Below are 57,671 nucleotides of genomic sequence, written 5' to 3' on the forward strand. Positions count from 1 at the left end.
CAGGCGCGCGAGCGGACCGCGCAGGGCCGGAGCCGGCGCTGCCGGGGAGAGCGGCCCGGCCGGAACGCCCCGCTCCGAGACGTTGAGCGCGGCGAGGGTGTACGTCGCGGCGACGAGGTAGAGCGCCATCCACATCGAGAACGACATCTCGGTGGTGGAGGCAGTGGCGGCGACGATCTGGATGAAGGTGAGCGTGAGCGTCTGCCGGGCGCCGCGCGGTGTCCGGGGCGTGTCGGCCTGATAGAAGACGATGAAGACGAGGAGCCTCAGCGCCGCGCCGATGAGATTGCGCGTCGCGAAGAAGAGGTCGGCGATGAAGAAGACGAGCGCGAGGATGGCCGCTCTCTCCCAGAGCAGCTTGCGCCGCTCGAGGCTTTCGGGGGAGGCCGGCGGAGCTCCCCAGCGGCGGCGCTGGTGGATCGCCGCCGCGAGGAGAAGGGCGGCGTGGATCGGGCCGACGGCCTCGGCGACGAAGAGGGCGCCGGCGCTGAGCGCGAGGCAGGCGCACAGCCCCTGGACGGCGGTGAGGTGCCGCGCCACGCGCGCGGGGAGATTCATGGCGCGAGCGGCTCGAGCCGCAGCGGCGTGCGGATCGAGGGATCGAGGGAGAGCGTGATCCGCTGCGCCCCCGCCGGGCCCGGGCCGTGCAGCGGGGCCCGCGCGTCGCGTCGCGGTTGCACGGTCGCGAGGTAGAGCATCGCGTCGCGCCCCTCGAGGGGCCGCGACGGGACGCCGTCCAGAGAGACGATCAGCCGCCCCCGGAGACCCTTCCCCGCGCAGTAATCGAGGATCGACGCGGCCGTCTCTACCAGCCCCTCGAACGCGGCCGGGGCCGACGGGCCCGCCGCGCGCTCGTCGAGGACGATCTCGATCGCCCGCTCGTGGTCCGCCTCGAGCTCCTTCATCATCGTCCGATCGAGCCGGGCCGAGGCCTTCCAGTCGATCTGGCGCGCGTCGTCCTGCGGCGTGTAGTCGCGGATGTTGAAGAGCTCGGCGCCGTCGCCGAGCCGGCGCGCCGGGTCCGCGCCGGCCGCGGGGGCGGCCTCGATCCAGATCGATCGAAGCCGCGTCCGGCGGGGAGTCACGACGATCGCGTCCGCCGGCGCGCTCCGCCGCGCGCGGCGGAAAAGGCCGAACGGGTAGGTGGTCGACACCCGGAGCCCGATCGCGGAGTGAACTCCCCGTTTCGAGGCGCGCGCTTCGATCGCGACGACGGCGCGCGCGCCGGGGGCGAGGGCGGCGACGATCGCGGCCGGCGCCTCCCCGGGGAAATCCGCGAGCGTGACTTCGGATCCTCCGGTCGGCAGCCACGCGTCCAGCGAGGCCGCCTCGATCCCGACGAGGAACGCCTCGCCGGCCGCGACCTGATCGGGAAGCACGAGCGAGACGCGCAGGTGCCGCAGCGAGCGAGTCGTTGCGACGAAGGCGAGGATCGCGAACCCCGTCATCAGGGAGAGGACGAGGTACAGGAGGTTGTTCCCGGTGTTGACCGCCGCGCCCGTGAGGCAGAGGAGCAGGAGCAGGAAGCGGATGAGGAAGGGAGCGGTGCGGGTCATGGTGGTGTCCAGAGACTTCGGTCTCCGCGGCTCGCCGGCGGGCGAGGCGATGCGGCGAGATTCTCGGCGATGGTGTTACCCAGGTCAAGTACTCGGGGTGTCCACGGCATCACCCGGTAATCCGCTTCGAGAGACGGATGGCCCGACCAATGGGAACCCAGCGGATCGTGCTGACAAGACAGAGATGGAACAAACGTGGACATTTTGGGGCATTTCGAGCTGCTCACAATCAAAGCCCTGAATTTCCTCTTGACTTGAATTCATTCATCTGGTACGAGTGCCGAGTCTCGACCAAGAAGAGATCCGATATACCGCTCAGGTTTCCCTACGCATTCCCCGCTTGCGGCGGAGACAGGAGGAACGAGAGATGAAGAGATGGGTGACGTTTCTGGGCCTTCTTGCGGCGAGTGTCATGATCACTATCTTTATCGTCACGGATCCCGGCGAGATTCGTGCGAGCGTCGGCGCCAACGGCGACTATACCAAGGTGATTCGCGCCAGGGCAGCCAAGTCGGGGCAACACGTCGTGTGGGTCGGCCACGGATTGATGACGAAAGTCAACGGAGTGCAGATGGCGATGTTGCCGTACTCGGCTCCAATCCTCTTTGACAAGGAGGACATCGGCCGCCCCTTCGACAAGATTCGGAATCGCCAGACTCGCCGCGAGATCGAAGGAGCTCTCAAGAGCCAGAACACGCTGGCGACCCTCGAGGGATCTCAAGCGTTGAGTCAGCGAATCGATGCCGCGATGTCGGTCGCAAGCGCCGGTAAGGTTTCTCAGATCTCATCCCTTCAGTTCGGCGCCAATGGAGCCGAGCGCATCGAGACCGATCCCCTGCCCCCGAAGCCCGGTGGGAATTGCGGTCTGGGAGATCCGGAGTGCCCAGGCTGCTACACGGACCTGGGAACGGTCTACGGGATTCAGTTCTGCGGGTATGCGTGCGTCAATTGCCGCCCTCAAGGCTGAGCATCCGACATGGTCCGAAGTCGACTTCTTGTCATCGTAGCGGCCACGGCGGCCTTGATAGGGATCGCCCCTTTCTGGTCGGCTCACGCATCAAAGCCAACCGACCCGGTACGCCTCAAGAGACTTCGCTACGAAGAGATCCAGCCCTATCTCGAAGCCAGATACACCATCCGCGAGGGCAGGTTGTGGTTATGCACGCCCACCAATTTCGCCAAGATCCCCCACGATCCACTTCTGGAGCAAGTGTCCCGTGAAACCGCCGAACTGTTCTGGGCTACCGGGCAGAAGATAACTCCATTCATCGATCTTTCGACTTACCGTGACGCGGATTCTCCTTGGGGGGCCTTCGCGGATCCGCGAATCCGAGCTCTCGTAACGCCATCGCTTGAGGAGGCCAGAGCGAAATTGCTGCGAGACATCTCCGGCGATCGCAGGGGTGAGTGAGCGAATTCTTCGTGGGGGAGCGCCGGACACTCCGCTCCCCCGCGAGCCCCGGCGCGGCAACAACCAAGGCAAGATCGAGGAAACTCCGAGAATCTCGTCCGGATTTGACCAACGAGAAGAGCTCAATCGGCGCCGGCTGGCCAGCGTAGAATGGGCTCTTCTTGTCGGGGGGCCGAGCGGGATCCGGTCCGATCAGGCAGTTGTCCGCCCGCGCTTGGTGCGCCGGGATCCGAGCCAGATGTAGAGCCGCACCATCCGCACGTTGAACACGTACTCCCCCTGAACATCTCCCGGTCGAAGCACATTGAGCCGCTTCATCTTCTGCAGAAAGTTGTTGAACTTCCGATTCTCCGAATCCGTGAGGCCCTTCGCGACATCCGCCCGGCGAAACGTCATGTCGAGGCCGGTCCCCGCGATCTTCTTCAGGATCGAGCGATAGTCGTCGCTGCGCAGCACGCTGAGGACCTGCTGGTCGAAGTACTTCTTGCCGACCTCGTCGGCCGCTGCGATGACTGCGTCGAGCGCGTCATCCGAGTCGATGACGCCATCCCGATCCGACCAGAAGGCCGCATCGCCCACGAGGTGCATGATCTTCGGGAAACCGGCCGAGTATTCGGTCATCTGACGGATCGCGTCCGGGCCGACCTTCACGTGGATGCTCTCGAAGGCCTTCGTGAAGAACTGCGACATCTCCGGCGGTGACATCGTCTCGACCTCAACGACGTCGAATACACGATCCACGGGCTGGTGGCGTCGAATCATCTCACGGCGCCTCTCCTCGACGCCGCACACCAGCAGCAACAGCGGGAGCGGTTCCCGCGCGAGCGCGTTGGTGTCCACGATCTCCTTGATGAAGTGGGCGAACTTGGGGTTGGAGGTGATTCCGTTGATCTCGTCAAGGACGAGAAAGATGCCTTTCACGCCGGTATCGGCGAGGCGTGACACAACCTGTCTCAGGAACGGCAACAAACCCGACGCGATCGCCGGCGCATCCCTCTTGAGGGCTTCAGCGTGAACGGTCACTCCGAAGAGGCTTTGTTCTCCGATGTACTTGGAGAAAAACTCCCGCACCTTTTCGGATTTCCTGGGATCGAACGCTCCCGATCGAATCGTGGCCTCGAGAATCGCCGCCCCGACGTCATCGAGGTTCGCCGCTGAGCCGAGGGGTGCGTGGATGCCGTGAAGGCCGTTCTGTCGCTCGGCAAGAAACTGAACGTAGTTCGCGATGGAGCTCTTGCCGATCCCGTACTCGCCCTGGAGGAAGATGGCGACAGGTTTACCCGCCGCGACCTGTCCCACTCCACGGGTCATGATGTGGTCTATCTGGGTGCTTCTTCCCACGAAGAGGTCGACGGGTACCGGTTGGCTGGGGTAGAAAGGGCTCCTGCCCTTGGTCGCTCGAATGTCGGCTGCCCTGTCCGCCCCTCGGTTGGAAGCGCCTGCCTCCGCGCCCGAACATTATATCCGGCCATGGGCGCAGCCAAGACTCGATCGGAAGCCTAAACCGGCACCGGAACCCGGTGGAGGATCTCCTCCATGATCAGCCGCGCGGTGACGCCGCTGCGCGCGGCCGCGGCGGTGGGCTTGAGCACGAGCCGGTGCGCGAGGACGGGGAGGGCGAGCGCGGCGATGTCCTGGGGGAGGACGAAGCGCCGCCCCTCGACGAGGGCGAGGGCCTGGGCGCCGCGGAAGAGCGAGAGCGATCCGCGGGGCGAGACGCCGAGCTCGATGGCCGGGTGCCGGCGCGTCTCCAGCACCAGCGCGAGCATGAAGTCGAGGAGGGAGTCGTCGACGTGGACGTCGCGGACGCGCTGCTGGAGCTCGACGACCTCGCCGGCGCTCAGCACCGGCTCGAGCGTCTCGCCGGGATTCACGAGCCGCTGGCGCACGATGATCTCCCGCTCGGCCGCCTCATCGGGGTATCCCATCTCGACGCGCATGAGGAACCGGTCGAGCTGCGAGTCGGGAAGGGGGAATGTCCCGTGATGCTCGACCGGGTTCAACGTCGCGACCACGAAGAACGGGTTCGGCAGCGCGTGCGTCTGCGAGTCGACCGAGACGCGGAACTCGCCCATCGCCTCGAGCAGGCTCGACTGCGTCTTGGGGGTCGCCCGGTTGATCTCGTCGGCGAGGACGACGTGCGTGAAGAGAGGCCCGGGCTTGAACTCGAAGGCGCGCAGCTCGGGGTTGAAGATGGTGACGCCGATGATGTCGGAGGGAAGAAGGTCGGACGTGAACTGGACGCGCCGGAAGGCGCACCCGAGCGATCGGGCGAGGCTGCTGGCGAGGGTGGTCTTGCCGACGCCGGGGATGTCCTCGATGAGGAGGTGGCCCTTCGCGAGGAGCGCGACGACGGCGAGCTTCACCGCCTCGTCCTTGCCGCGGATCGCGCGCCCGATGTTCTCCCTGAGGGCGCCTATCCTTTCCGCCGAGTCCAACCCGCGTCCTCCCTGGGAACTCTCGCCGCGCCGCCCGCGGGCGGCCCACCTTCGGCCGTGGCTCAGTAGCGGTGAATCAGGCCGCGCGCCGCGAGGTCGTCCATGACGCGATGGTTGATCTCGTCCCACTCCTCGGGAGGGATGCCCAGGAAGACGCTGACGACGGCCGGATCGAACTGCGTCCCCGAGTACTTGAGGAGCTCCGATTTCACCCGCTCGTACGTCGTCCCCACCCGGTAGGGGCGGTCCATGCTCATCGCGTCGAGGCAGTCGACGACGGCGAAGATGCGCGCCCCGAGAGGAATCTCGTCGCCCTTCAGGCCGCGCGGGTACCCCGAGCCGTCGAACCGTTCCTGATGACAGTAGACGATCGGCACCGCGCCTTCGAGGAACCTGACGGAGGAGAGGATGCGGCGGCCGAGCTCCGGGTGCTGCATCATGACGAGCCACTCGTCGGCGTCGAGGGGTCCTGGCTTCCTGAGGATCGCGTCGGGGATGCCGATCTTGCCGACGTCGTGGAGGAGCGCGCCCCACCGGAACTGCGTCAGCTCGGGCTCGTCGATCCCCATCCGGCGCGCGACGGCGACCGTGTACTCGGCGACGCGTCGCGAGTGGCCCTGGGTCTCCGTGTCGCGCGCGTCGAGCGCCTCCATGAGCGCCTCGAGCGTCGTGTCGTACGTGGCGTTGATCTTCTCGAACGCGACCTTCAGCTCGCGGAAGAGGCGCTCCACCTCGTCAGACTTCTGCCTCAGCTCTCGCGTGCGCTCGTCGACCTTGCGCTCGAGGTCGAGCTGGTACTCGAGGTTCTCGTTGATCAGCCGCCGCTTCTCGAGCGTCCTCTCGACGGTGAAGACCACCTCGTCGAGGTTGAAGGGCTTGGTCAGGTAATCGCTCGCGCCGAGCCGGATCGATCGCACGGCAGTGTCGACGTCGACGACGCCGGTGACCATGATGACGTCGAGCGACGCCTGCTCCGACTTGATCTGCCGGAGAAGCGCGATGCCGTCGCCCCCCGGCATCGAGATGTCGGAGAGGACCAGGTCGTACGTGTTCGCGCGGATCTTCCTGAGAGCCTCGGCGGCGTTCTGGGCGCTGTCGCAGGAGTACTCGAGCGCGGAGAGACGCTCGAGGAGAACCTCGCGGATGATCATCTCGTCGTCCACGATGAGGATCCGGTTCTTCGAGGCCATTCCGTCAGCTCACCTTTCTCGAAACGCGCCGGCGCCGGGACGGGCGCAGGCCGCGGGCGTCTTCGGAAGCAACCCGAATATAGGAGTCGCGCGCTCCCGCGCCATGAAATTCCCGGGTTCTTGCCCCGGAAGCGGCATCCGCCGGGCCCGGGGAGCGGCGATTCTACCAGCCGGCGATTCGCCGCTCCAGCCGGGCTCTTCGACGGACCACCGCGGCGCGCGAAATCCGGCCGCCGGCCGGGCGTCACGGGGCTGACGGGCGCGGCCGACGGCCTTCTGACGGGGGGTGTGAAGGGCCCGCGCCTTGACCTGCCCCGGACCCTCTGGTACGGTCTGCCTTCCCTGAACAAGAGACTCGAAACGGCGATTCGGGAGCCATTTCCCGCGCGGTGCTGGGGTAGCTCAGAGGCTTAGAGCACCTGACTGTGGATCAGGGGGTCGAGGGTTCAAATCCCTCCCCCAGTACCATCGGCCGCCTTTCCTCGGAACGCCGCGCCGACTTCACCGCGAGGGCTGAAGATGCCGGACGCACCTTCGGGGCGCGTGCAGGCGCGAACGGTCAAAGGGTTCCGCGACATCCTGCCGCACCAGATCGTCGCGCGGCGAGGGATGATCGAGAAGCTGCGGAGCGTCTTCGAGAGCTACGGCTTCGTTCCCCTCGACACGCCGGCGCTCGAGTACGTGGACGCTCTCCTTGGCCTCGGCGAGGAGGGGACGAAGAGCCTCTTCCGGATGACGTCGCCGGAAGGCGAGGAAGTCGCCCTCCGCTACGACCTCACCGTCCCCCTCGCGCGCGTGGTTTCGCAGTACCCGAACCTGCCGCGCCCGTTCCGCCGCTACCAGGTCTCCCCGGTCTGGCGCGCCGACAAGCCGGATCCCGGCCGCTTCAGGGAGTTCATTCAGTTCGACATCGACTCGGTCGGGTCGCCGACGGTCCTCGCGGACGCCGAGATCCTGCTGGCGATGGACGAGGCGTTCGCCGCCCTCGGCCTCCGCGCGTACCGCATCCGCTACTCGTCGCGCAAGATCCTGAACGCACTCCTGAAGTACGCGCGCCTCGACGGAGAATCCGGCGTGAGGACGCTCCGGATCCTCGACAAGCTCGACAAGCAGGGGCTGAAGTCGGTCCTCCTCGAGCTGGGCCCGGGGCGCGTGGACGCGAGCGGCGACAGGATCTCCGGGCTCGGGCTCTCCCGCGCGTCGATCGACGCGGTGGAGCGATTCGTGAGCCTCGAGGGAGTGCCCGGTTGCGGCCGCGCCGGCCTCCTCGACGCCGTGGAAAAGCTCTTCGCATCGGTCGACGGCGCAGGGGAGGGGATCGCCGAGCTCCGCGAGATCGACAAGTACCTGACGGCGGCCGGCATCCCTGACAGCCGTGTCGCCGTCGACCTCAGCATCGCGCGCGGCCTCGACTACTACACCGGCCCCATCTTCGAGGCGATCCTCACCGACCTCCCCGAGTTCGGCGCCGTTTTCGGCGGCGGCCGCTACGACGGCCTCGTCGAGCGCTTCCTCGGGACGAAGGTCGAGGCGACCGGCGCCTCCATCGGCGTCGATCGGCTCCTGGCGGCCCTCGACAGGCTCGGCCTCGTCCCCCAGGGCTGGGCGACGGCGCGCGTCCTCACGACGGTGATGGATCAGGGGCGGATCCCCGACTACCTCGCCATGACGCAGGAGCTGCGCGCCGCCGGCATCCCGGCCGAGATCTACATGGGAGGCCCCGCCGGGATGAAGAAGCAGTTCGCCTACGCCGACAAGGTCGGCATCCCCGTCGTGCTCATCGCCGGCTCGAACGAGTTCGACGCCGGGACCGTGTCGATCAAGGACCTGCGCGAAGGGAAGCAGCGCGAGGGGGACGCGGCGGATCGGGAGGCCTGGGTGAAGCAGCGCTTCGGGCAGAGGACCGTGCCGCGGGCCGAGATGATCGCGACGATCCGGTCGCTCCTGGAGGCGCCATGACGGCGGCGGCCATGAAGATCAGCGGTGAGGGGATGACCCTCGCCGATTTCCTCTCCGTCGCGCGCCATCCCCTCCGCAAGACGTCGCTCGATCCGGCCGCCGCGTCGCGCGTCGCGGCGGCACGCGCGTGGGTCGAGGAGATCACGCGCACCGGCCCCGGCGGAATCCGGGCGGCGATCTACGGCTGCAACACCGGGTTCGGCATCAACCGCGAGATCGCGATCCCGGAGGCCGATCTCAAGCGCCTCTCTCGGAATCTCCTCCTGAGCCACGCGTCGGGGGTCGGCCCCGATTTTCCCGAGGACGTCGTGCGGGGGGCGATGCTCCTCCGCGCCAACGCGCTCGCCAAGGGTCTCTCGGGATGCCGCGTCGAGGTGGTGACGACGCTCCTCGAGATGCTGAACCGGGGGGTCACGCCGTGCGTGCCGATCTACGGCTCGGTCGGAGGGAGCGGCGACCTCGCCCCGCTCTCCCACATGGCGATCGTCCTCAGCATGGATCCCGACGAGGCGGACGGGAAGCAGGGGGACTACGACTCGGGGAGGGCCCGCTTCAGCGAAAACATCCTTCCGGGGGCCGAGGCGATGGCCCGCGCGGGGATTCCTCGCCTCCTGCTCCTCGAGAAGGAGGCGCTCGCGCTCAACAACGGAACGCAGTTCATCACGTCGATCACGGCCCTCGGATGCGCCGACGCGTCGCGCATCGGATCGGCCTCGACCGTCGCGGCGGCGATGACGCTCGAGGCGATCCGCGGGAACGCCGACTTCACCGACGAGCGGGTGAACGCGTCGCGAGGCTTCCCGGGGCAGGTCGAGACCGCGGCGACGATGAGGCGCGCCCTCGCGGGGAGCCGCCTCGTCTTCGATCACGCCGCCGATCGGGACGCGTATCTGAAGTTCCTGGAGGAGAAGCGGGCCGGACGCGCGCCCGCCCCTTTCCCGAAGGAGGGGATCCACTCCCCGTACTCGATCCGGACCTGTCCTCAAGTGATCGGCGCGAGCCTCGACGCGATCGGCTTCATCCGCGCCACGCTGGAGCGCGAGATGAACTCCGCGAACGACAACCCGCTCGTCTTCGTCGACGCCCCCCGCGACAACAAGTCGTTCTCGGCCGGAAACTTTCACGGCGCTCCGGTCGCGATGGCGGCGGACTTCCTGAAGATCGCGGTCTGCGAGATCGGCTCTTCGAGCGAGCGCCGGGCGGCGCTCCTCCTCGACTCGAAGTTCAACCGCGGCCTTCCCGACTTCCTGATCGAGGACAGCGGCCTCAACTCGGGGCTCATGGTGCCGCAGTACCTCGCGGCGGGGCTCGTCGCCGAGAACCGCGTTCTCGCGCACCCCGCGAGCGTCGATTCGATCCCGACGGGGAACGGCTTCGAGGATCACGTCAGCATGGGGACGCACGGCGCGCGGCAGGCCCGCGAGATCGTTTCGAACGTGGCGACCATCGTCGCCGTCGAGCTCCTGTGCGCCTTCCAGGCGCTGCACCTGCGCCAGAAGCTCATGGCGGCGGACGGCGAGAGGTTCGCGCCGGGGCGCGGGACGCGCGCGGCGATCGACGCGATCCGGGCGATCGGGGTCGAGCCCTACACCGTCGATCGGTCGCCGGCCCCCGACATCGATCGACTGCGCGAGGCGATCCTCGCGGGGCGGCTCACGGCCGAGGCGCTGATCGGGTAGGCGGGGTCGGTCGGCTCTACTTCGTCGTCGGCCAGCCCCAGCCGATCAGAAACGAGACCTGAGCGTACTGGGCATTGCCGCGCCTGCCCAGGAAATGAATCGAGCTCCCGCTGCGAACCCGGGCATCGACGCCCAGATTCAGACGGGCGCCGCGGCGCCAGAAGGCACCGCCGTGGGCGTACGCCCCCTTGGACCTGTCCTGCGAGTAGATGGTGCCGCCCCCGAACGGTCCGAGTCCCTGAAAGGTCGTGACAAGCGACACTCCTCCCCCGACGAACGGGTGCACGCTTGTTTCGCCGGATCCCCAACTCTTGTTGACGCCGAACGAGTTGTCCTCCACGACGTCGGCCCGCTTGAGCCCATGTCTATCCCTCCGCATCGACTCCTGGTGTCCCGTCTCCAGGTGGATCGGCCACGTGGCACGGCCGAAATCCACGGTGACTCCGGCGAGGGTTTGCCGGTCGAAATCACCCCAGTAATCGCGGTTCGTCATCGAGCGCCGTCCGACGACGAAGTTGGCGTTCCCCTCGGCGAGAACCGGAGCACCGAGAGCGCAGACGATCCATCCGGTAACAACCAGCACGAGCGCCCGTCTCATCCAAGTCACCTCCATCCTCTCGTTCACAAGGTGCGTCACGCGCTCGACCTCGGCCTGGGGGGCCTCGGCGCCGCGTCGACGTCGATCGTCGCCCTCTTGATGATGTCGGCGGCGGTCCCCTGGATCGTCGAGTTGACCGCGGCGCGCGGCGCCTGCTGGATGAGCATGCGGTCGCTCGACTTCATCTCGGGGAAGTAGCGCCGGCGGTTGAAGAGGGTGGTCACGACGTCGTCGCGCTCGCGACCTGTTACTTGCTCCTGGGCCAGCCGAAGCCGAGGAGCACGCCGAGCTGCGAGTAGTTGGCGTCGCCGCTCAAGCGGAAGAGCGTGATGTCCGTGCCGAACAACACGCGCCCGTCGAAGCCGAGGTTGAACCGGTGGCCGAGCCGCCAGAAGATCCCCCCGTGGATGTACTCGCCCAGGGAGCTGTCGCTGTCGCTGACTCCGGCGCCCTCGATCTTGGCGGTGACGTTGGCGAGGCCGCCTCCGGCGAAGACGTGCATCTTCCCGGTCTTCAGGTCCCACCGCTTGTGCGCGCCGAAGCAGATCTCATGAACCTGACCCTTGACGTCCGCTCCGAACACGTTTTCCGTGTGATTGGATCCCTGAAGACAGCCTTCGAGCTCGACGGGCCAGCCTTTGATCTCGAAGTCGACGGTCGCGCCGAAGACGGTCTGGGAATCGAGCCGGTCCCAGTTGTCGTCCGGAAGCGATCGATTCCCCAGGACGAAGTTGAGGTTGCCGCTGCTGGCGAAGGCCGGCGATGCGAGCGCCGCGATCATGACGACTGCTGCGAGGGTCAATAGATTTCGCTTCAATATGAATCTCCTTTTATGACGACGGGAAAGGATCAACGCGCAGCATGATACTGCAGGCGAGCCCACGAGCTACGTCACCTCCATCCACGACCGTCCGATCTTCACGTCGACCACGAGAGGCGCGGTCAGCGCGCACGCCCCTTCCATCCTCTCCTTCACGAGGCGCGAGACGCGCTCGACCTCGGCCTCGGGGGTCTCGACGACGAGCTCGTCGTGGACCTGGAGGATCATCCGCGAATTCAATCGTCCGGCCGCCAGCGCCGCATCGATGTCGATCATCGCCCTCTTGATGATGTCGGCGGCGGTCCCCTGGATCGTCGAGTTGACCGCGGCGCGCAGCGCCTGCTGGATGAGCATGCGGTCGCCCGACTTCATCTCGGGGAAGTAGCGCCGGCGGTTGAAGAGGGTCGTGACGAATCCGTCGCGCTCGAGGCCCGCGACGGTGCGATCCATGTACTCCTTCACGCGCGGGAAGCGCGAGAAGTACTGGTCGATGAAGTCGGTGGCCGCCTTCCGCGAGATCGAGAGCTCGCGCGCCAGGCGCACCGGCCCCATGCCGTACAGGACGCCGAAGTTGATCGTCTTGGCGCGACGCCGCATCTCGTCGGTGACGAGCGGCGGCATCACGTCGAAGATCTGCGCCGCCGTGCGGCGGTGGATGTCCTCCCCCTTGAGGAAGGCGTCCTGCATCTCCGGGTCGTCGGCCATGTGGGCGAGGACGCGCAGCTCGACCTGCGAGTAGTCGGCGGCGATGAAGACGCACCCCGGGTCGGGGACGAAGGCGGCGCGTATCTTTCGCCCCGTCTCCGTCCGCGCGGGGATGTTCTGGAGGTTCGGGTCGGACGAGGAGAGGCGTCCCGACGCCGCGACGGTCTGGTTGAACGACGTGTGGAGCCGGCCGGTGGTCTCGTTGACGAGAAGCGGGAGGGCGTCCACGTACGTCCCCTTCAGCTTCGCGAGAGATCGGTACTCGAGCACCTTCGCGGGGAGCGGGTGCTGCGCGGCGAGGTCCTCGAGGACCTCCTGGGAGGTCGAAAGGGCCTTGCTCTTCGCCGTCTTGCGCTTCGACGCCAGCTCCAGCTTCTCGAAGAGGATGTCGCCGAGCTGCTTGGGCGACTGGATGTTGAAGGAAACGCCGGCCATCTCGTAGATCTCCCCCTCGAGACGCTTCAGCTCGCGGTCGAGATCGCCGGCCATCGCGCGCAGGACCGATTTGTCCACGCGCACCCCCGCCATCTCCATCGCCGCGAGGATCGGCACGAGGGGAAGCTCCATCTTCTCGTAGAGATCCTCCATCTCGCGCTCGACGAGCATCGGGGCGAGCTTTGCCCGGAGCCTCAGCGCGACCTCGGCGTCCTCGGCGGCGTAGCGCGCCACCGTCTCGACGTCCACGGAGTCGAGGGTGACCTGCTTCACGCCGCTCCCGGCGATCTCCTCGTACGTGATCGTCTTGTAGCCGAGGAGGTCGCGCGCGAGGTCGTCGAGGTTGTGGCGGCGCCGCGACGGATCGACGACGTACGAGGCGATCATCGTGTCGAACTCGAGGCCACGCAGCTCCACGCCGTGCCGGCGGAACATGATGATCTCGTACTTGGCGTTCTGGCCGATCTTCGGGAGGGTCGCGTCCTCGAGGAGCGGCTTCAGCCGGGCGAGCACCTCTTCGAGGGGAAGCTGGACGGGGGCGCCGAGGTAGGCGTGGCCGATCGGGATGTACGCCGCCACCGCGGGGCGGCTGCAGAGCGAGACGCCGACCAGCGTGGCCTTCACCGGGTCAGGGCTCGTCGTCTCGGTGTCCACCGAGAGGACGCCGTCGGCGCGGCACCCGGCGAGGAAGGCGTCGAGATCCGGCAAGGTCGTGATCGTCCGGTGCACGAGCGACCCCTCGGCAGCCGGGGCGAACTCGTCGACCAGCGCGGTGAACTCCAGCTCCTGGAAGAGGCGGTGGGCCTCGGCGCGATCGGGGCCGACCGTCTTCAGCGCCGCGAGATCGAGATCGACCGGCGCGTCGCGCATCACGGTCACAAGCGTACGGCACTTCAGAGCCTGCGCGTGATGCTCGTGCAGCGCGTTCCAGTACTTCTTACCCATGCGCCCGATCGCCGCGAACTCTCCTTCCGATCTCTTCGCGGCCTCGTCGACCGAGCCGAAGGCCTTCACGATGTCGCGGGCCCCCTTCTCGCCGATGCCGGGAACCCCGGGCACGTTGTCCGAGGCGTCGCCCATCAGCGCGAGGACGTCGACGACCTGGGAGGGCGGGACGCCGAAGATCTCCTCGACCTTCGCCTCGTCCATCAGGACGTTTCCCTTGTTCGGGTTCAGGATCTTCACGCCGGGGCGCACGAGCTGGAAGAGATCCTTGTCGGAAGTCACGATCACCGCGTCGTGCCCGAAGGCGACCGCCTTCTCGGCGAGAGTCGCCATGACGTCGTCGGCCTCGTAGCCGTCCTTCGTCATCACCGGCACGCGAAGCGCCGCGCACACCCGGTACACGAGATCGAACTGGGGGATCAGGTCGTCGGGCGGGGGCGGGCGGTGCGCCTTGTACTCGGGGAAGCTCACGTGGCGGAAGGTGGGCTTCTCGGTGTCGAAGACGACGGCGACGTACACCGGCCTCTCGTCGTTCAGGAGCTTTCTCAGCATCGAGGTGAACGCGTACGCGGCGTTGGTCGGGAGCCCCTTGCTGTTCGTCAGCTTCGGGGTGGCGTGGTAGGCCCTGAAGATGTTGTACGTGCCGTCGATCAGGAAGAGGGTCGCCATGGCTGGTCAGGATATCGCAACGCGCCGGCTTCGTTCGCTCACCGATTGACGTGAGGCGCCCGCCCCTCAATATTCGCGATGTCATGCGCCAGCGGAAGCTCCGCGCCCGCGCGCGCCGCGGTCATCACCCTCTTGCCGCGGCGGCGATGGCCGCCCTCGTTTTCGTCGCGGGGGGCTCCGCCCTGGCGGGAACCCCGACGCTCACGACAATCACGATAGACGGCAACTTCGGCGACTGGGCCGCCGTCCTCGCCGATCCCGACAACGTCTTCCTCGACGGGCCGGCGGGGGGCCGCCCCGACCTCGACGCCCCCTCGGACGCGTATCTCGACATCGACACCGTCGCCTTCACCTGGGACGCGACGAACCTCTACTTCTACATCCATCGGCAGGGAACCGTCGCGAGCGTCAAGTACTTCTGGTTCTTCCTCGACGCGAACAACAACGGGCGCATGGAGCAGGGTGAGCCGATGCTCCGCCTCGAGTGGCACGGGAGCAGCCGCAGCACGAACCTGAGGCGCGACTCCTACGCCGCCGTCAACACGACCGTGGGCGACGCGATCAGCAACGCCGGAGTCCACGACGGCTACAAGCTCCCGGGGCAGAACACCAACGGCCCCGGGATCGGTAACCTCAACGGCGGATCGTTGGACGGGAAGTCGGCCGAGGCCGTCATCTCGTGGGCCAACGTCGGCGTCGCCGCGGGCTCCGCGATGAACATCCACATCTCGTCGACGAGAAACTCCGCGGCCATCCCGTCGGATGTCGCCGACAACGTGGGCGGCACGAACTACTACACGACCGTCGCCTTCGTTCCCAATCGCGCGGTGACGACGACGCCCGGAACCTCGGCGGTCATGGCGCACACGATCACGAATACCGGAAACGTCGCGGACGTTTTCGATCTGTCGTTCACCACTTCGGGGACGTTCACTCCCTCGTCCGTCACCTTCTATCGCGATGCCGACGCGAGCGGGACGCTGACGGCGGGGGACACGGTCCTCGCCGACACGGACGCCGACGGGAAGGTGGACACGGGGTCGGTGGCGGGGCTCGGAGGCGTCATTCGGGTCCTGACCGTCATCGCGACGCCGAATGTCGCCGTGGGGAAAGTGGCGACCGTGGTGGGGAAGGCCACGTCGTCGGTGGACATGTCCGTGTCGGACACCGCGACCGACGTCGTCACGCTCGGGGGGCCGGTGCTGACGCTGTTGAAGTCCGCGAGCCGCGCGACGGCGACGCCGGGGCAGTCGATCGCCTACACGGTGACGTACACGAACGCGGGAAATCTCGACGCGCAGAACGTGGTCCTCATCGATCCCGTCCCGTCGCCGGCGAAGTATCTCCCGGGCTCGGCCTCGGGGGCTGGGACGGCGATCACCTACTCGCACGACGGCGGGGCGACCTACGACGCGTCGCAGGCCGGCGTCGTCACCCACGTGAAGTGGACTTTCGCGGCGGGGGTCGCGGCGGCCGCGACGGGGACAGTCGGTTTCTCTGTAACCGTTCCCTGAGTTCTTGTTTTCCACGCGCCTCGGGAATGGCCTCCGAGGCATGTCTTCCGGCCCCGCTCTGGACACCCGTCTCTTCCTGGGCCTGCGCGCGTGGAGTTCGGGCGCGGGGACCGGCGTGGGCGGTCGCCCTGCGCGACCGCCGGGACAGGACGGTGGACGGCTGAACGGAATTGCATGCAGCACTCCGGGATGTGGGCACATACGAGCGCGGACAGTACGCACGATGTCGCGTCGTCGAACTATCCGGCCTTCAAAGGCCCGGCGACCTTGTACGTGTTGAGGAGGACGCCGGACGGCGTGGCTGTCGTGCTGACAAGCTCGAATGCGCGTGCCGGGGTCTTCTCTCTAAAGAAGCGCTTCCCGGTGCCCAACAGAACCGGAGAGACAATCAGCACGGCTTCATCCGCAAGCCCATGTTCGAGCAGCGTCGATGTCAGTGTGGAACTTCCCGAGAGGACGAGGCCCGGGCCGTCCTGCGACTTGATGCGGCGAACGCCCTCGACGAGGTCCGGTCCAATTCCCTCGAACGGGCCCCACTCAAGACTCTCCGAACGATGCGTCGCGACATATTTCGTCGCCGCATTGAGGCGGTCCGCCAACGGATGGCTCGGCGCCTTTGGCCAGAAGCCCGACCAGATATCGTAGGTGCGACGACCGAGCAGCAGATCGAAGCGCTCGCCATGCGCGGCCGCTACTGCGTCCCGGCCGGCGGGAGTCCGATAGGGCGCGGTCCAGTCGCTGTAAGGGAAGTCGCCGTCATCGGCGGAGTGCTGGATCACGCCGTCCAGCGAGATGTGCTCGATGATCTTGAGCTTTCTCATGCGCTCTTCCCCGGCTCCGCCGGGATCGGGAAGCGTTCCTGGACCCACGCTTGCCAGAGTGGTTCCATGCGGGCGACAGTTCCGGCCGCCTGATCGCCGTACATGTAGAAGCTCATCGCAACCATGGTCTGGCTGCCGCCGGGGAACGTGAAGACGCCAAGGGCGGCGACGCCTTGCCCCGGCTTGTCGAGGCGCAGCAGGGCGTCGTACGGATTCCGGGTGACGTACTCCACCACGCCGCTGAGCGCCGGGACACCCGCCGGCGCCGTCCAACGCTGCCCGACGCTGAAGCCTTTCAGTCCCAATGCCGCGGTCAGCGTTCCCCAGGCATCCGCTTCGGTTCCCGCGACGGGAGCCGCCAACTGCCGGATCGCGGAGCGTTGGCCGCGAAAGTGCGTGAGATAGATTCGCAGGTTGCGCAAGAAACCTGAAAACCCGGACTTGGTGCCTTCCAGCTGGTCGTCCCACTCGTCCGTGCTGGCGAAAAGGCTATGGACAATGCGGACGATGCACACACCACCCGCGCGGGGTTCGACGCTCCACTCGGTCGCGATGGGCGGCGAGCCACCCCAACCCTCGCCCTGCGCGGCAAACATCCGCGGCGGATCCCAGGCCGTCAGAGGAGAACTGGGATCCATGCCCGGGCCGAAGCTCAACTTCAGTGCGACGGGCTTCCCGTCGCGATCCTCGAACTCAGCCGGCACGAACCAGGACGAAATTCCCGGCCCGGTGGCGATGGCCTGCCAGACTTCCTCCGGCGTGCCGGGGACCTCGAGTTCGACCTGGAGGGAACGGCGCCCGGAGGCTTCTTGCTTCACGCTCATGATGGCTCCTTGAGATCGGATGTTTTCGGCAGAGGGTGCGCCACGACCACCAGGCGATGCGCGCGGCCGCCGCGGGCGGATTCATCGTGGTACTTCGAAATGAGCCTCGTGATGGCCTCGGCGAGCTCGGCGCTGAAAGCCGCCCGGTCCGCCGGCGACCGGAAGCGAACCTCGGTATCCACCGCCAGGGTCGCCAGGCGTTTGCCCGCCTTCTTTGCACGACGAACGAGGTCGGCCACCTCGCGGACGATCCGCGCGCCCAGAGCGATGAGATAGCTCGCGGACAGCCGATCGACTTCCCGATGGGGATCCATGGCGACCGGTCCCAAGGCACTCGGCGAAACGATGTAGGAAGCAGCCGTCGCCACAAGCAGGCGTTCCGTCAGCCCGCCCCACTTGCGTTCCTGGGCGAGACGCACCAACCCGTGCGCCTCCAGCGCGCGCAGATGGTAGTTGACCTTCTGCCGAGGCAAGCCGACCCGCGTGGCCAATGTCGCCGCCGAGGCGGGCGCGGCCAGCTCGGAGAGGAGTCGACTCCGCATGGGCTCCAGGGCCACCGCCGCCGCCGCCGGATCATGGATGACGTGGATATCGAGCATGAGGAGATGGTACTCTTGACAACTATTGTTGTCAAGCCCGAATTCAGGCTTTTCTACCGTTGACGTTGGGCACCAGAAGACCGAGTTCGGCTGTCGTTCTCAGCTCCTCACTCGTTCCCGCGCTCCGCCGGAACCACGGACGACCTCTCCTCGTAGGCGCCATCCTGCCAGGGAGGGGAGTGCCGATGAATCCGAGAGTTCCCACCGCTATCTTGCTGCTTGCGCTGAGCCTCACGATGGATTCCTGCGCCCGAGTGGGACAGCGTCCCGCCGCGGCCCCCGGTCGCCGCGTGAACGACAAGCTGACACCCTGCCGGGTCTCGGGCGTGGACGAGGAGGTCCTCTGCGGCCGGTACGAGGTCTATGAGAACCGCGCCGCCGGAACAGGAAGGAAGATCGGTCTCAACATCGTGGTCCTGCCGGCGAAGACACCGGATGTGGCCCCCGACCCGCTGGTCTTCCTCGCCGGCGGCGGCGTCGCGCCGGCCACCCGTTACGCGGGTTTCCTGAACCGGGCGCTCTCCGACTTGAGGCTCCACCGCGACATCCTGCTGATCGATCAGCGGGGGAGCGGGGCCTCCAATCCGCTGGAATGCGATCTGCCCACGGATCCCGCGAGCGCGGAGTATCGCGACGAGGCCCGCTTCCTTGCGGCGGTCCGCCGTTGCCGCGCGGAATTGGAGAGCAAGGCCGACCTGCGCTTCTACACGACCCCCGTGGCGATGGACGACCTGGACGAGGTCCGCTCCTGGCTCGGGTATCCGCGGCTGAACCTCTACGGCGTGTCGTATGGAACCCAGGCAGCGATGGTCTACCTGCGCCAGCACCCGGAGCGCGTCCGGTCGGTCGTCCTGCATGGCGTGGTCCCCTTCGACGTGCCGATGTGGCTCGAGTTTCCCCGGTCCACCGAAGCGGCGCTGGACCTGGCCTTCGCCGCGTGCGCCCGGCAGCCGGGTTGCCACGATGCCTTTCCCAACCTCGCGCAGGAGTTCAGCGCACTCCTCACGCGCCTCGCCGAGAAGCCGGTCGAGGTCAAGGTGAGCCAGACCGAGACCGGCCAGGAGGTCGAGGTCCCGATCGACGCCGAGATTCTGCGCGGCTTCGTCGTGCGTCTCCTGTTTTCGGCGGAGAGAATCCACGACCTCCCCCTGTTGATCCACCTCGCCGCCGCGGGCGACTACCAACCGATCGCCCGGAGGCTGGCTTCCAAGGAAGAGAGCGGGATTCCGAAGGGCGTCTATCTCTCGATCGTCTGCAACGAGGAGTTGCACTTCGACGCCGCCGCGGTGCCGGCGGCAGCGGCCGGCACCTTCCTGAGCGACTTCCGTGTCCGCCGGGAAATCCTTGCCTGCGGCGAGTGGGTGCGCGGCTGGCTGCCGGAGGATTACTGGACCCCGGGCCAGTCCAACGTTCCCGCTTTGATCCTCACCGGAGCCCTGGATCTCGCGACGCCGCCGCGCTACGGCGAGAGGGCGGCGCGGTCCTTCACCAACTCGCGCCATCTCGTCCTGCCCAACCGGTCACACAACGACACGGACCCGTGCGTCGCGCAGATGGAACAGGCTTTCGTCACCGCCGGCCGCGTGGAAGGTCTGGATACGAGTTGTCTCGCGAGGACGGAGGATCTCTCCTTCGCGCTGCATGCGGACGAGCTGGCGGACTGAGTCTTTCGCGGCCTGCCGATCGTCCTCAATCCGCCGCGAGCGCCAGCTCCATGATCCCGGACAGTTCCCCCTCGCCCTCCTCGACCACGCGCGGCGATCGCTCACGCGCCACGAGCACGTAGATCGACGGCACCACGAACAGCGTGAACGCCGTCCCGATGATCATCCCCGTGACGAGCATGATCCCGATGCTGTTGCGCGCGCCGGCGCCCGGGCCGGTCGCGATGATGAGCGGGAAGTGCCCCATGACGGTCGCCGCGGTGGTCATGAGGATCGGCCGCAACCGCGTCGCCGAGGCCTCGATGACGGCGCGCGTCTTGTCGGCCCCGCGCTCCTGGAGCTGGTTCGCGAACTCGACGATCAGGATCCCGTTCTTCGACACCAGCCCGACGAGCGTGATGAGCCCGATCTGGCTGTAGATGTTCAGCGTCGTGAGGCCGAGGAACGAGAAGAGGAGCGCCCCCGAGATGGCGAGGGGGACCGAGCCGACGAGGATGATGAAAGGATCCCGGAAGCTCTCGAACTGCGCGGCGAGCACCAGGTAGATGAGGATCGCCGAGAGGAGGAAGGTGCCGAGGAACTTGCTCCCCTCGGTGCGGAGCTGCCGCGACTCGCCGGCGTAATCGACGGTGAACCCCGGCGGGAGGATGGTCTTCGCCTCGTCCTCGAGGACGCGCAGGGCGGCGTCGAGCGAGACCGGAGGCGGGATGACCCCCTGGATGCGCACGGCGTTGAGCTGCTGGAAGCGCTTCAGGTCGCGCGGCTCCGTCGTGGTCTTGAGCGAGGCGAAGGTCGAGAGGGGGACGAGCTTCCCCTCGGGCCCCTTCACGTAGACCTGCTGGAGCTGCTCGGGGGTGAGGCGCTCGGCGCGCTTGATCTGGGGGATGACCTTGTAGCTGCGCCCCTGGATGCTGAATCGGTTCACGAAGTTCCCGCCGAGCATCGTCGCGAGATCGCCGCCGGCCTCGCTCATGTTGACGCCGAGGGAGCGCACCTTGTCGCGATCGAAGACGACCTCGGTCTGCGGCTGATCGAACTTCACGTCGGCGTCGGCGAAGATGAAGAGGCCGCTCGCGAACGCCTTCTGGACGAGCTTGTCGGCGAACTCGACGAGCTGCGCGGGCTCGGCCGTCGAGGCGACGACGAAGTCCACGGGGAAGTTGCCTCCGCCCGGTAGCGGAGGCGGCGTCAGCGGGATCGCGCGGACGCCCGGGATCTTCCCGAGATCGGCCCCCGCCTGCATCATGAGCTGCGCGGTGCTCCGGGTCCTTTGGTTCCACGGCTTCGTGACCATCCCGCCGAAGCCGCCGGTCGGCGAGGTGATCTGGAAGGTGTTCTCCATCTCGGGGAAGGCGCGGAAGACGCCGTCGATTTTCGTCGCGAAGAGCATCGTCTGATCGAGGGTCGAGTTGGCCGACGTCTGGAGGACGGCGAAGACGACCCCCTGATCCTCGGCGGGCGCCAGCTCGCGCTGCGAGAGGAGGTAGAACGGGACGATGAGCGCGACCACGATTGCCCAGAGCGTGATCATGACCGGCCGGTACTTGAGCGTGCCGGTGAGGCCGCGCGTGTACAGGTCGCGGATCCGATCGAAGGTGCGGTTGACGACGGCCGCGAAGCCGCGCTCCGAGTCGCCGGAGCGCAGGAGCCTCGACCCCATCATCGGGGAAAGGGTCAGGGCGACGACGCCCGACACGATCACCGCCCCCGCGAGCGTGAAGGCGAACTCGCGGAAGAGCGCGCCGGTGAGGCCCCCCTGGATGCCGACGGGGGTGTAGACCGCCGCGAGGGTGATCGTCATCGCGATGATCGGGCCGACGAGCTCGCGCGCCGCCTGGATCGCCGCGGCGAGCGGTTTCTCGCCCGCGCGGAGGTGCCGCTCGACGTTTTCGACCATGACGATCGCGTCGTCGACGACCAGCCCCACGGAGAGGACGATCGCCAGGAGGGTCAGGAGGTTGATCGTGAACCCGGCGGCCAGCATCAGGAAGACGGCGCCGACGAGGGAGATCGGGATCGCGACGAACGGGATGACGACCGCCCGCGCCGAGCCAAGAAAGAGGAAGATCACCACGATGACGATGAGCAGCGTCTCGGTGAGGGTCTTGAGGACCTCGTCGAGGGCGCTGCGGATGTAGACGGTGGAGTCGTAGGGGATGCCGAGCTTCATCCCCGCGGGGAGCTGCGACTCGATCTCGGGCATCGCGGCCCGGACGGTCTCGACGACCTCGAGCGAGTTCGCCGTGGGCAGAGCCCAGACGCCCATGAAGGTCGCCGTCTGCCCGGAGAACCGGACCTCCGAGTCGTAGTTCTCGGCGCCGAGGACGACGTCGGCGATCTCGCCGAGGCGGACGATCGTGCCGCCGTCCTCCTTCACGACGAGCTGGCGGAACTCGTCGGGGGTCTTGAGGTCGGTGTTGGCCACGAGGTTCACCGACACCATCGACCCCTTGGTCGCGCCGAGCGCGGCGAGGTAATTGTTCTTCGACAGCGCGTCGCGGACGTCTCCGGGAGAGATGCCGAGCGCGGCCATCCGATCGGGCTTGAGCCAGACGCGCATCGCGAAGTTGCGATCGCCGAGGATGTCGGCGCGCTGGACCCCGCTGATCGCGCTGAGCTTCGGCTGCACCGCGCGGGTCAGGTAGTCGGTGATCTGGCTCTGCGTGAGATCGTTGGACGAGAATCCGATGTACATCGCCGCGAACTGGCTGTCCGCCGTCTGGATGGCGATGACCGGCGCCTGCGATTCGGGGGGGAGGTCGTTGCGGACCTGCGCCACCTTGGACTGTATCTGCGTCAGCGCCGCGTTCGTGTCGTAGTTCAGCTTCAGATGGACCGTGATCGTGCTGAGCCCCTGCGCGCTCGACGACTCGACGAAGTCGATGCCGTCGGCGCTCGCGATGACCCGCTCGAGGGGGGACGTGATGAAGCCGCGGACCAGGTCCGCGTTCGCCCCGACGTACACCGTCGTGACGGTGACGACCGCGATGTCGCTGCGCGGATACTGCCTCACCGCGAGCGACCGGACGGAATAGAGGCCCGCGATCAGGATGACGAGGTTGACCACGATCGCGAGGACGGGCCGCTTGATGAAAAGGTCGGTGATCTTCATCAGTTGTCCTCGGGCTTCGGCTTCGGGTCGTTCCCGGGCTGGACCTCGTTGTTCACGACGACGGCGACGCCGTTGCGGAGCTTGAAGACTCCGGCCGTCGCGATCTCCTCTCCGGGCTTCAGCCCCGAGAGGACGGCGATCTGATCTCCCCGCGACGGACCCAGCTTCACGAACTGCTGCCTCAGCCCCTTGTACGCGGCTCCGTCCGGCCCCTTCATCTCCTCGACCACGAAGACCGAGTCGCCGTACGGCGCGTACTTGATGGCCGAAGTGGGGATGGGGGTGACCTCGTCCTGGGCCTTCAGCGCGACCTCGGCGCGAACGAACATGCCGGGCCGCACGCGCCCGCTCGGGTTCGCGAAGACGGCCTGGACCTGCACGTTGCGCGTCTTCTCGTCGACGACCGAGGCGAGGGCGAAGACCTTGCCCGTCATTGAAAGGTCCTTCTGACCGTCGTCCGTGAGCCTCACCTCGGCTCCGGGGGGGACGAGCGCGAGATCCTGCTGCGGCACAGAGAAGTTCACGTAGATCGGGTCGAGGGCCTGGAGCTGGACGATCCGTTGACCGCTGTCGAGGTACTGGCCGAGATTGACTTCGCGGATGCCGAGGAGGCCCGTGAAGGGCGCGCGGATCGTCTTGCGCTGAATCGTCGCCTGGATCTCGCCGACGCTCGCCTCCGCCTGGCGAAACTCGGCCTCGGTGGCGTCGAGCTCCGACTGCGACGTGACCCCCTTCGCGCGCAGCCCCTGGATGCGGTCGCGCGAAAGGCGCGCGAGGTCGCGCTTCGCGATCGCGGCGGCCGCCTGGGCTTCCTCCTGCCGGGTGTCGAGGTGGACGAGGAGATCGCCCGCGGCGACCGTTCTGCCCGACTGAAAGGCGATCCTGTCGACGAGACCCGGGAGGTCCGCGCTGACCATCACCCCCTGGACGGCGGCGGTGGTGCCGATCGCCCCGAGCGTCTTTCGCCAGATCTCGGGCTTCGCGATCGTGGTCGTGATCGCCTCCGGGGGCGGCCTGTACGCCTGACCCTGCGCGATCGCCGCCTGGATCTGCCGTGTCTTGACGAACCCTATCGTCGCGAGGAAAAGCGTCATCGCGACGAGCATCAGGACCATTCGCTTAGCCATGAATCGGAGTCTCCATTCTGCGCGAGCGGATCATCGTGACCCCGCGGCGTCTGCGGGCCCGAGGTCGATACGGCGATCCGCGAGGAGCGTGCCCGTCGCGCGCGCCATCTCGGTGACCGCCTTGCGGTAGTCGGTCCGCGCCGAGATCTCGTCGAGGCGGGCGTGTGAAAGGTCATTCTGCCGCGTGAGGACGAGGAAGTTGGTCGACAGGCCGGCGGCGTAGCGATCGCGCTCGGCGGAGAGCTGCACTTCGGCCGCCTCGCGGGCGGCGCGCGACGAGCCGATCCGCTGCCCCGCCGTGTCCATCGCGGCCGCGGCGTCGAGGACCTCGGCGCGCACGGTTTTCCGGGCGCTCGACAGGAGCGTCTCGGCCTGCCTCGCGGCGCTCTGCGCCACCGCGACGTCGGCTTTCGCCGTCCGCCCGCCGATGGTGAAGCGGGCCTCGAGCCCCACGCGGCCGTCGCTGTATCGATTCTCGCCGAGCATCGAGAGCGAGTGCCCCCATCCGCCCTCGAGGACGCTCGGGATGATTGGCGGCGCTCCGGCAAACCCGGTGCCGAGCGGGTTCTCCCCGCCGGCGAGGCCGAAGCGATCGTACGCGACGATGGCGTCGAGAGCCGGTCGCGAGGCGTTGCGCGAGAACTCGACGGTCGAGCGCTGGCGATCGATGGCGGCCTGCGCCCCTTCGATCTCCGGGCGCGCGGCGAGCGCGCGCTGAAGCGCGCGATCGACGTCGATCGGCTCGGGCGAGACGTCGGGATCGTCCTGCGGCTCGATCCTCTCTCCCCATCCCTGCGCGTCGTCTCCGAGAATGAGGAGCTTCAGGGTGTTCTCGGCGCGCGCTTCCGATTCTCGCGACGCCGAGAGATCTCCCCGGCGGTTCTCGAGCTCGGCGCGCGGCTGGGCGATCTCGGTCTCGGGAGCGGCGCCCGCCTCGACGCGAAGCCGCGTCTGCTCGAGCTGCTCCTCGGCAAGCCGCACCGCCTCCTTACGCACGGAGATCTCCCGGCGGGCGGCGACGAGGCTCCAGTACGCCCGCTCGACGGCGGCAACCGAGTCCGTGACGGTCTCGCGGAGCCCGGCGCCGGCGGCGCGGCGATCGGCCGCCGCGACCCGCAGGCGGAGCCGGCCGGCGTCGATGCTGCGGCCTCGGAGAAGCGGCTGGCGGAATTCGACTCCGAGCTCGCTGCTGTACGCGGGCGAGAGAAGCGTGAAGTTGTTGTTGGTCGTCGTCCGCGAGAGGTTGGCGAGCACGGTGACCAGCGCCCCCGTCGGCAGGAGCTGCTCGAGGGTCGCCCCTGCATCGGCGGTGTGCGTCGTCGGCGCGAGCTCGCCTGGCGGCGCGCCGGAGAAGGCTGAGTTGACGGGCGTCAGCGCACGCCGGGCGTCGGCCGTCAGCTTCAGCGCCGGATCGTACGCCCCTTTCGCCCCCGAAACGTTCGCCTCGGCGGAGATCACGCTCTCGCGCTGGACGAGGATCGCCTCGTTCGTCGAGAGCGCCATCGCGATCGCCTGGTCGAGAGTGAGCGGGCGCTGCGTCGCCGAAGCGCCGGTGACCGCGGCCGCGGGGAGGGGGGCGGCCAGAAGAAGAGCCGTCAGCACGACGCGCGCCGCGTGCTTCACGAGCACCCCCCGTTCACGTGAACTTTCTGGATGCGGGGATCGATGGCGTCCGCGAAGAGCGCGATCAGCTTCGGGTCGATGGAGGCGAGCGCGCGCATCTCGAGGGAGGTCAGCTCCAGCCCGCATTCGGTCATCTCCTGGAGGGCGGCGCCCGGGCTCTCGGTGAACCTCTGGCGGAAGGCCTCGTCGGTGACGAGGCGGCCGATCACGCGTTCGACGCATCGCTGGCTCATGCCGGCGATGTATGTCAATCGGCGTGCCACCCGCCGCCGCCTCGCGCGCGGCGGCATAACGTCAAACACAGAATGGGGTTCGGCGCATTCCCTGGGGTGGAGCGGGGGCCGTCGCCAGGTCCCGCCTGCTGTCGATTCATCGACAGGTTGCCTGGTTCTCCGCACGTGGGCGCGGGACGGACGCCTCGCGTCCGCCCCGCGTCGGGTCAGCTGCCCGCCACCTGCCGGCGCTGGGCCGCCGGCTGCCCGTAGCGCTGCGTGGCATACCCGACGACCAGCCCGACGAGTCCACCGGGCAGCATGATCTCGAAGTAGTAGTGCTCGCCGGTGGCCGACGGCATCGCCGCGACGAGGAAGGCGAGGAAGAGCCCGACGACCAGCCCGAAGACGATCCCCTTCGGAACCGAGATCACCTTGCGGGAGAACCAGCCGATGAGGACTCCGGCGATGACCCCCTTGAGGGTGGAGCCGACGACGATGCCGGCCAGAATCGGCCGGACGGCGGGGGTGAACCACGCCGTCATCCCGTCGAAGATGCCGAGCACGCCGCCGACGATGAGCCCGAGAATGATCTTATTCATGAGCGACCTCCTGCGTGCAGATTACCCCTCCGGCCGGAATCCTTTGCGGGAGGAATCAACTTTCAGTGCAGGTAGTGGCCCACGGGCCCCTCGGCGCCGTCGCTCCCAATGCCGACGACCAGATAGAAGCGGCGGCCGACCGCGGGGGTGAAGGTGAGGGACGTGGACGTCGTCGTCCCGATCAGGGTGAAGGCGGGGGACGTCGGGAAGTTTCCCGGCGGCGTCGCCGGGCGGGCTGTCGCTGCGGAGTAGACGTGGTAGACCGCGCCGCCTGCCGCGAGGCAGAGGTCGGATGGCGCCGTCCAGTTCAGCGTCATCTTGCCTCCGCTGAAGGAGGCGAGGACCCCCGAGATCTCCGTGATCAGATTGCATCGATAGTGTGCGGTGTACGTCGTGTTCGACGGCTGCGTCGCGATGGAGTGCTGGAGCGCCCCGCCGTCCGACCAGTCGTTGAAGACGTACGTGTGGCCGTCCCCGGGCGTCTGCGGCGTGACGGCCCCGAGGGTGAAGGAGTGCCCGACCACGGCGGTCACGTCGGCGGGAGGCGTCATCGGCTTGCTGTTGAGCTGCAGAGCCAGATCGGCGCGCGGCGTGGCTCGGAACGACATCACGCTGAGGTTGGGGTAGATGAAGACGCTCTTCCGGTCCGTGAGAACCGCCGCGGACCCGACCGGAGCGCCGGTGTCGGAGGCGTCCAGGATGATCTCGTACGCGATGTTCGGGTCGGGCTCTCCCGTGGTGTCCGTCACGAAACTGCCCGAGGTGATCCCGCTGATGGGGCCGAGGAACGGGTGCGTGTGGACGTTGTGGTGAAAGACGATCGTCCAGTCGAAGCCGGACGCGGGGATCGTCCCCTCCTCGGGGTCTGACGCCGAGCCGGCGAAATTGATCGTGTCGCCGCCATTGAAGAAGCTCCCGTTCGCCGGCATCGAGATCGTGGCGGTCGGGGCTCGGTTCCCGGAGACGATGCGGATCGAGGCCGACGACGTGAGCGATCCGTCGCTCACCGTCAGCGACGCCGTGTACGAGCCTGCGATCGAGTAGGTGTGGTTCGGGGCGGCCGCCGTGGAGGTCCCGCCGTCGCCGAAGGCCCACGCGTACGTGAGGGTCGTGTTGGGGTCCACGTCGCTCGAGCCGGTGCCGTCGAAGTGGACGTTGAGGGGGTTGAGCCCGTTCGTGGGCGTCGCCGTCGCGATCGCTGAGGGCTGGTGGTTCGATCCGCCGACCCACGCGACCCGGTAAATCGTCTGGAAGTTGATGCTGCAATAGTAGAGCGCCCCGTCGGGGCCGACGCGCACGTGGGTGATGAAGGGGAGATTGGTCGCGAACTCCTCGACGCTCGTGGGCAGGTTGTTCGAGTCGAGCTGCATCCGGTAGACGACCTTCAGGGCGTAGTCGGCGTAGAAGAAGTTTCCGTTGTACTGGGCGGGGAAGTTCAGCGTGTTCATGAAGTCGCCGCCGATGATCGCGGCCCCTGTCCCGTTGTGGTTGTAGGAATAAATGGGATAGGTCATCCCCGCGACGCCCGGCGGCGCCGGCCCCTCGACGAGAGGCCAGCCGTAATCCTGCCCCTTCAGGATGACGTCGAGCTCCTCCCACGTGACGTCCCCGACGTCGCCGAGAAAGAGGTTGCCGGTCACCGGCTGGAACATGAAGCGCCACGCGTTCCGGAAGCCGAGCGCCCATACCTCGGGACGCGCGTTCGGATCGCTCACGAAGGGGTTGTCCGAAGGGATGGAGCCGTCGCGCGCGATCCGGAGCACTTTTCCGAGGAGCGACCCCCTGTCCTGCGCCGGGGAGAATTGAAAGTTGTCTCCCATCGTCACGTACAGCATCCCGTCCGGGCCGAAGCGCATGCCGCCGGACATGTGCATGATGCTGAGGAGCTCGGGGCCGTCCAGAAGCGTGGTGATGTTGAGGAGGCTGTTCCCCGACACCTCGGCCCGGATCACCTTGTTGTGCACGGGCGGGCCGAGGTCGGTGACGTAGAAGTAGATGAAGTGGTTGGTGAGGAAGTCGGGATCGATCGCGAGCCCGACCAGCCCCTCCTCGCCGTCGCTGGAGACGTTGGCGAGCTGGGTGACGACGGTGGGCGCGGGGTCCCCGACGTGCAGCACCTCGATCTTGCCCAGCTTGCTGATCAGCCAGATGTCCCCGGTCGGATCCCAGTCGAAGTCGGTGAGCTGGAACACGTCCACCGGCAGGTTCGTCTCGACGAACCCGGCGGGAACCGTGCCGGCATGCGCAATCGACAGCACGCCTGTCGCGATGAGAAGACACACGACGGGCGCCAGAAGGGTTTTTCGAGTCATTGAGCGTGAGACTCCGCACCACCTATTTACGTTCACCCGTGCGGGGGGGCAAGCCGGGCGTTCGGGTCAGTTGAACCCGTATTTCTGGATTCTCGTGTAAAGCTGGGCCCGGGTGAGCCCGAGGAGCCGGGCCGCCTGCGACTTGTTGCCCTTCGCGCTCCTGAGGGCCTGCTCGACGAACTTCCGCTCCATCTCCTGGAGCTGGACGCCCCCCGGCGGGAGGGGGGTGGCCGGATCCGTCCCCGGGGCCGGCGTCCGCTCGCGCGCGAGCTCGCTGCGGCCGATCGCCGCCGGGAGGTGCTCGTGCGTGATGAGCCCGCCGTCGCAGAGGAGGATGGCCCGCTCGATCGCGTTCCGGAGCTCGCGGACGTTGCCCGGCCAGCCGTAGGCGAGGAGCCACTGGCATGCGTCGCGGGAGATGCCCGCGGCGGGGCGCCCCATCGTCCGGCCGAGCTCATCGAGGAAGGACTCGGCGAGGGGAAGGATGTCGTCGGGACGCTCGCGCAGGGCCGGGATCTGGATCTCGAAGACGTTGAGCCGATAGTAGAGATCCTCGCGGAACTGTCCCCTGGCGATCGCCGTCGCCAGGTTCCGGTTGGTCGCGGCGACGACGCGCACGTCGGCGCGGAGGACTCGGGTCCCGCCGACGCGTTGGAACTCTCGCTCCTGCAGCACGCGCAGGAATTTCGCCTGGACGAGAGGGCTCATCTCGGTGATCTCGTCGAGAAAGAGAGTGCCGCCGGCCGCCTGCTCGAGCTGGCCGATCTTGGCCGCGACGGCTCCGGTGAAGGCCCCCTTCTCGTGGCCGAACAGCTCCGACTCGAGGAGCTGCTCCGGGAGCGCCGCGCAGTTGATCGCGATGAGCGGCTTCGCCGAGCGCGGCGATCCCTGGTGGATGAGGCGTGACACGACCTCCTTGCCCGTCCCCGACTCGCCCGTGATGAGGACCGTCGTCCCCGACGACGCGACGCGGCCGACCTGCGTGAGGACGTGCTTCCACGACCGCGAGACGCCGATGACGCGGCCGCGCCCCTGGGACTGCAGCTCGCGGGTCAGCGTCGCGACCGTCGCCTCGAGCCGCTCGGCGCGCTCGCGCGCCTCCGCGGCGAGGCGCGCTTCCTCGGCGAGCCGCTGATAGGACAGGGCGAGGGCGATCCGGTCCGCGATCCGGCGCGCGATCTCGACGTCGGCGTCGCCGTACCGCGATCGCTCCCGGTCGAAGAAGCTCACCGCGCCGTGGACCTCGCCCGACATCCAGACGGGGACCCTCAGCCACGAGAGCATGCCGCTCCCGAGGAGCAGGCGGTTCCTTTCCGTCGTGGGCTCGAGCTCCGCCGGGAGATCGCGGAAGATCTCCGACTCCATCCGGCAGCGCTCGGCCTCCTCCTGGGTCAGGTGCACCGGCTCGCTCGGAACGCGCGCGTCGATGCGTTTCGACTCGCCGATCGGCCGGATGGTCCGGGCCAGCGCGTCGAGCTCGGTGAGAACCATCAGATCGTGGGGCATCACCTCGCGCACCGCCTCGGCGATGCGCTCGAAGATCTCGCGGACGTCGAGCGACGGCGTGAGGGTCGCGAGGATCGACTCGAGCTGATCGAGGCGCTCGCGGCGCACGCGGTCGGCATCCCAGATCCTCCAGTGCTCCACCGCGGATCCGAGGAGGGCGGCGATCGGGGCGAGGACCTGCTGGTGCTCCTCCGTGAAGCCCGACGCGCGGCCGGAGCTGAGCCAGACGCCTCCCGAGAAGGCGTCCCCCGCGCGGAACGACTGCCAGAGGATGGATCGGACTCCCTTGTGGATGATCTCGGCGTCGAGACGGAACGACGGATCGAGCTCCGTCTCGGCGTCGTCGATGCGGAGGGGACCGGGCCGGGGGCGCATGCGCGGGGACCAGAGCTCGAGCGGCGTCGGGTCGGAGCAGGTGGGCTTCTCGTTCCCGCAGTCCCAGGTCGCGGCATGGACCACGGCGAGCCGCTCCTCGACGATGCGCACTACCCCCATGTTGTCGAAGGGGATCAGCTCGCGGACGGAGGCGGCCACCCGGTTGAAGACCTCCTGGAGCTCGAGCGTCTCCGACGCCGTCTCGGCGATGCGAGCCAGGACTTTGGCGACCGATTGGGGTTCCATGGAAGCTGGCATTCTAGAGCGCACCGGGGGAACTCTCCACGTCGCGCCCCCCCTCCCGCGCCGGCCCGCGCGGGCTGCGACCGGCACTCGCCGGTGTTAGAATCCCGGCCTCTGCCCCGCACGATCCCGTCCCCGCTCGCGACTCCGGAGGCCCCATGGAGCCCTACGCGTTCGCCAACGAGCCCTTCGTCGATTTCTCGAAGGACGAGAACCGGAACAAAATGCAGGAGGCGCTGTCGCACGTCGCCTCGAAGCTCGGCCGCACCTACCCGCTGATCATCGACGGAAAGAAAATCGAGCGGAAGGAGACCTTCGCGTCGCGGAACCCCGCGAAGAAGAGCCAGGTCATCGGCCACTTCGCCGCCGGGACGCGCGAGGACGTCGAGACGGCCCTCGCTGCGGCGTGGAAGGCCTTCGAGACGTGGCAGCACGTCGCTCCCGAGGACCGGGCTTCGGTTCTCTTCCGGTGCGCGTCGATCCTGAGGCGGCGCAAGTTCGAGATGTCGGCGTGGATGGTCCACGAGGTCGGCAAGCCCTGGGCCGAGGCCGACGCCGACACCGCCGAGGCGATCGACTTCTGCGAGTTCTACGCGCGCGAGGCGCTGCGCCTTGCCGGCAAGCACCCGCTGACCCGCGTCCCGCACGAGCGCAACGAGCTCCGCTACATCCCGCTCGGCGCCGGCGCCGCCATCCCGCCGTGGAACTTCCCGCTCGCCATCATGGCCGGCATGACCGTCGCCGCGGTCGTCACCGGGAACACGATCGTGATGAAGCCGAGCAGCGACGCCCCCGCCATCGCCTACGCCTTCATGGAGGTGCTCGAGGAGGCCGGGCTGCCGCCGGGGGTCGTGAACTTCCTGAGCGGAGCGGGTGCGACGGTCGGCGATCCCCTCATCGATCATCCGAGGACCCGCTTCGTCGCCTTCACGGGATCGAAGGAGGTCGGTCTCAGGATCAACGAGCGCGCGGCGAAGCCGAACCCCGGGCAGATCTGGATCAAGAGGGTCATCGTCGAGATGGGCGGGAAGGACGCCATCCTCGTCGCCGACGACGCGGACGTCGACGAGGCCGCGCGCGGCATCGTCGCCTCGGCCTTCGGCTACTCGGGCCAGAAGTGCTCCGCGTGCTCGCGCGCTATCGTCGACGCGAAGGTGTACGACGCCGTTCTCGAGAAGGTGGCCGCCGGGACGCGGGCGATCACCGTCGGCGATCCGACCGATCCGAAGACCCAGATGGGACCGGTCATCAATGATCGCGCCCAGGCCACCATCCTCGGCTACGTCGAGGCGGGGAAGCGCGAGGGAAGGCTCGTCACGGGTGGCGAGGCGGGCTCGCCCGACGGCTCCTTCGTCCAGCCGACCGTCATCGCCGACGTTCCGGCGAGGGGGAAGATCGCACAGGAGGAGATCTTCGGCCCCGTCCTCGCGGTCATCAAGGCCAAGGACTTCGAGGACGGCCTGCGGATCGCGAACGACACCGAGTTCGGCCTGACTGGCGCGGTCTACACCCGATCGCCGGAGCGCATCGCCGACGCGAAGCGGCGATTCCACGTGGGGAACCTCTACGTGAACAGGAAGTGCACGGGCGCGATGGTGGGGGTCCACCCCTTCGGCGGCTTCAACATGTCGGGGACGGATTCAAAAGCGGGCGGACACGACTACCTCCTGCTCTTCACGCAGGCGAAGGCGATCAGCGAAAAGGTATGAGGCGAACGCATGTGGCTTGGCGCGACGGATGGACGTAAGATCCGGTCCCTCATGGTTGAACGCCTGACCCCTGCCCGGCCACTCGCCTGGATCGCCGGTGCCCTGCTCGGGCTCGTCTCCGCGTCCGCCGTGCTCGCCGACGAGCCGGTCTACCTTATCTTTGAGGGTCGTCTCCACACGATCGCGGGGCCGCACGCCGCCCCCGAGTCCGAGGTCACCTTCCGCCTGACGAACCGGGCGGGAGGGGGCGACGTGCTCTGGGAGCAGGGGCCGCAGACCGTCGCGCTCCACGACGGTTACTTCCAGGCGGTCCTCGGTGACGGAGCCCCCCTCACACTCGATCTTTTCGGCGGCCCGAGATGGCTCGAGGTCGATTGCCCCGACTGCGCGGGGAGCCGGCGTTTCAGGATCGAGCGGCGGGGTGAGGCGATCGCGATCCTCGGCTCGGAGAAGCCCGTAAGGCCGGGTCCTCTCGCGGCGAAGGCGCTTCTCCGGAACCAGCGCCTTCACGATCAACGCGCGTACCCGACAGGCATCGTCCCGGGGGGCGCGATCGCGAAGGCGTACGCCGAGCTGGCGGCGTCGTCGCCGGTCACCGGGACCGATCCGACGATCGAGGCGCCCTCCTCCTCGCTGACGCAGGGGCAGTGGCTCGCCATCGGGCCGTCGAAGGTGACGAACGGCCAGACGAGCCCGACCGGCGACGTGAGCGGCCGCGTGAACAGCATCGCCGTCCACCCGACCGACCCGAACATCGTCTACGCCTGCGGCGCGCAGGGGGGCGTCTGGAAGTCCACGAACGCCGGCACGACCTGGATGGCCCTCACCGACACACTTCCCTCCCTCGCCACCGGCGCCATCGCGATCTCGACCTCGAACCCGAGCATCCTCTACCTCGGAACCGGCGAGGCGAACCTGTCGATCGACTCGTACTGGGGGGCCGGGATCTGGAAGTCCACCGACGGCGGGGCCAACTGGGCGCCGACGGGGCCGATCGATCCGAACCGCGCGCCGCTCAACAGCGCCGCGATCGCGCAGATCGTCGTGCATCCGACCGATCCGAATGTCGTCATCGCCGCCGTGGGGACCTTCCAGGAGGGGAACCGCCTCTTCAGCGGCGGGATCTATCGGACGACCGACGGCGGAGCGACATGGGCGCGCGCGCTCGGCACCGGGCTTCCAGCCGGCGCCGTCGCCGCCACCGACGTCCTCTTCGATCCGTCGAACCCGAACAACGTCTACGCGGGCCTCGGCTACATCGGCGGGTCGGCGAACAACGGCGTCTACAAGTCCACGAACGGCGGAGCCTCGTTCGGCGCCAGAATAGCCGGAGGGCTTCCCTCGACCAACGTCGGACGCATCAACCTCGGCATCTCGAAGAGCAGCCCGCTCATCGTCTACGCGGCGCATCACAGCGTCTCGGCGAGCACGCTCCTCGGCCTCTACCGGAGCGCCGACGGGGGGGCGAGCTGGACGTTCAAGAGCAGCACCGGCTACTCGTGCAACACGCAGTGCTGGTACGACCTGGTCGTCGCCGTCCACCCGACCGACCCGAACACCGTCTTCCTAGGGGGGGTCAACCTCTACCGTTCGACGAACGGCGGCAACACCTTCACCAGCATCTCGACGAGCAGCGGGACGACGGGAGGGCTTCACGCCGATCAGCACGCCCTCTTCTTCGCGCCGTCGCTCCCGACGCAACTCTGGAGCGGGAACGACGGCGGCGTCTGGCGGACGGACGATCCTTCGCCCGCCTCGCCGAACTGGGTGAACCGGAACGGAAACCTCGCTCTCCTCCAGTTCCAGAGCGTGGCGGTGCCGCCGGCCGATCCGAACGTCGCGTACGGCGGCACGCAGGACAACGGGACCATCAAGTACACGGGGAGCACCATCTGGAACCACATCCAGAACGGCGACGGGGGCCAGACGGCCGTCGACTTCGTTACCCCCGCCACCGTGTACCACACGTACTTCAACGTCTCGTTCGAGCGCTCCGACAACTCGGGAAGCACGTGGGCGACGAAGCAGTCGGGCCTCAACACCGCAGACCCTTCCGAGTTCTACGTCCCCGTCGAGATGGACCCGACGAACCCCGCGGTCCTCTACCTCGGCACGAACAAGCTCTACCGGACGCCGAGCCGCGGCGACTCGTGGTCTGCGATCAGCCCCGACCTCTCGATCGTGCCCGGCGATCCCAACAACCTCGGCGACATCACGGCCATCGGCGTCGGAAAGAACAACGCGAGCTTCATCTACACCGGCTCCTCGAACGCGCAGGTCTACGCCACCTCGAACCTGGGCGGCGCGTGGACCGACGTGAAGGCGGCGCCCCTTCCGACGCGCACCGTCGCGACGATCGCGGTGAGCCCGGTGGACGCGAACATCGCGTTCGTGGGCTACTCGGGGTTCGACGACCCGAACAACGGGAACGGCCACGTCTTCAGGACGGTGAACCGCGGGGCGTCGTGGACCGACACGACGTCGAACCTCCCGAACATGCCGGTAAACCAGCTCGTGATCGATCCGGTCGCGCCGCAGATGATCTACGCGGCCACCGACATCGGGCCGTACGCCTCGACGAACGGCGGGCAGACGTGGGCCCGCTACGCCGGCGGCCTCCCGAACGTGGCGACGTTCGAGATCGCCGTGCAGCAGCCGAACCTGCTCTTCACGGCGACGCACGGGCGCGGGATGTTCCAGGCCTTCGGCTGCTCGGGATCAGGGACGACCGATCTCGACGCGGATGGCATCGCCGACTTCTGCGACAACTGCGCCTCAGGATCGAACCCGGCCCAGACCGACGCCGATCATGATGGGTTCGGGGCCCCGTGCGACTGCGCCGACGCGGACGCGGCGATCCATCCGGGCTCGCCGCCTCCCTCGGACGTCGCCGAGGACGTCACGCTCGCGGACACCGGCGACCTGGCGTGGAGCGGCGCGACGCTCGCCCAGGGGTACGACGTCTATCGCGGCGGCATCGGTCCGACAACCCACTTCGCGTACAACCAGACGTGCCTCGCGAACACGGTGCCGGCCACGACCGTGAACGACGCGACGACGCCGGCGATCGGGAGCGCCTTCTACTACGTCGTCGCCTCGCGCAACTGCATGGCGGAAAGCGGCCTCGGGAGCCAGTCGAACGGCACCCCGAGGCCGAACTCGAGCCCCTGCCCGTAGGCGGAATCGCCCCTCAGCTCTCCGCGATGCGAAGCGGCTCCTTCGGAGCCGAGGCCTTGTACGAGGCCCTCTCCATCACCCGCTTCGACCACGCGGCGATGTTCGGGTACTTCGGATCCGGGAGGAGTCCCAGCGTCACCCACCCCTGCGTGATCGGCGCGAGCAGCGAGGCGTCCGCGAGCGAGAAGGCGTCCCCTCCGAAGAAGGTCCGGCCCTGGAGCTCCCTCTCGAGGCGCGCGAGGTGGCCGTGGATCTCGATCTTGGCCTCCTCGATCGCCTTGTGGTCGATCTGGGCGGCCGGCTTCCGCTTCAGGAGCGGCGGCGCGTACTCGAACTGCGCCATCGTGAACTTGCGCGAGGCCGCGAGGAGGTACTGGTCGGTAGTGTCCTCGATCATGCGGACGCGCGCCCTGTCGTAGGGGTCCTTCGGAAGCATGGCCGGGGACGGGTACCGATCCTCGAGGTACTCGGCGATGACCGTCGACTCGTAGATCGTGCGGCCGTCCTCGAGCTCGAGCACGGGCGTCAGGCGGAACGGGTTCATCTTCCCGAACTGCGGGTCCTCATTCTTGTTCTGGGGAGGCGGGACGAGCTCGTACGGGACGTTTTTCTCGGCGAGCACGACGCGCGCCTTCCAGCCGTAGGGAGACCGGTCGAAGCAGTGGAGCTTGATCAAGGGGAACCCTCCTGGTGGGTTGAGGCGGGCCGCGGTCGCCACCTCACGTGACGGGCTTCGGATCGGGGTCAGCGTAGGAGTTCGGCACGCGCGTATCAAGGCGGGACGAAGGACGGGCCGCGATCAGCGCGCGGGGTTCATCACGGCGACCCACTCCGCGCCGAACTCGCGGAGGCGCCACCGCGTCACGCCCGTGATCGACTCGAGCTCCGAAGGCGTGGCGATGCCGCTGCGCGCGAGCGCCTGAAGCGTCGACTGCGGCGCGAGGACGCCGGGGTCGAGCTTCAGCGACTCGGCCTTCTTCCGGCGCCACTCCTTCAGGGCCTCGAGCCGCCGATTGGCCGCGGGATCTCCCTGGCGCCTCTCGCCGCGCGTCGCCACGGGAAGGTCGTTCTCGGGCAGCGAAAGGCCGCGGCGGATGGCCTCGAGGATCTCCTCGCCGAAGCGGCGGATCATGAGCGGCGACATCCCGCGGACGCGCTTCAGGTCTCCCTCGTTTTTCGGCTTCGCGTGCGCGAGCGCGGTCAGCGTCTGGTCGGGGATCACCTTGAATGGCGGCCGGTTCACCGCGCGGGATCGTCCGTCGCGCAGGACCGCGAGTTCCCTCAGGACTCCCTGCTCGCGCCGGCCCAGGTCCCGCACGCCGCGGATCTTCCAGAAATGATCCGGATGAAAGGGCTCGCGCGACCACTCGCGCTGGGTCAGGAGCGAGAACTCCTCCTCGGCCCACGCGAGGCGGCCCGCGGCCACCAGCTCCGCGCCGAGGATCTCGCGCAGCGGCAGGAGATACCGGGTGTCGGTGAGCGCGTAGCGAATCTGCGATTCGGAGAGCGGGCGCTTGTACCACTCGTCGCGCTGGTGCTGCTTGGAGACCTTGACGCCGAAATGCCGCTCGATGAGAGCCGAAAGGCCCGTCGCGGGGTACCCCAGGAGTTGCGCGGCCAGGACGGTGTCGAAGATTCTCGTGAAGTGGATGGCGAAATCCCGCTTGAGGCAGACGATGTCGTAGTCGGAGCCGTGGAGGACGATCTCCCGCCGGGGATCCCCCAGGGGCTTCGCGAGCGGCGAGAGATCCTTCGCGGCGATCGGGTCGATGAGGTAATCCGTCCTTCGCGTCGACACCTGCACGAGGCAGACCTGCTCCTGGTAGTGGTGGAACGAGTCGCTCTCGGTGTCGAGGCCGATGACGGGCTCGTCGGCGACGGCCCGGGCGAGCGCCGACACCCCCTCGGCCGTGTCGATCCACTCCCAGGGGCGCGAATCCATCACGCCGCCCGCTCGCCGAGGAAGAACTCGCGGACGGACGCCAGGGAATCGACGACCGGGTACGGCGGCAGCGACTTGAGGAAGGTGGAGCCGTAGCGCTTCGTCCGCAGTCGGCCGTCGAGCACCGCGAGCACGCCTCGATCGGTGCGCGCGCGCAGGAGCCTTCCCAGCCCCTGCTTGAGATCGATGACCGCGGCGGGAAGCTGGTACTCCTCGAAGGCGTTCCCCCCGCGCCGGCGCACCGCCTCGCAGCGGGCGGCGACGATCGGATCGCTAGGGACGTCGAAGGGGAGCTTCTCAATCACGACCAGGCTCAGGCTCTCGCCGGGAACGTCCACGCCCTGCCAGAACGACGCCGTCGCGAGGAGCACGGCGTTCGGCGTCGCGCGGAAGCGGTCCAGGAGCGCGTGGCGCGACGCCTCTCCCTGCATCAGGAGCGGCCAGTCCACGGTCCCCTCGAGGCTCTCGCGCTCGCGCCTCATCGCGGCGAGCGATGTGAAGAGGAGGAAAGCGCGCCCCTCTGTGATCGCGAGAAGCGAACGAATCTGGTCGTCGACGGCCTGGGCAAAGGCGGCTTCCGACGGCTCAGGGGTCGCGGCGGGCACGTACAGGATCGACTGCGTCTCGAGATCGAACGGCGAGGGGAGCGACAGCGTCGCTGCGCGGCCGAGGCCGACGCGCTCCCGCACGAACTCGAACGATCCGTCCACCGTCAGCGTCGCGCTCGTCAGGACCGCGGCGTCGATTCGCTGGAAGAGCAGCTCCCTGAGCTGCGATGAGACGTCGATGGGGGACGCGGTGAGGAAGATGCCGCGCCCGCGCCGCTCTCCCCAGAAGACCGCAGAATCGTCGTCGGTTTTCAGTAGAAACTCGAGCGTCCGGGCCAGGTCGCTCCCGCGCCTCCGGAGCGCGTCGCTCTCCTCGGAGGGGTTCTCGAGGCTCTCCGCGGCTCGCGCGATGCCGTCCAGCGCGAGGCGCGTCTCGTCGAGGCGCCGCCGCGTGTCGCCGTCCGCGAGGAGCGGCGCGAGCAGGAAGCGTCCGCGAAGCTCCTCGCCGAACAGCGCGTGCATGTCGGCGGCGGCCGCCTTCAGCTCCCGGCCGCCCATCGCGAGGGCGCTCCCTTCGGCCGAATCCGACGCGCGCCGCTCCGCGAAGGCCGCAGCGTCCACCGCGAGATCGGCGATCTGGTACGACGAGAGCGAGCGCCCGAGGTGCGCCGTCGCCACCTCCTCGAGCATGTGCGCCTCGTCCACGATGAGGAAGCGGTACTCCGGGATGATCGCCCCGTAGGCCGAGGCCTTGAGCACGAGATCGCTCAGAAGGAGGTGGTGATTGACGACGATGAGGTCGGCCTCCTGCGCGCGGCGGCGCATGCGCGTCAGGAAGCAGGCGTCGTACTGCTCGCACTTCTGGCCGAGGCACGTGTCGGCCCGCGCGTCGATCTTCTCCCAGGGGCGCCACGGCTCGGGGAGCTCGGCGAGCTCGGCGCGGTCGCCGGTGTCGGTGGCGCGCGCCCACGCGCGAACCCCCGCGAGCCTCGAGGCCTCGAGGGCCGCGTCTCCGCCGAACCCGGTGAGGGCGCCCTGCGACGTGAAGCCGTCGAGGCGGTGGACGCAGAGATAGTTTTCTCGCCCCTTCATCAGGGCGGCGCGGATGGGCCGGCCGATGACCTTCGAGAGCAGGGGGATGTCGCGCTGGAAGAGCTGGTCCTGGAGCGTGCGCGTCCCCGTCGAGATGACGACGGTCCTGCCCGAATCGATCGCCGGCACGAGGTACGCGAAGGTCTTCCCGGTTCCGGGGGGCGCCTCGACGAGCAGATGCTCCGCCTCCTCGAGCGCCCGCCCCACCGCCACGCCCATGCGCACCTGCGACGGGCGGGGCTCGTAGCCGGGGTGACGCGACGCGAGCAGGCCTCCCGGCTCCAGGACCTCTCGAATCACCGGATCAGGATCCCGAGACGGCGGGCGCGCCGAGGAGCCGGTAGGGAAGGGGGAAGGAGCGGCAGACCTCGACCACGTCGCGGCGCACCGAGGCCGAGACGCCGGCGTCGTCCGGCGCGGCGAGCACGCGGGCGATCATCGCCGCGATCGCGCGCATCTGGTCGAGGCCCATCCCGCGCGTGGTGACGGCCGGCGTGCCGATGCGAATACCGCTCGGATCCATCGGCGGCCGCTCGTCGAACGGGATCGAGTTCTTGTTGACCGTGATGGCCGCGCGATCGAGAGCTTCCTCGGCGGTCTTCCCCGACAGTCCCTTGGTCGCCACGTCGACGAGGAAGAGGTGGTTGTCGGTGCCGCCCGATACGATGCGGTAACCCGCGCCGGCGACCGCCGCGGCCAGCGCCTTCGCGTTGTCCAGCACCTGCTGCTGATACTTCCGGAACGCGGGCGCCGCCGCCTCCTTCAGGCAGACCGCCTTCGCGGCGATGATGTGGACGAGGGGCCCTCCCTGGATGCCGGGGAAGAGGCGCTTGTCGAGATCCTTCGCGTGCGCCTTCGTGCAGAGGACCATGCCGCCCCGCGGCCCGCGCAGCGTCTTGTGCGTCGTGGTCGTCACGAAGTCGGCGTGCGGGACGGGGCTCGGGTGAAGGCCCGCGGCGACGATCCCGGCGATGTGGGCCATGTCCACCATGACCAGGGCGCCGACCTCGTCCGCGATGCGACGGATGCGGGGGAAGTCGATGATGCGCGAGTACGCGGACGCCCCGGCGATGATGAGGCGCGGCCTGCGCTCGCGCGCCAGCGCCTCCATCTCGTCGTAGTCGATCGTCTCGTCCGCGCGGCGCACGCCGTAGGGGATGATCTCGTAGAGGAGTCCCGAGAAATTCAGGGGATGACCGTGCGTGAGATGGCCGCCGTGCGACAGGTTCATCCCGAGAACGCGGTCGCCGGGCTTGAGAGCGGTCATGTACACCGCCATGTTCGCCTGGCTGCCGCTGTGCGGCTGCACGTTGGCGTGCTCGGCGCCGAAGAGGGCGCAGGCGCGATCGCGCGCCAGGCGCTCGACGCGATCGACGTTCTCGCAGCCCCCGTAGTAGCGCCGGCCGGGGAGCCCCTCGGCGTACTTGTTCGTGAAGACCGTGCCCGCGGCCTGCAGGATGGCGGGGCTGACGAAGTTCTCGGAGGCGATGAGCTCGAGCCCCTCCTGCTGCCGCCTCACCTCGTGGTCGATCGACTCCGCGATCTCCGGGTCCACCGCCTGCAGGGAGCTTTCGTCCCCGTTCATCTCTCTCTCCCGTCTTCCTGCCGTCGATCGGGCTCCGCGCGGAGACGTCATGCCGGAGGCGGCAGACCTCCGGTGGAGAGCGCGGTGCCGTCGATGCGGTGGATCTCTTGAAGGGCGTACGAGTCGGTCATTCCGGCGACGTGATCGACGATCAGCCGGAAGAAGACCCCCGAGCCATGGTAGCGCCGGGCTGATTCGGTTTCCACGGCGGCCGGCGGGACGTCGCGAAGGTAGGGCCCCCCGGCGATCTCCTTGAACCGGATCAGCACGTAGTCGTCGAGGAGGCGCGGATCGTCCCGGTAAGCAGCGACGAGCGATTCGATCCCGAGCCGAGCCCGCCGCCGCGCCGCCGCCGCGGCGGACGACGATCCGACGCGCGCGCCGAGCGCCGCGCGCAGGCTCTCGAAGAGGCCAAGGGTGCGGGGCGCGAGCTCCACGATCCGCGGAGGAAGGCGGTGCCTCGAGGCGAGGTACGCCGCGTGGTCCACCACCCCCTCGGCCCGCGCCCACCCGCGCAGCGCCTTCTTCGCGCTGTGGATCGTGCCGGTCACGAGCAGATGCGTCAGCCCGCGGTGGATCGCGTTCGCCTTCATGAAACGGCGCCGCGAGCCGGCCGGATACCGATCGCCGAGGTGCCGGATCAGCTCGCGCACGATGGGAAGGCTCTCGGCCTCCTCCACCGGAAGATCGCCGCCGCGCAGGGCGTCGTCGAGATCTCCCATCGTCGCCGCGATGCGCGACGCGGATCGCACCGCCTGCGCTTCGGGGGAGGGCGGGCGCCTGGGCTCGAGCGCGGCGACGTCGAGCCCGTCGCCGATGGAGCCGGGCGTTGCCGGGATCGGCTCGGCGGGGCGCAGCTTGAGGAGACCCTCTCTCACGTCATGCGTGAGGTTCAACCCGGGATGTTCGTAGCGTTTCTCGAGGAGATCGACGACCCGCAGCGCCTGGGCGCCCGCGTCGAAACCGCCGATCGAGCTCACCCGGGATTCGCGGCAGACGGCATCGAGGGCGGTCTCGCCGTCGCGACCGAACGGGGGCGTGCCCAGCGCGTGGCCGAGGGCGATCGCCTCCGTGAGATCCTCGTTCAGCGCGAGGGCGCGAGCGATCGTCCGGGCGATCTGGGTCACTTCGAGAGTCAATGTGAGGCGGTCGCGCCTCTCCGCGCCGGCGGCCCCGCGCGCCTCTCCCTTGAGCCTCAGCCGCCGGAAGGCCCGCGCGTGGAGAATCCGATCGCGGTCGCGCTGGTATTCGGTCCGGTAGTCGAAGGCGCGCCCGTCGCGGGGGATGGGGCGCGCGCGCGCGGCGTCGCGGCTCCGGAGCGCGAAATCCGCGAGGGATCCCTCCTCGCGCTGCTCGATCTCGTCGCGGGTGATGTCCATCGCCGACGCTCGCTCCCGGGCCGCTCGCGCGCCGCAGCCGGGAGGGCGCGCGTCAGATGTCGGCGGCCCCGTGCGCGGTGTTCGGCGGATAGGCGGCGTCATGGTAGGCGATCGTCACGGCTCCGATCGCGATCGGAACGCTGATCCACACTCCCACGACGAGGAATACGGCTCCGGAGATCGCGACGATGAAGACCGCGGCCGCGAAGATGGTCTGCGCGAGGAGATCCTTTGCGCCGAGAGTTCTCGCGATCTTCAGCGCCTCTCCCGGACCCACGCCGCGATCCACGGCCACGGGGATCGAGTACAGGAACAGCGCGCCGAGGATCCACCCGGGGACGAACAGGAAGATCGAGCCGAACAGGACCATCCCCATCAGCGCGAGGCCGACGAGGAGGTTGGTCGTGAAGTTCTCGAACCCGAGGAACGCGTCCGCGATGTCGATCTCCTCGCCGCGACAGCGCTTGAGCGTCATCGCGACGAGGCCCCCCGCCGCCGGACCGGTCAGGAGGCCGCACGTGAAGATGGAGAAGCCGCCGAGAATCGCCCCCGCGAGGATGAACTCGAACGGGTTGGTGGCGATGATCTGGATCGCGCGGCCTACGTACCCCTTCTCCAGCATCCGGGTCTCACGTCTCGCGCCGGTCGGGTTCGTTGTCCCGCCGCAGGACCAGGTAGGTGATGGAGCCGGCGGTGTTGAAGAAGACGAACGGGTACACCGCGGTCGCCACGACGATGCCGAGGAGCGAGATGCCGAGGAGAAGCCCTGAGAGATCGTAGTGCCATGGCACGTCGGTCTGCGCCGGCACGTAGGGGAGCCAGCGCTCGAACGGCCTGAGAAAGACCCGAAACGACTCCGGGATGGCGCCGAGGGACTGCTCGAACCTGGCGTCCATGATCGCGAGCGCCGACCAGTTGGCGATGTAGAGTCCGGCCCAGACGACGGAGCCGAGCACCGCCGTCATCACGAGTCCGGCGACACCGACCACGAACTCATACAGCAGCAGCGTGAAACCCCGGCGCCGCACGAGCTGAAACATCTCCATGAGCACGCCGAGGGCGCCAACGCCCCGGAGTGCGATGATGGAAGGGTAGAGAAACGTGCCGAGCGTGTGGACCACCGCGGTCAGCGTCGCCATGAAGGCCAGGAGGAAGACGAGGAGGAACGAGGCGCTGAAGATGATGGGGCCGATGCCGGGAACGGCGCCGATGAGCTCGATGAGCGCCATGAAGCCGAGAAAGACGAGCCCCAGCGCGCCGAAGGCCACCGGCGTTCCGACCAGCGTGGTCCACCTCTCGGTGAGGAACCGCCGGAGCTCGTCGGCCCCCGCGCGGCGTCCCTCGATGAGCCGGGTGAGGCTCAGGCGCGCGATGATCCCGGCGAAGACGACCCAGATGCACGACGCCGCGACGGCCCCCGCCACGTTGAAGACGTTTCTCGCGGCGGCTTCTCCTGTCTTGACGCCCAGCCAGTGGGCGACCCCGAACGTCGCGCCGGAGAGAAAGAGCCCGACCCCGCCGATGAGGAGCGTCCGGGGATCGAACGAGATGGGGATGGCGCGCGGAATATCCTTGAGCGACCACCGGCGCTCGAGGCCGCCAGGATCTGGGGTCGTCGGGAAGTCGGCGGGGTCGCTCAACGCACCTCCGATGATAACTTCCTATGGCTCAATGGTTAGCCGGGCGACGAGCCCCAATCTATCGAAGGGCTGGCCGACTGTCAACGAAAGCAAGACGCCGTTTCGGCTGCCTTCTCGGATGTTATGCTTTGCCGGCATCCGGAGCCGGCCCGAGCGGCGCAAACGCTGCCGAAAGGCTCACTTGGCTTGGCTCTCGGGAAACTTTCAGTTGACTTTGGTTTGGGGCTGGCGTATATAAGAGCGCACGATCATCGCGCCTCAAGTTCTGTGTCCGGGGGAGAATGTCTTTAAATTCCAAGACTTGCGGGTCATCTTGTTGAAGGAGGGGGTATGAACAGAGTACTCCGGTCGTTCGTCGGCTCGGCGTTGAGCCTTTGCTTGGCGGGGTCCATGGCATTGGCTGCGCCGTCCGCGAAGACGGCCCCGATTACCACGGGGGATTTCGTGGTTAGTCTCGTGAAGGCGATGGATCCGAAGGCGCCCGCAGGCCTCACCGCGGACGCGGCCGTCAAGGAGCTGGGCAAGCTGGGAATCGGTGTCTCGGGTTCCCTCGGCTCGCCGCTCACCGAAGGGCAGCTCGTGACGCTTCTCCGGCAGTTCGGCGTGAATGTCCGCGCGGCGGATCCTGGTCGCGAGGTCACTCAGGCCAAGGCCAACAACGTCATCAGCACCTTCCGCGGCGAGATCACGAAGGTCGCAGCGGTGGGTGGTCTGGTTTCGGCTGGTGGTTACACGGGTGACGACTTCAACAACGGTAACGGCAAGGGCGGCAAGTTCAAGAGGAAGGCGAACCTGAGCCCGGGCAACAAAGACGAGTAGTCGAGCCTGAGCGCGGTCGTTCTCGCATTCGGGATTTGATCCGCCAGCCCGAAAGGGCTCGAATAACCCCCTCCCGAAGGGTAAGTCGGGAGCGGTCGCCGCAAGGCTGCAGGCAACAGGCAAGTTTGAAATCGAGAGCCGCAGGGTGGAGACGCCCTGCGGCTTTCGTGTTTTCGCGCGCCGGGGCTGCATGCCGGATACGGCGAGATCACTTCCTGGCCGGCTCGTCGGCGTCGACGGGCGCCCCATCCGTTCCATAAACCCGCAGGAAGAATCCAAAATCCGCACCCACCCGGCACGTCTTGACGAGGATGGTGTTTTCCCCCTGAACGAGAGGAGCCGCCACACTGCGCTCGGGGACGTGAGATCGAGCCTCGAGACTATCGTCCAGCGTCGCCGGCGGGCCCCCGGGCGCTCCCGGAGGTGGCGAGCGGAATGGGGACTGAGCGTCGAGCTCCCGGCCGTCGACGTACACGCGGAATTCGTCGTCGGTCGTGATGGCGAGCGTCGCCGTCTGGCGTGAGGGCGACCGCAGCGTGGCGACCGCCACGCCGCATGCGTCATGGACGGTCGGCGGCAGGCTCATGGCTTCGTCGAGATTCACGAAGCCCTCCTCGAACTGGCGCTCGAGTCCGGCGGCTGCGGGGCCTTCCGGAACGATGATGTCCTCCTCCACGACTCCGGTCGATGCGCTCCCTCCGCCTCCCGCCGCGGGCGCCCGCGCCGCGGACGCCGGTTCGCCGTCCAGAGCCGCGTCGAAGAGCCGTCTCGCGGGGTCCGGGTACCATCCTGTCACCCGCCAGCGCGTCACGAAAGAGAAGCCGTCGGCCAGGAAGAAGACGGCCGCGTGGGGATCGACGTAGCGTTGGAAAAACCTCGGATCCCGCCGCGCCGCCGTCAGGAAATCCTCCGCCTCTGGAATCGCGAAGACCCATCGTGCTCGAAACGTCTCCCGGATGGGGGAGTAAAGATCCTGGACATCGTCGTGGGCGATGTCGCTCCACAGGCGCCAGCGCGCGGGATCGGTCGCGTACATGAAGACAGGGTCGAGGCCGACGAGGTAACGAAATTGCGGGTTGAAATAGAAGAGCTGGGGGAAGTCGTCCCAGTCGAGGTGGAAGATGGTCTCTCCCGCCGGGACGTTCGCCCGCATCCACTCGGACGCGTCGGCGTAGATGGGTCCCGGATCCCTCGCGATGATCCGTGACGCGCGGCGCGCGTTCAGTCCGACGAGGAGGACAAGGGCGACCGTCACGGCTGAGGCGTACGCCCGCCCGCGCCGGGAAAAGGGCGCGGCGGAGTCCGCGCCGTCCGGCTCGCGCCGCGCTGCGTCGCGCACCGCGACCGCCGCCAGCAGGAGAGCGAAGGGAGCGAGGAACTCGATGAAACGCTCGCTCATCATGGCCATGGCGAGGAAGACCGAGGAGACGAGAAGCAGCGTCCTCGCCTCGGCGGAGGCTCTTCTTCGTCCGAACGACATCAGGCAGATCGCGAGAAACAGCGCCGCGAAGACGCCCAGGCCGTTCGTGAGGAGATCGGCGGAAGTCCTCGGCTCCAACTCGACGCCGAGTCGCAGCTCCGGGACGCGACTCCACGCGAGATCGAGCACGCGCACGTTCTGAACCCACCAGAGCTTCAGGTTGTTGGGGAAGAAGGGGCTGAAGAGAGCCCCGGCCGCGGCGCCGGCGGAGGTGTAGAGCGTGAGACGGAGCGAGCGCCGGCCGGAGGCGTCGCGCCCCGCGGAGACGTCGTGGAGGAGCGCCACGCCGGGGAGAAGGTGGAACGAGATGTGCGCGTGCGGGTAGATCGCGGCGATCGCGAAGGCCCAGCGCTCCCGTCGCGTGAGGATGGCGCAGGTGCCGGCCATCGCGAGGCCCACGGCGAGGGTCACCGGCCGCATGGCGTCGAGGCGGTACAGGAAGTCGAGCGATGAGGCGAGGAGGGCCGCCGTGAAGAGAGCGGGCCATGGGACGCGGAGGGTCCGGCAGACGGCGTAGAAGACCGCGACTGCGACCCCTCCGAAACAGGCCGCCGCCGCGCGGGCTCCTGCGATGAGATCGCCGAAGGTGAAGGGGATCAGCAGGACGTGATAGAGGAAGTCCTTGTCCGCGTACCGATCGCGGAGAAACGTTTCCTGCCACCAGGGAAACGTTCGCGAGAATCCCTCGGTCCTCAGGACCTGGGCGTATCGGATGTGGAAGTAGGGGTCGTACCCGTAGAGGCCGCTCGAAGCGCCTCTGAGAACATAAAGGAAGGCGGCCGCGGCGGCCGCGACCATGGCCAGCTCGACGAGCCGGCTTCGCCCCCGGACGGGTTCGATCGCGCGCGCCATCATGCCTGCGCCGCAAGCTACGGCAGGCTCTCGGGCCTGTCAACGAATCCGGGGGTCGCCGTGACATGCCGGCGCGTTTGACCGACTTCCGGCACTGAACTATGATTTGCGGCTCTTCCAGTCCTGTCTTCCACCGGGGGGCGATGTCCAGCAACGCATCGAGTGGGCGAGGGACTCCCTCCTTCGCCGGCATCGTCCTCTCGCTCTTCTTCGTCTCCGGAGCGCTCGGCCTGATCTACGAGGTCGTGTGGCTCCGCATGCTCATCCTCGTGTTCGGCTCGACCCATTTCGCGGTGACGACCGTGCTCACCGCCTTCATGGGGGGCCTGGCGCTGGGAGCGTATCTCCTGGGCCGCCGTGTCGACGCGCGCCGGGATCCGGTGAAGCTCTATGGGCTCCTCGAGATCGGGATTGGCGCGTACGCCCTCGCCATCCCCTACCTGTTCAAGCTCCTCATCCCCCTGAGCCGGGTTCTGTGGACCGGGTTCAACCCGTCGTTCTACGTCTTCAGCCTGCTCCGGTTCTTCTTCGTCGGCGCCGTGCTGCTCGTGCCGTGCGCCTTCATGGGCGGCACGCTGCCGGTTCTCGCCCGTTTCATCTCGAGGAACCGCGATGAGATCGGGCTCGACATCGGCACGCTCTACGGAGTGAACACCTTCGGCGCGGTCGTCGGCGCCGCGCTGACGGGCTTTCTCCTCGTTCCCGGGATCGGCGTTCAGGCGACCATCTACCTCGCCGCCGCGCTCAACGTCCTGCTGGGCCTCGCGGCCCTCGAGGTCGCGCGGAGGAACCGGGCCGCCTCCCCGGAGCTCGACCCGGCGCCGTCGTCGCCCGCGTCGCGAATCCAGCTTCCGGCGGACGTCCGGCGCATCCTCCTCGTCTTCGCCTGCTCCGGTTTCATCGCCATGGTTTACGAGATCGCCTGGACGCGCGTGCTGGCGCTGGTCATCGGCTCGTCCGTCTACGCCTTCACGGTCATGCTCACGACATTCCTCGTCGGCCTCGCGGCGGGGGCGAGCCTGATGTCCCGCGTCGCCGATCGGCTGGGAGCTAAGTGGGGCCACGAAGCCGTGGCGGCGATCATGGCGGGGACGGGCGTGGCGGCGTTCGGAACGCTCCTCCTGTTCCACCAGCTCCCGTACGCCTTCTCGCTGGCCTTCCACCGCATCCACGGAGCCGCGAGCCCCGCGCGCGAGCAGGTTCTTCTCTTCGGATTGGAGTTCGCGATGGCAGGCGTGGTCATGCTCCCGCCCACGCTTCTCCTCGGGGGCATGTTCCCGCTCGTCGTCCGCATCTGCGGCTCCGCGCTTCCCCTGGTCGGGCGAACGGTCGGAACGGCGTACACGGCCAACACGATCGGGACCATCCTCGGCTCGGCTCTCGCGGGCTTCGCCATCGTGCCCCTCGCCGGCATCCAGGGGTCGATTCTCCTGGCCGTCGTCGCCAATCTCCTTCTCGCGGCGATGCTCCTCGCCGCCCGTCGCGCTCCCGAGTCGACCCGCGGCGGGACGCGGAGATGGATCGCGGCGGGCGCGTGCGTCGTGGCCGCCGCCTCACTCTGGGCCTTCCGTCCCTCGTGGAACGCGCTCCTCATGAACAGCGGTGTCTACCAGTACGCGGCGGACATGTCGGAGTCCGACCTGACCGACAAGGGCTTCTACGAGTACACGCAGGGCGACTTCCAGCTCCTCTTCTACAAGGAGGGGGTGACCGCCGCCGTGATGGTGGCGGGAGAGAAGCAGACCAAGGACATCTGGCTCTCCGTCAACGGCAAGATCGACGCCTCGTCGTTCGGCGACTTGCAGACCCAGCTCCTCTCGGGGCACCTCCCGCTGCTCTTCGCCGATCGGCACGACGACGTCGTGGTCATCGGCTATGCGAGCGGCATCACCGTCGGCGCCGTCACCCAGTACGACATCAAGTCGCTTACGGCCGTCGAGATCGAGCCGGCGATCCTGCAGGCGTCGGAGCTCTTCAAGGACTACAACCACGATCCGCTGGCGAACCCCCGCGTGAAGGTGGTCACGGGGGACGGGCGCAACTTTCTCCTCGTGACCCCCGACAGGTACGACGTCATCATCTCCGAGCCTTCGAATCCGTGGATGACCGTCGCGTCGAATCTCTTCACGAAGGAATTCTTCGAGATCGGCCGCGAGCGCCTGAAGCCGGGCGGAGTCTTCGCGCAGTGGCTCCAGCTCTACGGCATGCAGCCGAGCGATCTTCGGGCGCTGACCCGGACGTTCGCCTCGGTCTTCCCCAACGTGATGGTGTTCAACACGATTCCCGACGCCGATCTCGTGCTCATCGGATCCGACAAGCCTCTCGCGTTCGACATGGAGAAGCTGAGGGATCGGATGTCGGACCTCGACATCGCCCTCGATCTCGGGCGCGTGCGGGTGCTCGGCGTGTCGGACATGCTCACCTACTTCATCATGGGCAACGACGAGGTCCGCGCGTTCGCGGGTGAAGGCGAGCTGAACACCGACGACAACGCGCTCATCGAGTTCCACGCGCCGCGCAGCCTGCACTTCGAGACGCGCAACGAGAACCGGAAGGCGATCCTCGATCACGCCGCCGATCCCATCGGCTTCCTCTCCGAGCGGCCGAACGCGCCGGAGCTGAAGTCGGTGTTCTACCAGGACATGGCCGAGGCGTATCTGCGGCGCGGCATGCACGAGGCGGCGCGGAAGGCGATCGACAGGGCCCTGTTCCTTCACGAATCCCCGGAGGCCAGGACGATCCTGACGCGGATCGACGAGGCCGTGGCGATGAAAGCGAGGCAGCACGCCGCCGGCGCGCGTTGACACCCTCGAGAGGGTCTGGTAGACATCCCCGATGCCGTCGCTCCGGCATGACCAAACACACCGCTCCGGCGAACCGGGTCCGCTCCACGCGGATCGGCTCGGCGACCGATCGTCGCCCGCCCTCGTGCTGGTTCACGGCATCACCGGCTCGCGCCGCTACTTCACCGGGCGCGTCCGCGGCCACGCCTCCCGCTACCGGATCCTGATACCCGATCTCCCGGGATTCGGCCTCTCCCCGAAGCCGCACGTCGACTACACCCCGCAGTTCTTCCGCGACTGCCTGCGGCGGTTCCTGGTCGAGGAGGGAGTGGCCGGGCGGCCTCACATGATCGTCGGCCACTCGCTCGGCGCGATCGTGACGGCCGAGTACGCCGCGGCCTGGCCTGACGAGGTGACGCGCGTGGCGCTGCTGAGCCTCCCGAGGTACCGCTCTCCCGAGGAGGCGCACCAGCTCTTCTGGAGCGGATCCCCCTCGTACCGGAAGCTCCTCGGCGAGCACTCGATCGGGCAGAATCTCGCGCAGCTCCGGCGGACGGGGCTCGATCTCTTCCTCCGATACGCGATGAGGCTTCCCCTGGCCGTGTACGCGGACGCCAGGAAATTCACACTGCGCTCGCTCACCTCCACGCTCTGGCATTCGCTCCTCAGTTACAACGTGGATTCGGCGCTCTCGCGCCTTCGACCGATGCCGACCCTCCTGATTCACGGGAAGCGCGATCAGGTCGCGCCGCTCGCGAACGTGCGGCCGCTGCCCTCGCTCTATCCGTTCATGCGGCTCGAGGAGATCGACGGTTCGGGGCACCACATCTTTCTCACCCACACGAGGCGGTGCCTCGCCCTCATCGATGCGTTCGCCGAATCCAGTCGGGCGCCTGCGCCCGCCCAGGCGGGTGCGCCCGTCAAGCAGTCGTCCTTCCCTCCGGCTTGACAGTCCAGCCGGCCGGGTCTTACCCAGCGCGCGCGCCGCGACGAGGCTCCCCGCCCCGTTGCGGCGACGCGTTGATGCGCGTCCATCGCGAAGTCCCCGGGACCCACCGGGCCGGCCGCGGGAAGAGGAGAACGAGAGATGCGATGGGACAAGCTGACGACCCGGGCGCGCGAGGCCGTCGAGGCCGCCGTCGCCTCCGCCCGGTCGGCAGGACACCCCGAGACCCGCGCCGAGCATCTCCTGCTCGCCCTTCTGGCCCAGCCCGACGGGATCGCGGGCTCCCTTCTGGAGAGGATCGGCGCCCGCCCCGAGGAGGTGACGGCCGCCGTCCGCAAGCACCTCGACAGGCTCCCCCGCGCCACCGGCGGCGCGATGTCCGAGCCTGCGATCTCGCAGGAGCTCGGCGCGGCGCTCGATGACGCGGTCAAGGTCGCGGACGGATTCAAGGACGAGTACGTCTCCACCGAGCATCTCCTCCTCTCGCTGGCCGGGCTCCGGGGAAGCGAGGCCGCGCGCCTCCTGACGCTCGCGGGAGCGAGCCCGCGCCATCTGCTCGACGCCCTCAAGAGCGTGCGCGGATCGCATCGGGTGACCGATCCCGAGCCCGAGAGCAAGTACGAGGCCCTCAAGCGGTACGGAAAAGACCTGACCGAGCTGGCGCGCAAGGGAAGGCTCGACCCCGTCATCGGGCGCGACGAGGAGATCCGCCGAGTCATGCAGGTGCTCGCGCGGCGCACCAAGAACAACCCGGTTCTCATCGGTGAGCCGGGAGTCGGCAAGACCGCCATCGTCGAGGGGCTGGCGCGACGCATCATCAACGGCGACGTCCCCGAGAGTCTGCGGAACCGCCGGCTCGTGCAGCTCGACCTCGCGGCCCTCGTCGCGGGAACGAAGTACCGCGGCGAGTTCGAGGATCGTCTGAAGGCCGTCCTCGGCGAGATCGAGGCGGCGAACGGCGACATCATCCTCTTCGTCGACGAGCTGCACACGCTCGTCGGCGCCGGGGCGGCGGAAGGATCCATCGACGCCTCGAACATGCTCAAGCCGATGCTCGCGCGCGGCGAGCTGCGGTGCGTGGGCGCGACCACGCTCGCCGAGTACCAGAAGTACATCGAGAAGGACAAGGCGCTCGAGCGGAGGTTTCAGCCCGTTCTCGTATCGGAGCCCGACGTCGAGAGCACCATCGCGATCCTCCGCGGCCTCAAGGAGCGGTACGAGGTTCACCACGGCGTGAGGATTCAGGACGGCGCGATCGTCGCTGCGGCGACGCTGTCGAATCGCTACATCACGGATCGTTTCCTCCCGGACAAGGCCATCGACCTCGTCGACGAGGCGGCCTCCCGCCTGCGCATGGAGATCGATTCGATGCCTTCCGAGATCGACGATCTCCAGCGACGTCTCGCCCAGCTCGAGATCGAACGCCTCTCGCTGAGCCAGGAGAAGGACGACGCATCGAAGGAGAGGCTCTCGAAGATCGGGGGGGAGATCGTCGGCCTCCAGGAGGCGGCCTCCTCGCTGAAAGCGAGATGGACGACCGAGAAGGAGGCCATCGCGCGGATCCGCGCGCTGAAGGAGAAGATTGAGGGGGCGCACCTCGCCGAGGAGAAGGCCGAGCGCGAGGGAGACTTCGGCAAGGTCGCCGAGATCCGCTACGGCACGATCGGAGCCCTCGCGAAGGATCTCGACGCCGCGAACGCCCGGCTCGCGGTCGTGCAGCGGAGCGGCCGGATGCTGAAGGAGGAGGTCGAGGCGGAGGACATCGCCGAGGTCGTCGCGCGATGGACGGGCGTCCCGGTGTCGAAAGTCCTCGAGGGCGAGATCGCGAAGCTCCTCAGGATGGAGGACCACCTCAGGCGCCACGTCGTGGGCCAGGATGAGGCGATCGCCGTCGTGGCGAGCACGCTGAGGCGCTCGCGCGCGGGAATCTCCGATCCGAACCGCCCCATCGGCTCGTTCCTCTTCATGGGCCCCACCGGTGTGGGCAAGACCGAGCTCGTGCGCGCTCTCGCCGAGTTCCTCTTCGACGACGAGCGGGCGATGGTGCGACTCGACATGTCGGAGTACATGGAGAAGCACGCGGTGTCCCGGCTCGTGGGCGCGCCTCCGGGGTACGTGGGATACGACGAAGGGGGGCAGCTCACCGAGGCGGTCCGGAGGAGGCCGTACGCCGTCGTTCTCCTCGACGAGATCGAGAAGGCGCATCCCGACGTGCACAACATCCTGCTGCAGATCCTCGACGACGGGCGCCTGACCGACGGGAAGGGGCGCACCGTGAACTTCCGCAACGCGGTGATCGTGATGACGTCGAACCTGGCTGGAGAGATGATCCGGCAGGCCGCCGCTCGGGGCGCCGACGCGGCGCCCGGGGTGCAGGAGGCGCTCCGCGCCCATTTCCGGCCGGAGTTCCTGAACCGGATCGACGAGATCGTCGTTTTCCGGCCGCTCGCGCGCGAGTCGATCCGGCGCATCGTCGATCTCCAGATCGCGAGGCTGCGTCGCTCGCTCGACGACCGCGGCATCTCCCTGACGATCACCGAAGCCGCGGCGGAGGAGCTGTCGCGCGAGGGGTTCGATCCCGAGTTCGGCGCGCGGCCTCTGAAGCGCGTCATCCAGAGGCGCCTCGAGAACGCGCTCGCGTCCCGCCTGCTCGAGGGAGCGTTCGCGGAGGGCGACACGATTGTCGCCGACGCGGGCGAGGACGGCGCGCTCGTGCTCCGCAGGGAGGAAGGCGAGAAGGCCGCCGGGAGGGAGCCTTGAAGCGCCGAAAGACCCCGCGTATAATCCCCGCGTCTCCGGCGAGTTCCCCCAAACGACGACACCCCGACACACTTTTCCGATCTGAAGAGGAGAAAACGCCATGGCGCTCTCCAGGTGGGACCCGTTCCGGGACATGACCACGCTCCAGGAACGCATGAACAAGCTCTTCGAGGACTCGCTGACGCGAAGCCGCGCCACCGACCAGGAGTTTCCCATGGGATCGTGGACCCCCGCGGTCGACGTGTACGAGACGGACGAGAAGGTCGTGCTGAAGGCCGACCTTCCGGGAATCGACCAGAAGGACATCGACCTGCGCATCGAGGACGGCACGCTCATCATCCGCGGTGAGCGGAAGTTCGACAAGGAGAAGAGCCAGGAGGACTTCCACCGGATCGAGCGAGCCTATGGCTCGTTCCACCGCACCTTCCGGCTCCCCGGCAGCGTCGATCAGGCGGCGGTGCACGCGACACACAAGGACGGAGTGCTCGAGGTCGTGCTGACGAAGAAGGCCGAGACGCGGCCCCGCCAGATCAAAGTCGAGGTGAAGTGACACCATGAATTCGATCAAGACCGTCTTCCTGCTCGGGCTGCTGACCGGCCTCATCGTCGTCTTCGGCAACGTCTTCGGCGGGCGCAGCGGCATGGTCATGGCCCTCGGCGTCGCCGCGGTGATGAACTTCGTCTCGTACTGGTTCTCCGACAGGATCGTCCTCGCGATGCACGGTGCGAAGGAGATCCAGCCGATCGACGCCCCCGAGGTCTTCTCGATCGTGGCGAACCTGACGCAGAAGGCCGGGATGCCGATGCCGCGCATCTATTACATCGACGGGCCGTCGCCGAACGCCTTCGCGACGGGGCGGAGCCCCGATCACGCCGCCACGCTCGCCGGGGCGATCATGGTGCTGGCGCACGTCGCCCAATGGGGAGCCTTCCTCGGAGGGTACGGGGGCCGCGACAACGACCGGGGGCCGAACCCGATCGCTCTCCTCGTGACGGCCATCCTCGCCCCGATCGCGGCGACCCTGATCCAGCTCGCCGTCAGCCGGAGCCGCGAGTACGAGGCGGACGCCTCGGGCGCGACGCTCGCCGGCCACCCCGACGGACTCGCCAGCGCGCTCCGAAAGCTCGGGCAGGCGTCGGGGAGAGTTCCACCGATGCAGACCAGCCCGGCGGTCGGGCACCTCTACATCGTCAATGCCTTCTCGGGCCGGGCGCTGATGAACATCTTCAGCACGCACCCTCCCCTGGAAGAGCGCATCGCCCGCCTCCTCGGCCAGCGCTGATCGCGCGCCGCCATCCCATGACGCCCCGGGGAGTGAGGGTTCTCGTCGCCTCCTCGGGAGCTCTGCTCGCGGCCGCTCTTTCCGCCACCGCCGTCGCGCAGGAGGAGGCGCCGCCGGCCCGCCCCATCGTCCAGGTGGCGCAGACGGCCGGGCCCGCCGTCGTCAACGTCTCGACCGAGGAGAAGGTCGACAACCCGTTTCACCGGACGTTTCTCCAGGCCGTGTTCGGGTCCCTCTTCGACGTGGATCCCTCCGGAGCCGCGGCAACGGGCTCGCTCGGGTCCGGCGTCCTCGTCGACGCCCGCGGGTACGTGCTCACGAACGAGCACGTGATTCTCCGCGGCACGAAGATCTTCGTCCGCCTCGCCGACCGGCGAAGGCTGCCGGCCGAGGTCGTGGGGACCGACCCCACGTCGGACCTCGCGGTCCTCAAGATAGAGGGAGGCGCGGACTTTCCGTCGATCCCGTTCGGCCGCTCGAGCGATCTCGCCGTGGGTCAGAGGGTGATCGCGCTCGGCAACACCCAGGAGGGTCCGGGGAGGACCATCGCCGTGGGCGTCGTCTCATCGCTCCACCGGCAGGTGCGCGCGGGCGGGCGCGTCGATGGAGACTTCATCCAGACCGACGCCGCGGTGAGCGCCGGAAACAGCGGCGGGCCGCTTCTCACGTTGAAGGGGGAGCTCGTCGGCGTGAGCACGTCCCTTCACATCGACGGCCCCGCGGTCTCGCTCGCGATTCCGGCGGACCGCGCCCGCAAGGTCTTCGCGGACATGCTGGGCTACGGAGAGGTCCGCGGTGCGTGGCTCGGCCTCGACGTGCGCACCGTGCCCGCGATGGTCGACCTCGACGGCGCGGGCCTTCCCGCCGGGGCGGCGGTCCGCAGGGTCTACCCGGGCTCCCCCGCCGAGCGCGCGGGGATCGTGGAGGGGGACGTCATCGTCCAGATGGCGACCGCGAAGATCGAAAGCCATGAGGACTTCGATGCCGCCGTGTCGGGGCTCCGTACCGGAGACGGCGTCTCGCTCGCGTTCTACCGGGGCTCGGAGAACCGCGCGGCGTCGCTGACGGTGGGGGAGTTCCCTCCCGGGCTGGCCGAGGCCTACCTGTCGGACCAGGTCGGCGTGGATCTCGCGGACATCTCGCCGGCGATGCGCGCGCAGTACCCGCAGCTTCCGCCCGAGGGGGTGATCGTCACGCGGGTCCGGGTGCGGAGCCACGCGCACGCGACCGGGCTCGAGGAGGGGGACGTCCTCCGCCAGATTGACGGCACGACCCTGCACGAGATGACGACGCTCCGCGCCGCCGTTCCCAGGATGGTCGGGCGGGGCTCCCTCCTCCTCAAGGTCGCGCGGGGCCGCAACAGCTACTACGTCACGCTCGACATGGAGTGACGTTCTTCGGGCCCGCCCCTACGCCTCGAGCGATTCATCTGACCTTCTTGGCCCGCACGGTCTGATCTGGCGGACGAACGATCATCTCGGTCACCAGGCCATGTTCATCTCTGACAAACGTGAAGGTCACATTGTCGACCGTGACGAAGAACTCTGCGCCTGCTTCGTGATAGAGCTCAACGGGTTGGCTGCCCAGCGGTGGAGCGAGAATGAACAGCCTGCCGCCATCAAGCGTCACCATGAAATTCACGCTCGGCGCAAACTGATACTCGCCCACATACTCCTTGCTGGTCTTCTCATCCATCACAGTGAGAACGTGTTCTCGGGTGCCGTAGAGCGGCCATTCATACTCGTCGGCGATGCTCCGGATGATCTCGAGCACAAACCGGCCACCGTCACTGTCACCGTTCGTCATGACGACCGCGCCCTGGCCTGTCTGACTGAACGCGATCAGAAAGGAACGGTAGCCATCATTCCATCCACTGTGATTGAAGCTCGACGCTTCACCCTCGATTCCAAGATCAAGGCCCAACCCCCAATGGCCTGCTTGTCGCGTGAGCATCTGTCGCGTCATGTCCGTCGACAGCACCTTGTGGGAGCGGCCCAACGCCGAGGTTTCAATTTCAATCTCAAACAGCGCCAGGTCACTTGGCGTCGTCCAGAGTCCCGCCGCGGCCATTTCGGGGAAGACCCGCCACCTGCCGGCGAGCATCTCTCCGTCGCGGTCGTGTCCGCTGGCGGCAAATCCCGACAGATCCCGAGAAAGAGGTTGTTGAAAGAAACTGTGGTTCATCCCAATCGGAATCAACACGATCTTCTGCATCAGCTCGCTGAACGCCTCACCCGAGGTGTCCATCAGTAGTTGTTGCAGAACGCTGTAGCCTCCACCCGAGTACTGCCAGCGACTACCCGGAACAAATGACACCTGGAGCGCCGGCGTCTTTGACTGTGCCGTCCCACCAAGAATCTCCAGCAGACCAGGAACCGTCTGGTCGGGCGTATAGGTTCCGACGCTGGAGTTGGTGATTCCCGAACTGTGACTCAACAAACGGCGCAACGTTACTTTCTCATCTCTCGCGAACTCGCTGTCAGGGAGCTTCCACGAAACGAGTGTCTTGTTCACGTCGTCATCCAGGGAGAGCCTGCCATCCTGAACCAGACGCAACGCCGCCAGAGCCGTCACGGGCTTGCTGATGGATGCCGCCTGAAAAAGAGTGTCGGTGGTCACCGCCTCATTCGTGCCGATTTCCTTGACACCGTATCCGTGTGCCCAGTCGATCGACCAGTTGCTGATGACTGCGACGCTGACGCCCGGCACTTTGTAGAACGCCATCCGGTCGATCAGG

Annotated in this window: 42 protein-coding genes and 1 tRNA gene; 16 read left to right on the forward strand and 27 right to left on the reverse strand. The window is 67.9% G+C overall.

Annotation, left to right across the window (positions count from 1 at the left end; translation table 11 throughout):
• The coding region (locus tag HY049_13430) for a DUF3488 domain-containing protein (GenBank protein MBI3449903.1) at positions 1-558 on the reverse strand (558 nt) is incomplete at its 3' end.
• A complete protein-coding gene (locus HY049_13435) occupies positions 555-1,556 on the reverse strand; it encodes a DUF58 domain-containing protein (protein ID MBI3449904.1) in 1,002 nt (333 codons plus the stop codon). The genes HY049_13435 and HY049_13430, both read right to left, overlap by 4 nt.
• A 367-nt stretch (positions 1,557-1,923) precedes the next feature.
• On the opposite strand from HY049_13435, the gene HY049_13440 reads away from it, so the two are divergent.
• Positions 1,924-2,523, forward strand: coding sequence for a hypothetical protein (locus HY049_13440; protein MBI3449905.1), 600 nt, complete (start codon positions 1,924-1,926; stop codon positions 2,521-2,523).
• A 636-nt stretch (positions 2,524-3,159) separates the two neighbouring features.
• Here the strand turns inward: HY049_13440 and HY049_13445 are convergent.
• The 3 genes from HY049_13445 to HY049_13455 all read right to left on the reverse strand — a co-directional run bounded on the left by HY049_13445 (position 3,160) and on the right by HY049_13455 (position 6,595).
• On the reverse strand, positions 3,160-4,278 hold the full coding sequence (locus HY049_13445) for an ATP-binding protein (GenBank protein ID MBI3449906.1): 1,119 nt from the start codon (positions 4,276-4,278) through the stop codon (positions 3,160-3,162).
• Between the two features lie 188 nt (positions 4,279-4,466).
• Positions 4,467-5,405, reverse strand: a complete 939-nt coding sequence (locus tag HY049_13450; GenBank protein MBI3449907.1) for a MoxR family ATPase — start codon at positions 5,403-5,405, stop codon at positions 4,467-4,469.
• Between the two features lie 62 nt (positions 5,406-5,467).
• Positions 5,468-6,595 carry a response regulator gene (locus HY049_13455; GenBank protein MBI3449908.1) on the reverse strand — a complete coding sequence of 376 codons (1,128 nt, stop codon included), beginning with the start codon at positions 6,593-6,595 and terminating at the stop codon, positions 5,468-5,470.
• 391 nt (positions 6,596-6,986) lie between these two features.
• Between HY049_13455 and HY049_13460 the strand changes: the two genes are divergently transcribed.
• The 3 genes from HY049_13460 to HY049_13470 all read left to right on the forward strand — a co-directional run bounded on the left by HY049_13460 (position 6,987) and on the right by HY049_13470 (position 10,233).
• A tRNA-His gene (locus HY049_13460) sits at positions 6,987-7,063 on the forward strand.
• A gap of 51 nt (positions 7,064-7,114) precedes the next feature.
• Positions 7,115-8,554, forward strand: a complete 1,440-nt coding sequence (gene hisS / locus HY049_13465) for a histidine--tRNA ligase (GenBank protein MBI3449909.1) — start codon at positions 7,115-7,117, stop codon at positions 8,552-8,554.
• Positions 8,551-10,233 (forward strand): histidine ammonia-lyase, encoded by a 1,683-nt coding sequence (locus tag HY049_13470; protein ID MBI3449910.1) that lies wholly within the window; start codon positions 8,551-8,553, stop codon positions 10,231-10,233. The genes hisS and HY049_13470 overlap by 4 nt, the downstream gene beginning before the upstream one ends.
• A 16-nt stretch (positions 10,234-10,249) precedes the next feature.
• Here HY049_13470 and HY049_13475 read toward each other — a convergent pair whose 3' ends face one another.
• Entirely contained in the window at positions 10,250-10,831 is a 582-nt protein-coding gene (locus tag HY049_13475) for a hypothetical protein (protein MBI3449911.1), read from the reverse strand.
• 35 nt (positions 10,832-10,866) lie between these two features.
• Positions 10,867-11,223 carry a hypothetical protein gene (locus HY049_13480; GenBank protein MBI3449912.1) on the reverse strand — a complete coding sequence of 119 codons (357 nt, stop codon included), beginning with the start codon at positions 11,221-11,223 and terminating at the stop codon, positions 10,867-10,869.
• A gap of 158 nt (positions 11,224-11,381) precedes the next feature.
• On the opposite strand from HY049_13480, the gene HY049_13485 reads away from it, so the two are divergent.
• A complete protein-coding gene (locus HY049_13485; GenBank protein MBI3449913.1) occupies positions 11,382-11,636 on the forward strand; it encodes a hypothetical protein in 255 nt (84 codons plus the stop codon).
• 81 nt (positions 11,637-11,717) lie between these two features.
• On the opposite strand, the gene polA is transcribed toward HY049_13485, so the two are convergent.
• Positions 11,718-14,405, reverse strand: a complete 2,688-nt coding sequence (polA, locus tag HY049_13490; GenBank protein ID MBI3449914.1) for a DNA polymerase I — start codon at positions 14,403-14,405, stop codon at positions 11,718-11,720.
• 83 nt (positions 14,406-14,488) lie between these two features.
• Here polA and HY049_13495 point away from each other — a divergent pair, with 83 nt between their 5' ends.
• The gene (locus tag HY049_13495) at positions 14,489-15,919 is read left to right on the forward strand and encodes a DUF11 domain-containing protein (protein MBI3449915.1); all 1,431 of its coding nucleotides are present in this window, start codon (positions 14,489-14,491) and stop codon (positions 15,917-15,919) included.
• A 239-nt stretch (positions 15,920-16,158) separates the two neighbouring features.
• On the opposite strand, the gene HY049_13500 is transcribed toward HY049_13495, so the two are convergent.
• The 3 genes from HY049_13500 to HY049_13510 are packed head-to-tail and all read right to left on the reverse strand — an operon-like array spanning position 16,159 to position 18,163.
• Positions 16,159-16,740 (reverse strand): dihydrofolate reductase family protein, encoded by a 582-nt coding sequence (locus tag HY049_13500; GenBank protein ID MBI3449916.1) that lies wholly within the window; start codon positions 16,738-16,740, stop codon positions 16,159-16,161.
• Positions 16,737-17,564 (reverse strand): SRPBCC domain-containing protein, encoded by an 828-nt coding sequence (locus HY049_13505; protein MBI3449917.1) that lies wholly within the window; start codon positions 17,562-17,564, stop codon positions 16,737-16,739. The genes HY049_13500 and HY049_13505 overlap by 4 nt, the downstream gene beginning before the upstream one ends.
• Positions 17,561-18,163 carry a helix-turn-helix domain-containing protein gene (locus HY049_13510; protein ID MBI3449918.1) on the reverse strand — a complete coding sequence of 201 codons (603 nt, stop codon included), beginning with the start codon at positions 18,161-18,163 and terminating at the stop codon, positions 17,561-17,563. Before HY049_13510 ends, HY049_13505 begins: the two co-directional genes overlap by 4 nt.
• A 254-nt stretch (positions 18,164-18,417) precedes the next feature.
• On the opposite strand from HY049_13510, the gene HY049_13515 reads away from it, so the two are divergent.
• Complete coding sequence (locus HY049_13515; protein ID MBI3449919.1) at positions 18,418-19,827, forward strand: alpha/beta fold hydrolase; 1,410 nt, start codon at positions 18,418-18,420, stop codon at positions 19,825-19,827.
• Positions 19,828-19,852: 25 nt separating this feature from the next.
• Here the strand turns inward: HY049_13515 and HY049_13520 are convergent, their stop codons facing one another.
• The 7 genes from HY049_13520 to HY049_13550 form a co-directional block, all read right to left on the reverse strand.
• Entirely contained in the window at positions 19,853-22,939 is a 3,087-nt protein-coding gene (locus HY049_13520; GenBank protein ID MBI3449920.1) for an efflux RND transporter permease subunit, read from the reverse strand.
• Entirely contained in the window at positions 22,939-24,066 is a 1,128-nt protein-coding gene (locus HY049_13525) for an efflux RND transporter periplasmic adaptor subunit (GenBank protein ID MBI3449921.1), read from the reverse strand. The genes HY049_13520 and HY049_13525 overlap by 1 nt, the downstream gene beginning before the upstream one ends.
• Before the next feature lie 30 nt (positions 24,067-24,096).
• Positions 24,097-25,689 carry a TolC family protein gene (locus tag HY049_13530; protein ID MBI3449922.1) on the reverse strand — a complete coding sequence of 531 codons (1,593 nt, stop codon included), beginning with the start codon at positions 25,687-25,689 and terminating at the stop codon, positions 24,097-24,099.
• Positions 25,686-25,898, reverse strand: a complete 213-nt coding sequence (locus tag HY049_13535) for a hypothetical protein (GenBank protein MBI3449923.1) — start codon at positions 25,896-25,898, stop codon at positions 25,686-25,688. The genes HY049_13530 and HY049_13535 overlap by 4 nt, the downstream gene beginning before the upstream one ends.
• Before the next feature lie 230 nt (positions 25,899-26,128).
• Positions 26,129-26,503 (reverse strand): hypothetical protein, encoded by a 375-nt coding sequence (locus tag HY049_13540; protein MBI3449924.1) that lies wholly within the window; start codon positions 26,501-26,503, stop codon positions 26,129-26,131.
• A 62-nt stretch (positions 26,504-26,565) separates the two neighbouring features.
• The gene (locus tag HY049_13545) at positions 26,566-28,815 is read right to left on the reverse strand and encodes a PQQ-dependent sugar dehydrogenase (GenBank protein ID MBI3449925.1); all 2,250 of its coding nucleotides are present in this window, start codon (positions 28,813-28,815) and stop codon (positions 26,566-26,568) included.
• 66 nt (positions 28,816-28,881) lie between these two features.
• A complete protein-coding gene (locus HY049_13550; protein MBI3449926.1) occupies positions 28,882-30,942 on the reverse strand; it encodes a sigma 54-interacting transcriptional regulator in 2,061 nt (686 codons plus the stop codon).
• A 155-nt stretch (positions 30,943-31,097) separates the two neighbouring features.
• Between HY049_13550 and pruA the strand changes: the two genes are divergently transcribed.
• Positions 31,098-32,648, forward strand: a complete 1,551-nt coding sequence (pruA, locus tag HY049_13555) for an L-glutamate gamma-semialdehyde dehydrogenase (protein ID MBI3449927.1) — start codon at positions 31,098-31,100, stop codon at positions 32,646-32,648.
• Between the two features lie 51 nt (positions 32,649-32,699).
• A complete protein-coding gene (locus tag HY049_13560) occupies positions 32,700-35,825 on the forward strand; it encodes a hypothetical protein (protein MBI3449928.1) in 3,126 nt (1,041 codons plus the stop codon).
• A 13-nt stretch (positions 35,826-35,838) separates the two neighbouring features.
• On the opposite strand, the gene HY049_13565 is transcribed toward HY049_13560, so the two are convergent.
• From HY049_13565 to HY049_13595, 7 genes are all read right to left on the reverse strand, one after another.
• Entirely contained in the window at positions 35,839-36,501 is a 663-nt protein-coding gene (locus HY049_13565) for a glutathione S-transferase family protein (GenBank protein ID MBI3449929.1), read from the reverse strand.
• A gap of 123 nt (positions 36,502-36,624) precedes the next feature.
• The gene (locus HY049_13570) at positions 36,625-37,767 is read right to left on the reverse strand and encodes a ribonuclease D (protein MBI3449930.1); all 1,143 of its coding nucleotides are present in this window, start codon (positions 37,765-37,767) and stop codon (positions 36,625-36,627) included.
• Positions 37,767-39,707 (reverse strand): ATP-dependent DNA helicase, encoded by a 1,941-nt coding sequence (locus tag HY049_13575; protein ID MBI3449931.1) that lies wholly within the window; start codon positions 39,705-39,707, stop codon positions 37,767-37,769. Before HY049_13575 ends, HY049_13570 begins: the two co-directional genes overlap by 1 nt.
• A 4-nt stretch (positions 39,708-39,711) precedes the next feature.
• On the reverse strand, positions 39,712-40,992 hold the full coding sequence (locus tag HY049_13580) for a serine hydroxymethyltransferase (GenBank protein MBI3449932.1): 1,281 nt from the start codon (positions 40,990-40,992) through the stop codon (positions 39,712-39,714).
• 47 nt (positions 40,993-41,039) lie between these two features.
• Positions 41,040-42,371: an HD domain-containing protein gene (locus HY049_13585; protein ID MBI3449933.1), complete on the reverse strand. Its 1,332-nt coding sequence runs from the start codon at positions 42,369-42,371 to the stop codon at positions 41,040-41,042.
• Positions 42,372-42,423: 52 nt separating this feature from the next.
• Positions 42,424-42,993, reverse strand: coding sequence for a hypothetical protein (locus HY049_13590; GenBank protein ID MBI3449934.1), 570 nt, complete (start codon positions 42,991-42,993; stop codon positions 42,424-42,426).
• Positions 42,994-43,000: 7 nt separating this feature from the next.
• A complete protein-coding gene (locus tag HY049_13595; GenBank protein MBI3449935.1) occupies positions 43,001-44,011 on the reverse strand; it encodes a hypothetical protein in 1,011 nt (336 codons plus the stop codon).
• Positions 44,012-44,476: 465 nt separating this feature from the next.
• Between HY049_13595 and HY049_13600 the strand changes: the two genes are divergently transcribed.
• A complete protein-coding gene (locus HY049_13600; protein MBI3449936.1) occupies positions 44,477-44,830 on the forward strand; it encodes a hypothetical protein in 354 nt (117 codons plus the stop codon).
• A gap of 208 nt (positions 44,831-45,038) precedes the next feature.
• Here HY049_13600 and HY049_13605 read toward each other — a convergent pair whose 3' ends face one another.
• A complete protein-coding gene (locus HY049_13605; protein MBI3449937.1) occupies positions 45,039-47,162 on the reverse strand; it encodes a hypothetical protein in 2,124 nt (707 codons plus the stop codon).
• A gap of 143 nt (positions 47,163-47,305) precedes the next feature.
• Here HY049_13605 and HY049_13610 point away from each other — a divergent pair, with 143 nt between their 5' ends.
• The 6 genes from HY049_13610 (at position 47,306) to HY049_13635 (ending at position 56,325) form a co-directional block, all read left to right on the forward strand.
• A complete protein-coding gene (locus HY049_13610; protein ID MBI3449938.1) occupies positions 47,306-49,966 on the forward strand; it encodes a fused MFS/spermidine synthase in 2,661 nt (886 codons plus the stop codon).
• A gap of 31 nt (positions 49,967-49,997) precedes the next feature.
• Positions 49,998-50,894 (forward strand): alpha/beta hydrolase, encoded by an 897-nt coding sequence (locus HY049_13615; protein ID MBI3449939.1) that lies wholly within the window; start codon positions 49,998-50,000, stop codon positions 50,892-50,894.
• 138 nt (positions 50,895-51,032) lie between these two features.
• On the forward strand, positions 51,033-53,651 hold the full coding sequence (clpB, locus tag HY049_13620) for an ATP-dependent chaperone ClpB (GenBank protein MBI3449940.1): 2,619 nt from the start codon (positions 51,033-51,035) through the stop codon (positions 53,649-53,651).
• A 100-nt stretch (positions 53,652-53,751) separates the two neighbouring features.
• Positions 53,752-54,201 carry an Hsp20/alpha crystallin family protein gene (locus HY049_13625; protein ID MBI3449941.1) on the forward strand — a complete coding sequence of 150 codons (450 nt, stop codon included), beginning with the start codon at positions 53,752-53,754 and terminating at the stop codon, positions 54,199-54,201.
• A gap of 4 nt (positions 54,202-54,205) precedes the next feature.
• Positions 54,206-54,934 carry a M48 family metalloprotease gene (locus HY049_13630; GenBank protein ID MBI3449942.1) on the forward strand — a complete coding sequence of 243 codons (729 nt, stop codon included), beginning with the start codon at positions 54,206-54,208 and terminating at the stop codon, positions 54,932-54,934.
• 17 nt (positions 54,935-54,951) lie between these two features.
• Positions 54,952-56,325, forward strand: coding sequence for a trypsin-like peptidase domain-containing protein (locus HY049_13635; GenBank protein ID MBI3449943.1), 1,374 nt, complete (start codon positions 54,952-54,954; stop codon positions 56,323-56,325).
• 34 nt (positions 56,326-56,359) lie between these two features.
• Here HY049_13635 and HY049_13640 read toward each other — a convergent pair whose 3' ends face one another.
• Entirely contained in the window at positions 56,360-57,658 is a 1,299-nt protein-coding gene (locus HY049_13640) for a serine hydrolase (protein MBI3449944.1), read from the reverse strand.
• Positions 57,659-57,671: the final 13 nt, after the last annotated feature.

The organism is Acidobacteriota bacterium, from assembly GCA_016195325.1.
Lineage (GTDB): Bacteria > Acidobacteriota > Polarisedimenticolia > JACPZX01 > JACPZX01 > JACPZX01.

Coding starts and splice junctions, on each gene's coding strand:
- HY049_13435 (MBI3449904.1), bottom strand. CDS start 1,556: ATGACCCGCACCGCTCCCTTCCTCATCCGCTTCCTGCTCCTGCTCCTC.
- HY049_13440 (MBI3449905.1), top strand. CDS start 1,924: ATGAAGAGATGGGTGACGTTTCTGGGCCTTCTTGCGGCGAGTGTCATG.
- HY049_13445 (MBI3449906.1), bottom strand. CDS start 4,278: ATGACCCGTGGAGTGGGACAGGTCGCGGCGGGTAAACCTGTCGCCATC.
- HY049_13455 (MBI3449908.1), bottom strand. CDS start 6,595: ATGGCCTCGAAGAACCGGATCCTCATCGTGGACGACGAGATGATCATC.
- hisS (MBI3449909.1), top strand. CDS start 7,115: ATGCCGGACGCACCTTCGGGGCGCGTGCAGGCGCGAACGGTCAAAGGG.
- HY049_13470 (MBI3449910.1), top strand. CDS start 8,551: ATGACGGCGGCGGCCATGAAGATCAGCGGTGAGGGGATGACCCTCGCC.
- HY049_13475 (MBI3449911.1), bottom strand. CDS start 10,831: ATGAGACGGGCGCTCGTGCTGGTTGTTACCGGATGGATCGTCTGCGCT.
- HY049_13485 (MBI3449913.1), top strand. CDS start 11,382: ATGAACCTGACCCTTGACGTCCGCTCCGAACACGTTTTCCGTGTGATT.
- polA (MBI3449914.1), bottom strand. CDS start 14,405: ATGGCGACCCTCTTCCTGATCGACGGCACGTACAACATCTTCAGGGCC.
- HY049_13495 (MBI3449915.1), top strand. CDS start 14,489: ATGCGCCAGCGGAAGCTCCGCGCCCGCGCGCGCCGCGGTCATCACCCT.
- HY049_13500 (MBI3449916.1), bottom strand. CDS start 16,740: ATGAGAAAGCTCAAGATCATCGAGCACATCTCGCTGGACGGCGTGATC.
- HY049_13505 (MBI3449917.1), bottom strand. CDS start 17,564: ATGAGCGTGAAGCAAGAAGCCTCCGGGCGCCGTTCCCTCCAGGTCGAA.
- HY049_13510 (MBI3449918.1), bottom strand. CDS start 18,163: ATGCTCGATATCCACGTCATCCATGATCCGGCGGCGGCGGCGGTGGCC.
- HY049_13520 (MBI3449920.1), bottom strand. CDS start 22,939: ATGAAGATCACCGACCTTTTCATCAAGCGGCCCGTCCTCGCGATCGTG.
- HY049_13525 (MBI3449921.1), bottom strand. CDS start 24,066: ATGGCTAAGCGAATGGTCCTGATGCTCGTCGCGATGACGCTTTTCCTC.
- HY049_13540 (MBI3449924.1), bottom strand. CDS start 26,503: ATGAATAAGATCATTCTCGGGCTCATCGTCGGCGGCGTGCTCGGCATC.
- HY049_13545 (MBI3449925.1), bottom strand. CDS start 28,815: ATGACTCGAAAAACCCTTCTGGCGCCCGTCGTGTGTCTTCTCATCGCG.
- HY049_13550 (MBI3449926.1), bottom strand. CDS start 30,942: ATGGAACCCCAATCGGTCGCCAAAGTCCTGGCTCGCATCGCCGAGACG.
- pruA (MBI3449927.1), top strand. CDS start 31,098: ATGGAGCCCTACGCGTTCGCCAACGAGCCCTTCGTCGATTTCTCGAAG.
- HY049_13560 (MBI3449928.1), top strand. CDS start 32,700: ATGGTTGAACGCCTGACCCCTGCCCGGCCACTCGCCTGGATCGCCGGT.
- HY049_13570 (MBI3449930.1), bottom strand. CDS start 37,767: ATGGATTCGCGCCCCTGGGAGTGGATCGACACGGCCGAGGGGGTGTCG.
- HY049_13580 (MBI3449932.1), bottom strand. CDS start 40,992: ATGAACGGGGACGAAAGCTCCCTGCAGGCGGTGGACCCGGAGATCGCG.
- HY049_13585 (MBI3449933.1), bottom strand. CDS start 42,371: ATGGACATCACCCGCGACGAGATCGAGCAGCGCGAGGAGGGATCCCTC.
- HY049_13590 (MBI3449934.1), bottom strand. CDS start 42,993: ATGCTGGAGAAGGGGTACGTAGGCCGCGCGATCCAGATCATCGCCACC.
- HY049_13600 (MBI3449936.1), top strand. CDS start 44,477: ATGGATCCGAAGGCGCCCGCAGGCCTCACCGCGGACGCGGCCGTCAAG.
- HY049_13605 (MBI3449937.1), bottom strand. CDS start 47,162: ATGGCGCGCGCGATCGAACCCGTCCGGGGGCGAAGCCGGCTCGTCGAG.
- HY049_13610 (MBI3449938.1), top strand. CDS start 47,306: ATGTCCAGCAACGCATCGAGTGGGCGAGGGACTCCCTCCTTCGCCGGC.
- HY049_13615 (MBI3449939.1), top strand. CDS start 49,998: ATGCCGTCGCTCCGGCATGACCAAACACACCGCTCCGGCGAACCGGGT.
- clpB (MBI3449940.1), top strand. CDS start 51,033: ATGCGATGGGACAAGCTGACGACCCGGGCGCGCGAGGCCGTCGAGGCC.
- HY049_13625 (MBI3449941.1), top strand. CDS start 53,752: ATGGCGCTCTCCAGGTGGGACCCGTTCCGGGACATGACCACGCTCCAG.
- HY049_13630 (MBI3449942.1), top strand. CDS start 54,206: ATGAATTCGATCAAGACCGTCTTCCTGCTCGGGCTGCTGACCGGCCTC.
- HY049_13635 (MBI3449943.1), top strand. CDS start 54,952: ATGACGCCCCGGGGAGTGAGGGTTCTCGTCGCCTCCTCGGGAGCTCTG.
- HY049_13640 (MBI3449944.1), bottom strand. CDS start 57,658: ATGGCGTTCTACAAAGTGCCGGGCGTCAGCGTCGCAGTCATCAGCAAC.